Genomic DNA, 56,829 nt, shown 5'->3' on the forward strand with positions numbered 1-56,829 from the left:
AGGTCGGCAATGCGATCGGCACCGGACCCAAGATCGACATCGCGCTCGACCCGCTGGAAGGCACGACCATCACTGCCAAGGCCGGTCCGAACGCGCTGGCGGTACTGGCGATTTCCGAAGAGGGCGGACTGCTCAACGCGCCCGACGTCTATATGGACAAGCTCGCGGTAGGGCCGGGCTATCCCGACGGCGTGATCGACCTGAGCCGGTCAGCCAAGGAGAATGTCGAGGCGGTCGCCGCCGCCAAGGGCGTGGAACCGTCCGACATCATCGTGTGCGTGCTGGACCGGCCGCGCCATGAAAAGCTGATTGCGGAACTGCGCGCGATCGGCTGCGGCATCATGCTGATCCCCGATGGCGATGTGGCGGGTGTGATCGCCACGACCGATCCTGAAACCACGATCGACATCTATATGGGATCGGGCGGCGCGCCCGAAGGCGTGCTGGCCTGCGCCGCGCTGCGCTGTGTCGGCGGACAGTTCAAAGGACGGCTGCTGTTCCGTAACGAGGATGAAAAGCAGCGCGCCCGCAAATGGGGCATCACCGATCTCGACAAGATTTATGACCTGAAGGAACTGGCCAAGGGCGACTGCATCTTTGCCGCCACCGGGGTTACTGACGGGTCTTTGCTCGACGGGGTCAAGCGGCTGCCGGGTGGCAAGCTGACGACCGAGAGCGTGGTGATGCGCGCCAGCACCGGCACGGTACGTTGGGTGAAGGGCGAACATCGGCTGAACCACAAGCCGGTTTGACCGACAGCGAGCCGAACATAGGGAAAGGGAGTCGGATGGCTCCCTTTTTTTGTGGGCCTAGCGCCCGGCGCGGTGGTTGAGATCGTGCCCTAGTGCCAGGATGCCGACGCCGATCAGCGTATAGACGCTTTCCTGCCAGCCATGGTCCATGGTCAGCGCGCCTGCCATCACCCCAAGCCCCAGCGCTCCGATCGCCGCGGGCATCATGAACCGATGGACCAGCGCGCCATGACCGAGCGCGATCGCGCCCATCAAGATGGCCAGCACCAGTCCCGCTTCGTGAAAGATCGGGCTTTCAAAAATACCGCCCGCCGTCGCCAGCAGGCCCAGCACGACAGCCGTGATAAAGCAATGCGCCAGGCACAGGCCCGACAGCGCGATCGCAAAGCGATCGAGACGGCCGGACATCAGAAAGTGGCGAATGGTCTGCGACATGCTGGTCGCTACATAGGCCAAACCGTTATAAGTTACAACATATCATCATGATTTATGCGCGATGGCCCCAAAAGCAGCTAAGCCGCCAGGCGCAGGCAGTTCCGGCCGCTATGCTTGGCGCGATAGAGCGCCTTGTCAGCGGCCTCCAGCATCGCCGATCGCGTTGACCCACCGTCCAGTCGGACCAGTCCGGCGCTGAAGGTCACGGAGATGGCCTCGCTCCCCGCCTCCCCCACGGGAATCGGCGCGACCATGCGAGCGCGCAGCCGTTCACAGATCATGCTGGCCCGATCAATGTCGCTATCGACGAGCAAAATCGCAAATTCCTCGCCGCCCAGACGTCCGATGCTGTCAATACCCCGCAATCCCGGCCGCAGCCGTTCGACAAAAGCGCTCAACACCCGATCGCCTGCGCCATGGCCATAGCGGTCATTGACCGCCTTGAAATGGTCTATGTCGATCAACAGCAGGCAGGACCGCGCGCCATGGCGTGCGCGCAGGATTTCCGCTTCCAGCTTTTCGAGGAAGGCGCCGCGACTATCCGCTCCGGTCAGCGAATCATGCGATGCGACGTCTTGCAGCGCCTGTTGGCGCGCCTTGTGCCGGGACATGTCGCGGATCATGCTTACGACGCCACTGGCGACGCCCCGTTCGTCAACCACGGCGCGGCTCACCATTTCGCACCATTGCGGATCGCCGCCGGACAGCAGGGACCGGAATTCGACGGTGTGGCTGACGCCGGGATTGGCCAGCGCGCGGCGATGGGTGGCGATGACGATCCTCCGGTCCTTTGGATCGACCAGATGGGCGGCGGACTGGCCGATCAACAGGTCTGGCGCGCAGCCAATCTGTTCAGCGGCCGATGGCGAGGCGTAACGGATGATACCGTCCACGCCGATGTTGAGCACCACATCGCCGCTATGTTCGGCAATGGCGCGATACCGCGCCTCGCTGTCGTGCAACATCAGGAACAGGCGGCGACGGCTGTTGAGTTCGGCCGTGATCAACATGCTGAGCAGAAAACTGAGCGCGATGTAGAATTGGAAATATTGCACCCGCGCGCCGACCGTTCCGGGAACGAGGTTCAGCGGGCCGAGCCCTTGCACGGTCGCCGCTCCCCCAACCACCGCCAGGATGATGATGGAGGCCGCCGCACCCACCTGCCCGGTGCGAAAGGCAATCAGAACCAGCGGCAGGAGTGGCGCGAACAGTAGCGGATAGCTGGCCCAGAAAAACACATGGACGATGGCCAGCGTGAACAGCGCGAGCAGCACGATGGCCTCGACCTTGACCCGCTTCGGCGTATCCCGCAACCAGCGACCGCATTCGCCCTGCAACAGCAGGATCAGGATCGGCGCGAATGTCAGCCCGCCCAGCACATGCCCGCTATACCATTGCAGCCAGGATGCGCCGAACGGCACGGACGTGATGAAGGAGGCGACCGCCGCCGCCATAACCCCGGCGACGACATTGGCGACGCCGCATAGGGCGATGATGAACACCACGAGGGGACGAATCGATCCGATGATCCGGCGATCCGGTACGAAACGGCGACAGATGATCGCCACGATCAGCGATTCGACGACGTTGATCGCCGCCATGGGGATCGCGGCCAATGGACCCATGCCGAACAACGCAGTCGCGAAGGTGCTGGCAATGGCGCAGGCCATGATCGCGCGCGGCCAGTAGCGGGTGCGCGACGTCAGCAACTCCGCCATCAAAAAGGCATTGGCACCCCAGATGAAGGCAAGGCCACCTTCAAAACGAGAGATCAGCAACGCCATTGTCGCCACGATGAAATAGACGCTGCCAGTGACAACAGGCGCGAAGATCGAGGAGGAGTGACGAAGAGCGGACCGTTGCATATTGGCGGGGAGGCTAGCGCGGCATCCTTAATATTTGCTCACCATGAATGCCCGCGAGCGGGGAAAGCCCCTGTAATAACGATGCAAAAACCCCGGCGCGTGTCAGGCGCCGGGGTCGATCGTCATGCAAATCTGGCCGCGCCGTCAGGCCGATGCGTCGGACAGCAATTCATCGGTTGGCGCCGAGATGGACGGGTTGCGATCCTTGATCTTCGCGCGCGCAGCCCGCACGCCGGCCCCATAATCGGGATGGACGGCGTCAAACAGCTTGCACTGGCGTTCCTCGATAAAGTCGGGAATGTCGCCCATGGCAGCGGCGATATTGGCGAACAGCCGGTCCTTCTCGCCCGCATCGAACAGTTCGAACAAGGCGCGGGGCTGGCTGAAATCGTCATTGCCCTCCCTGTGGTTCCAACGGTCTGCATCACCCGAAATCCGCAGCGGCGGCTCCAGAAACTTATTGTCCTCGACCGGCCCGCCAAAGCTGTTCGGCTCATAATAGGCCGCCGGATTGGGGTTGTTGGGGGTGAAGCGCATCGCCCCATCCTTGTGATAATGATGCACCGGGCATTTGGGGGCATTGACCGGCAATGCCTCATAATGGGTGCCGATGCGGTGGCGATGGGCGTCGGCATAGCTGAAGATTCGCGCCTGAAGCATCTTGTCGGGCGAAAAGCCGATGCCCGGCACGATGTTCGACGGCGACATCGCCAGTTGCTCGATTTCCGCGAAATAATTGTCCGCGTTGCGGTTCAGCTCCATCACGCCAATGTCGATCGGCGGATAGTCCGCATGCGGCCACACCTTGGTCAGGTCGAACGGATTGTAGGGCGTCTTGTCGGCATCCAGTTCGGGCATGATCTGCACCTGGACCTTCCACTTCGGAAACTCGCCGCGCTCGATCGCCTCGAACAAATCCTCCTGCGTCGATTCACGGGTGCGGCCCACGACCTGCGCCGCTTCCTCATTGGTCCAATGCTTGTGGCCCTGCATCGTCTTGAAGTGGAATTTGACCCAGAAACGCTCATTGGCGTCGTTGATCAGGCTGAAGGTGTGGCTGCCATAGCCGTTGATGTGGCGCACGTCCGTCGGCAGACCGCGATCGGACATCAGGATCGTCACCTGATGCAGCGATTCCGGGCTGAGCGACCAGAAATCCCACATCGCCGTGGGCGAACGCAGATTGGTGCGCGGGTGGCGCTTTTGCGTATGAATGAAATCGGGGAATTTCAGCGGATCGCGCACGAAAAAGACCGGGGTATTGTTGCCGACCAGATCCCAATTGCCTTCGGGCGTGTAGAATTTCATCGCAAAGCCACGCACGTCGCGCTCGGCGTCGGCCGCGCCCGCTTCGCCAGCGACGGTCGAAAAGCGCAGGATCATCGGCGTTTGCGCGCCCGGTTGCAGCACCTTCGCCTTGGTATATTTGCTGATGTCGCCGGTGATGGTCAGCGTGCCATGGGCGCCCCAGCCCTTGGCATGGACGACACGTTCGGGGATGCGTTCGCGATTCTGGTGGGCCAGCTTTTCCAGCAGCTGATAGTCCTGCAACAGCAGGGGGCCGCGCGGGCCAGCGCTCAGGCTGTTCTGATTATCAGCGATCGGCGCGCCGCCGCTGGTCGTCATTATGGGCTTATCGGCCATGGTCATCATCCTCATATTGCGAATGATGAAAGGATAAGCGGCGCTCAGGTTCCAGAGAAATTGATTAAAACATGCTGACTGATCGAATTTTACGGTAAATTAGGCGTAGGTCGGCGATCAGGCCTTTTCCAGCGTGCATTGCAGCGGATGCTGGTTCTGACGGGCGAAATCCATCACCTGATTGACCTTGGTTTCGGCCACTTCATAGCTGAAAATCCCGCACACGCCCACGCCGCGCTGGTGAACATGCAGCATCACGCGAGTCGCCTGCTCCATATCCATGCGGAAAAATTGCTGGAGGACGTGCACGACGAATTCCATCGGCGTGTAATCGTCGTTGAGCATGAGCACTTTGTAGAGAGACGGCTTTTTCGTGCGGGTCCGGGTGCGCGTGGCGATGCCGACGCTGGGACCGGTGCCATCGCCTGGATCGTCCCGATCCTCCCCCGTCATCGTCGCGGGGATCATAGATGCTGTCAAAATGCTGGTCATGATGGTCGAGGATATGGCAATTTGCCGGCCCATGGCAAGGGGCCGCCATGGCTGGATGCGATGGTAACCATCAATTTTGCAGACGGCAAAAAGGGCGCCCCCCCGATAGGGAGAGCGCGCCCTGATGCTGTTCGTCCGATCGCTTAGGCAGCGAGCGACTTCACCTTGTCGGTCACCACGGTCACGCGGGCGGTCAGCGGGCTGGCAACATCGCTGGCCAGCTTCATCATCGCTTCGCTGCTCTTGGCGGCTTCCTTGGTGAAATCGTCAAAGCTGCTCGAAAACATCTGGCTTTGCAGCTGGAAGAATTCGGTCGGGGTCTTGACGGTCGCGAAGGACTTGAAAGAGGCGGTCGCCTTTTCAAAGCTCTTGCGGCTGTAGTCGACAGCTTCCTGGCCCAGGGTTTCCATGCCCTTGGCTGCGATCTTGCCGGATTCGACCATCGCTTCGACATTGCCCTTGGCGATGTCGCTGAATTCTTCGATGGCCTTGGTCGACTTTTCGACGCTGGCCTTCGCCTTTTCGTTCATGTCGGCATAAACGGTTTCCAGCTTCGCCTTGGCGTCTTCAGCGAACTTCTTGCCGGTTTCGATTACGTCGTTCATCGTTTTGGTTCCTTCTATGGCGGACAGCGTCTTGAGTGCGAACGGTTCGGCCTGCTCGGGCAAGCTCTTGGTCATTTCGGGTTCGGCCGGAGCCTCAGGCGGCGTGGCGTCTACGGGCGCCTGTGCCTCTGGTTCGGCAACCGGTTCCGGAAGCGGCGGCGCGTCGACGGCGGTCGTCGCTGCAACAACGGCAGCGGGATTGGCGTCGATTGCTTTCACGCTGGACGCCGCCGCCTTACGCGGGGGCGCTTTCTTGGGTGCGGGGGCAATCGCCGCTTCGGCAGCCTTGAGCGCTTCGCTGGCCGACAAGGTCGTCGATGCGCTTTTAGCGCGCGGGGCGCTGCGTCCGGTCTTGGGTGTTACGGCCATGGACTTTCCTCCATTTGTTGCAGTGCACAATAGTCGCTTTGCCATGTGATTGCAAGGCTTATTGTGCGCTGCAACAAAAGCGTCACGCAGCAGGGCGGAGGAGGCGATCCAAGGGCTGGAAAAAGCGCGATTACCGCGCTTTTACATAGCGTCCGGGCGCATCTTCCACCGCCTTCAGCCGGCCCTTGCCCGGCACACGCGCCCCTTTGACCGGGACGGTCTGCGGATCGAGTCGTTCGATCCAGGCGCGCCAGTCGGGCCACCAGCTGCCCTTGTTTTCCTGCGCCGCGGTCAGGAAGGCGTCGAGCGTCGGCTGGCTATCCTCGCACGCCCAATATTGATATTTCTGCGCCGCCGGAGGATTGATGACCCCGGCGATATGCCCCGACCCTGCCAGCAGGAAGCGGACCGGCCCGGACAGATTTTCGGTAAGCTTCCACACGCTTTCCAGCGGCGCGATATGATCCTCTTTCCCCGCCTGCACATAAGCGGGCGTCGTGACTTTCGTGAGATCGATCGGCGTGCCGTCTACCGTGATGGCGCCGGGCACCACCAGCAGATTGTCGCGATAGAGCTGGGTGAGATAATCCCGGTGCCAGCGGGCGGGCAGATTGGTCGTGTCGCCATTCCAGTAGAGCAGGTCGAACGGCGGATAATCCTGCCCCAACAGATAATTGTTGACGACATAGTTCCAGATCAAGTCGCGACCGCGCAGCAGGTTGAAGGTGAGCGCCATATAGCGCCCGTCCAGAAACCCCTGCGATGACAATTGGTCGACCAGCTTCATCTGTTCATCATCGATGAACAGGGTCAGGTCGCCTGCCCGGCTGAAATCGACCTGGGCGGTGAAGAAGGTCGCGCTCGCCACCTTGCCCCCTTCCCCGCGCGCGGCCAGCAGCGCCAGCGTTGCCGCCAGCGTGGTGCCCGCGACGCAATAGCCGATCGTATGTACGCTCGGCACGCCCAGCAGATCGCGCACCGTATCGATCGCGTCGATCTGGCCGCGCAGGATATAATCGTCCCAGATCAGATCCTTCATCGATGCGTCGGCGGATTTCCAGGAGACCAGAAACACGCTGATCCCCTGATCCACCGCCCATTTGACAAAGCTTTTCTGCGGGCTGAGGTCGAGGATATAGAAGCGGTTGATCCATGGCGGGAAGATGATGAGCGGCGTCGCCAGCACATCCGGCGTGGAAGGCGCATAATGGATAAGTTGGTAGAGCGGGGTTTCATGGATGACCTTGCCAGGCGTCGCGGCGATATTGACGCCCAGTTCAAACTGGGTGCCGTCGGTATGGGTCAGCTGCCCCTTTTCCAGATCGGCCAGCATATGCTGCAAGCCCTTGACCAGATTTTCGCCACCGCTCTCGATCGTCTTTTCCACCACGGTCGGGTTGGTCAGCGGGAAATTGGAGGGCGAAAGCGCATCGAGCATGCCGCTGGTCGCAAAGCGCAGCTTCGCCTTCTGCTTGGGATCGACACCGTCAACGGCATCGGCCAGTTGCAGCATATAGTCCGAAACGAGCAGATAGCTTTGCCGGATCAGGTCGTAAAAGGGGTGCTGGGTCCAGGCGGGATCGGCAAAGCGGCGGTCCTTGCGCGCGGCCGGGCTGTCGGCGGGCACGGGTTCGGGCTTGTCGCGGAACATACCGCCTGAATCGATGAAGCGCTGCCACATCGCCAGCCCTTCGTCAGCGAAACTCGTCTGGATACGCGCCACCGTTTCGGGCGAAAAGGGGAGCGTCTGGCCCGCAGCGCCCGCCGCCTGTTCCAGCATCAGTTGCTGGGCCTGACCAATTGCGTGGGTCCATTGCTGCATCTGTTCCAGCGTAGGCAGATGCGGCTCCATGATGTCGGCTTTATCCATGGCCACTCTCCTGTTCCTGGCATCGTTTCATCGCATCGCTTTTTCTGGCGCGGCGCAAGCTGGCCGGTTATAGCCAGATTGTGACGCGGCAACGGCGCGACACGCACTATTCCCTACCGAGCGCTTTCAGGAAAGCCCCCAAAATGTCCGAAGAATTCTACCGCATGAAACGCCTGCCCCCCTATGTCATCGCCGAAGTGAACGCGATGCGGGCGGCCGCGCGCGCGGCGGGAGAGGATATTATCGACCTGGGCATGGGCAATCCCGATCTGCCGCCGCCGTCCCATGTCATCGACAAGCTGGTCGAGGTAGCGCGCAAGCCCGACGCCCATGGCTATTCCCAGTCGAAGGGGATTCCGGGCCTCCGCAAGGCGCAGGCCAACTATTATGGCCGCCGCTTCGGCGTGGATGTCGACCCGGAAACCGAGGTCGTCGTGACCATGGGATCCAAGGAAGGTCTGGCGAGCCTGGCCACCGCGATCACGGCGCCGGGCGATGTCGTGCTGGCCCCCAACCCTAGCTATCCGATCCATATGTTCGGCTTCATCCTGGCGGGCGCGACCATCCGGTCGGTGCCGACGACTCCGGACGACAATTATTTCCGCTCGCTCGACCGCGCCATGGCCTTCACCGTGCCGCGCCCGTCGATCCTGGTGGTCAATTATCCATCCAACCCGACCGCCGAGACGGTGGACCTGGCCTTTTACGAGCGACTGGTCGCCTGGGCGAAGGAGAATAAGGTGTGGGTCTTGTCCGACCTTGCCTATTCCGAACTTTATTATGACGGCAACCCGACGCCGTCCATCCTGCAGGTGCCCGGCGCGAAGGACATTGCCATCGAGTTCACCTCGCTCAGCAAGACCTATTCGATGGCGGGCTGGCGGATCGGCTTTGCGGTCGGCAACAAGCAACTGATCGCGGCGATGAGCCGGGTGAAATCCTATCTCGACTATGGCGCGTTCACGCCGATCCAGGCGGCGGCCTGCGCCGCGCTCAACGGGCCGCAGGATATCGTGCAGAAGAATCGCGAACTGTACCACAAGCGCCGCGACGTGCTGGTCGAAAGCTTTGGCCGCGCCGGATGGGACATCCCCGCCCCACCCGCGTCCATGTTCGCCTGGGCGCCGTTGCCGCCTGCGCTGAAGGATATGGGCAGCCTGGAATTTTCCAAGCAATTGCTGACCCATGCCAAGGTCGCAGTTGCGCCGGGCGTCGGCTATGGCGAGGATGGCGAAGGCTATGTCCGCATCGCCATGGTGGAAAATGAACAGCGGCTGCGGCAGGCGGCCCGCAACGTGAAGAAATATCTTCAGTCGATGGGCGTCAATACGCCAGCCAAGGGCGCGGCTTGACGATCGCAGTCGCGCCATGATCCCCCTTCCCCAGGTTTCGCTGGTCTCTCAGACGATCCAGCTGGCGCTTGCCCCGGTGTTCCTGCTCGCCGGGATCGGCGCGTTCCTGAATGTCTCCGTCAGCCGGCTGGCGCGGATCATCGACCGGGCGCGGACGGTGGAGGCGGCGATCCTGACCACGCGCGGACGCGAGCATGACCGGCTGGTGCATGAAATCCGCGTCCTCGACCAGCGAATGAGCGTCGTCAATATGGCGATCTTCCTGTCGGTTGCGTCCGCCTGCGCCGTCTGTCTGGTCGTCATCCTGCTGTTTGCGGGCAATTTGTTCGACGCCCATCTGGGGACGCCGATCGCCATATTGTTCAGCCTGGCGATGCTGTTGCAGGCAGGCGGCTTTGCGACCTTCATTCAGGAGATCCGGCTGGGGTCGAAGATCATCCATGTCCGCAACGAAGTCCTGTACCATAAGGCCGAGATGGAAGAGCCGGACGCCGAATGACGCGCTTCACCGTCAATGACCGGCCAGTCCAGTATCGCATGGACCCGGACACGCCGCTGCTATGGGCGCTGCGCGACGCATCGAACCTGACCGGCACCAAATATGGCTGCGGCACGGGCGACTGTGGCGCCTGTACGGTGGATATAGACGGGGAAGCGGTACGCTCCTGCCAAGTGACGATCGGCAAGACCGAAGGGCGTTTCGTCACCACGATCGAGGCGCTGTCGCCCGATCGCGGTCATCCCCTGCAACAGGCGTTCGCCGCCGACAATGTGTCGCAATGCGGCTATTGCATCCCCGGCATGATCATGGCGGCGTCGGTGCTGCTGCGCCGGACCAATGATCCAAGCGACGCGGAAATTGACGCGGCGATCACCAATATCTGCCGGTGCGGCATCTATCCCCGGCTGCGCGGCGCGATCCGCCGGGCCGGGCGGATCATGCGGGGCGAAGATACGGGCACAGGCGATCAGGGCGCCGCCGCGCCGCCGCCGGGCATCACCCCGGAGGAGGCGGCCCGTACGATCCCGGCACTTGGTCGGCCAGCGCCTGCGCCCAAGCCATAGCGCTGCCCGACTAGGCTGCGTCCTCGATCAGCGGCGTCATCGCCTGCGCCAGCGTCGCGCCCGAATAGGGCTTCTTGACCAGCGTGACATCGGCGAAGCGATCCGGCAGTTCCAGTCCGTCACCATAGCCGGTCGCAAACAGGAAAGGGATGCCCTGCTCCGCCAGCAGATCGGCCACCGGCATGCTGGTTTCCGCGCCCAGGTTGAAATCGAGCACCGCCAGATCGACCGGATGCTGTTGAAGGGCTTCGCGCGCGCGGGCGGTGGTGGCGGCGGTCGTCACATCCGCGCCCAGATCGCGCAGGGCGTCCTCCCCGTCCATGGCGATGATCATATTATCTTCCACCAGCAGGACGTGACGCCCCTTGAGCAATGCAGGCGTCACGGCAACGACGGGGCGCGAACGATCCGTGCCGACGACGTCGGGCAGCACCGACACGACATGGGTGGAAGGGATGCAGAAATGCGCCTCCAGCCCGGCCAGCCGGTAGTGGATTTCGGCGCGGCCATCCAGATCATAGGGGATGGATCGCTCGATCACGGTCGATCCAAAACCCCGCCGCGTGGGCGCGACCACCGCCGGACCGCCACTTTCGCGCCAGTCGATCAGCAGGCTGCCATCCTGATCCACGCGCCAGTCGATCGTCACGGTGCCATTGTCCGACAGCGCGCCATATTTGGCGGCATTGGTCAGCATTTCGTGGATCACCAGCGCCATGACCGTGAAGCAGCCAGGCGTCAGCAGCACATTGGGACCAGACAGCCGGACCCGGTCGCGCCGTTCACCCAGATACACGCCCGCCTCAACCTCTATCAAGTCGTAGAGGCGTGCGGGACTCCAGCGGTCGGCAGTGATCTGGTCGTGGGCGCGGGCCAGCGCGTGGATGCGGCTTTCCAGCGTGCCGATGAAATCCTCTACCGACACGGCGCTGCTGCGCGTCTGGGACAAAAGCCCGCGAATCAGCGCCAATATGTTGCGGACCCGGTGATTGAGTTCCGCGATCAGCAATTCCTGCTTCTCATGCGCGCGCTGCCGTTCCGCATCCGCTGAATCGGACAGGCGCAGCACGACCTCCAGCAGGGCTGTGCGCAGGGCTTCGGCGACGCGCAATTGCGCGGGGACGAAAGGCAATGCCGTTCCCTTCACCAGTTCCGACCATTCCTCGAAACTTTTGCGCGGGGTGAGCCGCGGGCCGTTGGGGCCATATTCGATATGCTTGTCCTGATTGCCTGCCCAGCGCACCGCGCGCAACTGTTCGGCACGGAACAACACCACATAGTCGCGCGGTCGGCGCGACAGCGGAATGGCGAGCAGTCCGGAGGCGCGATCGGCATAGGCGGCCGCTTCGGGCAGGACGCGGCCGAGCGCATCAGTCGTATAGACCTGACTGGCGGCGACGCGGTTGAGCATGGAGACGATGCCGGCGAACGCCGCCGTGTCAGGGGTCAGCCCCGACAGGCTGATCTGCCCGTCAATATAGACACCAACGCCATCGGCCGGAATCGTGTCGAAGATGATGTCGCCCAGCCAGCGCGCGTTGGACAGCAGGTCATGATCCTGCGCCACGGCCGACATGAGCCGGTCGGCAACCTGTCTCGCCTTGCCCTCATAGTCGGCTGTCTCCGCGCGTTCGCGGCTTTCCAGCATCATCGAGAATATCTGGCCGAACAGTTCCGCCGCGCTGCGCTGGGCAAAGGTCGGCAGGCGCGGGGCGTAGTGGTGGCAGGCGAACAGCCCCCATAGCCGCCCTTCGACGATGATGGAGATGGAGAGCGACGCCCCCACCCCCATGTTGCGCAGATATTCGATATGGATGGGTGATACCGCGCGCGTGAGGCAGAGCGACATGTCGAGCGCCGCGCCGGTCGGATCAAGCGTCGGGACGATCGGCACGGGCTGCGCATGAACATCGGCGATCACCCGGAAAATGTTGCGCAGATAGAGCGCGCGTGCCTGCACCGGAATGTCGGAGGCGGGGTAATGCAGGCCAAAGAAACTGTCGATGCCGGGCCGCAGCGCTTCGGCCACGACTTCGCCATCGCCGCCATCGGCGAAGCGATAGACCATCACCCGGTCAAAGCCGGTCAGCGCCCGCACCTGTCGCGCACCATCGCGCAGGAAAGCCGTCATGCCATCGGCCTGCGCCAGCCGCGCGACCATGGAGCGAACGGTGCTGCTCGCTTCCATCTCGTCGGCGCTGGCGGGTTCGGCCTCTATCACCACCAGCGGACCGGAAAAATGGACGGCGACATCGAACGGCGCGCCGCCAGACATCAGCGGCAGGGAGAAGATGCGTTCCACCGAGTCGGCGCCGCGCAGCAGGGTGATGCGGTTGCGCAGCGCATGGATGGCATCGGCATCCAGCAGGTCGCTGACCGGCTTGCCCAGCATGTCGTCCGGGGACAGGCCAATGAAGGCAGCGCTGTTGGCCGATACGCGCGAGACGAGCCAGTCGGCTGTCAGCGCGATCAGGAAACCGAAAGGTTGAACCGTGCCCAGCACATGGATCGGTTCCCGATCGCAATTGGTCAGATTAACGGCGAAGTCCGCGCCTGTACCGCCGCCATCAGCCATGGGCAGTGGCCAGTTCAGCGCGGGTTGCGGCGGCAAAAAGGGCGAAGGCGGCCTGCGCGCCCTGCACGGCGTCGTCCAGCCAGTCTTCGCCCCCGTCAGCGGCTGCCCGATCGAGCGCCTGCTGAAACGCGACCCAACCGCCCTTGCCATGGACGGCGGACAGATAGGCATGCGGCAGGCCGGGCGCGACCCGGCGCGCGAGCATCGCGCCACCCAGCCGCGACCCTTCCAGCGCATAAAGCAGCCCCCAGCGATAGCCATCGCGATCGGGATCGGCGAGCGAAAGGGGCGCAGGCATGGCCATATCCATCGCCGCGAGATCCGCCGCGATCATGGGCAGGCGTGGCGATTCGGGGCGCGCAACCGATTCAAGCGCGCCCAGCGCGCGGGCATGGGCCGTCAGGAACGCAGCATAATCGCTTTCTGAATCAAGCCGATAGGCTGAAAATAGGCCATCAACATGGCTATGACTGTCGCTGGTAGCTTCGCGCAGGGCCTGACGGACGCCGCTGACATGGGGAGATTTATTCACTCGGCAGTCCTATAGAGGGGGCAAGCACCCTGCACTGATCTGGATCAGCATTTGATCCGGGTCCGGCCGTTTTTAGCGGACAGACCGATACGAAAACGAAATAACGCGCGAGGCGGGATTTGGGTTCATTACGTCCCGCGATTCTTTCAAATGGCTGACGGACAGGTTCAGACTTGCGACATCGCGCGCGCCCTAGAAAGGCGGCATGAGGGGACAGGAGGTTCCCGCGCAAAGAAAGTCACGATGATGTTCAGGAAGATGATGCTGACGGGACTCATGGCCGCAACGCTGCTCAGCGGTGTCGCCCCCGCTTATGCCCAGAGCAATGAGAATGGCCGTGGCAATCGCGGCGATCGTGCAGAACGTGGCGGCGGTGACCGTCAAGCCTATCAGTGGCGCGGCAATGGGCAGCGCCCGATGGGCGGCGAAGGGCAGCAGGCGCAGCGCTGGCAACAGCGACAGAACCGCGCGGTTGCGCAGACACCGGCGCCCCAGGCCCCCGTACAGCAGCCCCGCGCCGACCGCCCGTGGCGGAATCCCGGCAGCTCAGCAGTAGTGTCCGCGCCGGATCGACAGGATGCGCGGCAGGACCGGCGTGGCGATCGCCGCAATGACTGGCAGGATTATCGTCAGGACCAACGCGCCGATCGCCAGGACTGGCGCAACGATCGCCGCGACGACCGGCGGGATTATCGCCAGGATCGGCGCGATGACCGGCGCTGGAACGACAATCGGGGCGTGGTGGGCAACTGGAACAATGGCCGCCGCTATGACGATCGCACCCGCTGGAGCAACCAGCAGCGCTGGAATCAGGGCTGGCGGCAGGACAGGCGCTATGACTGGAACAGCTATCGCAACCGCTATGGCAATCAGTACCGTCTGGGTCGCTACTACGCGCCGCGTGGCTGGGACTATGGCTATCGCCGTTTCTCTGTGGGTATCGTGCTGAGCAGCCTGCTCTATTCCAACAGCTATTGGCTGAACGACCCTTATGCCTATCGCCTGCCGCCCGCTTACGGCACGCTGCGCTGGATTCGCTATTATGACGATGCGCTGCTGGTGGACATTCGGGACGGCTATGTCGTCGACGTGATCCATGACTTTTTCTGGTAATCGCGCTCCCTGAAGTGGCCTTCAGGAATACTGGCCCCGGTGCGGTGACACGCCGAGGTCTTTTCATGGTACCGGCCGCTGTGGCAGTGTGACGGAATGACAGACAGTGACGATGATGGCGGCATCGCCTCCTCCGCCCGCGCGGCGATCGGGGCGCAGGTGCAGGCCCGGCTGGAGCGCAACCCGATGGTCAGCCGGATCGAGTCGCCCCATCTCGCCATCTATGGGCGGCAGGATTTCCTCAGCCCCGAAGAATGCGCCGATCTGCGCGCCATTATCGATGCGGGCGCGCAGCCTTCGACCCTGTTTTCGGGCAGCGCGAACGCCGATTACCGGACCAGCCACAGTTGCAATCTCGATCCCTTCGATCCGCTGGTCAAGGCGATCAGCGACCGTATATGCGCGCTCACCGGCCTGCCTGCGGATCATGGGGAAACATTGCAGGGGCAGCGCTATACCAGCGGCCAGGAATATCGGCTGCATTGCGATTATTTTCCGGTCACAGCCAACTATTGGCCGGCGATGCGTGTCACCGGCGGGCAGCGCAGCTGGACGACCATGATCTATCTTTCCCCGGTCGAGGCGGGGGGCGAGACGCATTTTCCCCATTGCGAATTCATGGTGCCGCCGGTCGAGGGGATGATCCTGATCTGGAACAATATGGATGCTGACGGCGCGCCCAACAATTTCAGTCTGCACGCCGCCCGGCCAGTCGAACAGGGCACCAAATATGTCGTCACCAAATGGTTTCGCGAACGGCCCTGGACGCCGAGATCTGTTTGAGAATGGGCCTTCGCCCATGCGCGCGGGAAAGGGCCGGTGCGGCGTCGATATGCGCCCTGCCACGCATTGTCGAACATCCCCAGCGATACACTTTGCGACATAAATGACTGAAAACTGACAGCTTCATTTTCAGGCCGTTCAGGCGCGCTGCGCCATATCTCCCTGTGTTGGCGACAGGGAACCCGGTCCAGCCGGACAGGGTTCAGCCGCCAAGGAAATAGGAGATATGCTATGCGTAAACTGATCATTCTGGGCCTGCTGGCCGCCACGGTCGCGCCTAGTGTCGCGTCCGCACAGTCCTATGGCGAAGTGCGCCGCAGCGAACGCAATCTGCGTGAAGAAAAGCAGGAATTGCGCCAGGCCCAGCGTTATGGCGATCGTCGCGACGTGCGCGATGAACGCCGCGATGTCCGTCAGGCCCGCCAGGAAGTTCGTGAGGATTGGCGCGACTATCGCCGCTCGCACCGCGACGTGTATCGCGGCGGCAACTGGCGCGCGCCGTTCCGTTACAACCAGTGGAATGTCGGCGTCCGTCTACGCCCGGCCTATTACAACTCGCGCTATTATATCGCCGACCCCTATCGCTATCGCCTGCCCCGTCCGGGCGTGAACCAGCGCTGGGTACGCCATTATAATGATGTGCTGCTGGTCAATGTCCGCAATGGGCGCGTGATCCAGGTGCATCGCGGCTTCTTCTGGTAAGAGGCCAGCCCATGGGGAAACGGCCCCGGACAGCGATGTCCGGGGCCGTTTTCATTGTATTTCCGCCCAACTTGGCCGCGCCGCCCGTTGCCAGACAAGCGCGGCCGATGGCACGCAGAACGCACCATCAGTCCGAAAGGGGGGTGGACCGTTGCGCAGAACGCGCGCCTGCCCGAAAAGTTCCGCTTTTCCGGTAAAATCCGCCGATTCAGGCTGCCAGCGCCTGACCAATCAGCTTCCGACTGTTATCGATACCATAAAGCGCGATGAAACTGCCCATGCGCGGCCCTTGGTCCGCGCCCAGCAGCGTCTGGTACAGCGCCTTGAACCAGTCCCGCAATTCGGCAAAACCGAACGCCTCATCCTTGCCGATGGCATAGACGATATTCTGGATGTCCTCCGCTGAAGCGTCGGCAGGCAGAGCAGCGAGTTCCGCGTCCAGCCTGCGCAAGGCCGCAGCCTCATTGGCGTCGGGCGCGCGGCGCTGGAGGGTGGGAGCCACGAAATCGCGATGATAGGCCAGAGCATGGCCAATCAGCGCGTCAAGATCAGGATAGGTTTCCGGCGAGGCATCCGCGACATAATTGGTGAGATAGCCCCACACCTGATCGCGGCTGGCATCGCCCATGACGCCGACCAGATTGAGCAACAGGCCAAAGGTCACCGGCAACCGGCCTTCGGGCAGCTTGCCGTCATGAACATGATGGACCGGATTACCCAATTGCTGTTCGACCGGCTGACCAGGATAATTGCCCCGGAACTGCCAATATTCGTCAACCGCGCGCGGGATGACGCCCATGTGCAACTGCTTGGCCTTTTTGGGTTCGCGATAGGCGTAGAAGGCCAGGCTCTCTTGCGGACCGTATGTCAGCCATTGCTCAAGGCTCAGGCCATTGCCCTTGGACTTGGAGATTTTCTCGCCCTTTTCGTCGAGGAACATCTCATAGTTGAAGCCCTCGGGCGGCCGGGCACCAAGCGCGCGGCAAATCTTCGACGATTGCGTGACCGAATCGATCAGATCCTTGCCCGCCATTTCATAGTCGACGCCCAGCGCATACCAGCGCATCGCCCAGTCGACCTTCCATTGCAGCTTTGCGCCACCCGACAGGATCGACTGTTCGACCATTTCGCCTTCATCCTCGAAACGGACGATCCCGGCTTCGGCGTCGACGACTTCCACCGGCACCTGAAGGACGATACCGCTCTTGGGCGAAATGGGCAGGACTGGCGAATAGGTCGCCTGCCGTTCCTTGCGCAGGGTGGGCAGCATGATGTCCATGATCAACTGATACCGCCGCAGCACTTGCTTGAGCGCGTCGTCAAACGCCCCGGCCCGATAGCGTTCGGTCGCGGAGACGAATTCATAGTCGAAGCCGAAGCGGTCGAGAAATTCGCGCAGCATCGCATTATTGTGATGGGCGAAGCTTTCGAACTTTTCGAACGGATCGGGCACCTGCGTCAGCGGCTTGCCCAGATGCTGCGTCAGCATCGCCTGATTGGGCACATTGTCAGGCACCTTGCGCAGCCCGTCCATATCGTCGCTGAACGCCACCAGGCGCGTGGGAATATCCGACAGGGCGTGATAGGCGTTGCGGACCATCGTCGTGCGCAGCACTTCGTTGAACGTGCCGATATGCGGCAGGCCCGATGGTCCATAGCCGGTTTCAAACAGGATATGGCCTTTGTCCGGCGCGCCATCGGGATAGCGCTTGAGCAGCTTGCGCGCTTCTTCATAGGGCCAGGCCTTGGCCGCCAGGGCGGCGGTGCGGAATAGATCGGTCGCGGTCATGACATGCCCCTAGCTCCGGACAGGCCGAAAAGAAACGCTCTTTGCGGGCAAATCTGCGTTAAGAACCGTTCGCATATTAGAGCTTCATTAACCCTATCGAGGGATAATCAGGCTTCTGGAGGCATCATGCAGATCTTGCGCACCCGCGAACGCATCGTGGTCGACATCGCCATCGTCGTCACGACCGTACTCGACAGCCTGGAAGGCACGATCGTCGACCTGAGCGAAGGCGGCGCGCAAGTGGTCGGCTGCACCCTGCCTGCCGGTTCATCGTGCCAGATCGATCTGGACGGCCACATCACCTTTGGCACCGTGCGCTGGTCCGAAGAAGACCGCATGGGCATTCGCTTCCCCTATGAGTTGAACGAAGGTCCGCTGTACGACCAGCTGGAACTGGCCCGCGCGGCGCGGCGCACGCCCGTCGCCTTCCAGCCGCGCGCCCGCATTATGGCCGCGGCCACCGGCGGTGGCGGTTTTGGCCGCCGGACCAGCTGAAACAGGTTTTCCTTTTGTTCCCGCTCGCTTAAACGGGGCGGGTGATCGATCCAGCATCCCTGCCAGCCCTCCACGCCAGTCATGGCGGCATCTGGTTGCGCGAAGGCGGTCGGACGCAAGGTCTGGCCAAGGGGCAGGCTATCGGTCGCGCGGCAGAAACGCCGGTGCTGCTGCTCAATGCGCCGCTGACCGGCCAGCGCCTGGGCTATCCCGATCTAAACGGCCTGGACCTGCTGGAACTTTGGGCGTTTCTCCACCCTGCCCGCTTCCTTGTCCCCACGCCCAAGGGGCTGGCGCAAGCGCTTGGCCTGCCGGTACCGGGCGCGGAAGCGGACATTCCCGCCTTGCTCCAGAATGCGACGCAGGCCCTGCTCGACCGGCTCGAATCGCCGGACTGGCGTGAGCGGGAAGGCGCTTGGACGTCGGCGCAGACGCTGCACCGGCTGCGCTGGCCCTGGTCGCCGCTGGTCGCGCCGCGCATCGCCAAGCCGCGTGAGGCCGAGCGCTGGCTGTTTTCCAAATTGCCCGAATGGGAGGAAGCGCAGCCCCGCCCTGCCCCGCGCACCGTGATGCTGGACGAGGCGCAGGTGCTGGACCGGCTCGACACGCTGACCGGCGCCGGAGCGGAGGCGCGTCCGGGCCAGCGCGCCTATGCCACCGCCGCGATCGGCCCGTTCCGCCCGCGCGCGCACCGCGACCAGCCCAACATGCTGCTGGCGGAAGCGGGCACCGGCATTGGCAAGACATTGGGGTATCTTGCGCCCGCCTCGCTCTGGGCGGCGCAAGCGCAGGGGACGGTGTGGGTATCCACCTATACCAAGGCGCTGCAACGCCAGCTTGACCGCGAATCACTGCGGCTGTTTCCCGACGCGGCGGTCGCGGCCAGGCGGGTGGTGGTCCGCAAGGGGCGGGAAAATTATCTCTGCCTGCTCAATCTGGAAGATGCGTTGCAGGGGGCTTTAGCGGCCGGGCCGCGATATTGGCGCAACTGGTCGCGCGCTGGGCGGCTTTCAGCAAGGATGGGGATATGGTCGGCGGCGACCTGCCCGGCTGGCTGCCCACCCTGTTCCGCCGCAACGGCTCCACCGCGCTGACCGACCGGCGCGGCGAATGCATCTATGCCGGCTGCCCGCATTATCGCAAATGCTTCATCGAGCGGTCGGCCCGCGCGTCCGCCGATGCCGACATCGTCATCGCCAATCATGCGCTGGTGATGATCAACGCGGCGCGCGGCCGCGAAACCGGCCAGCGACCCCAGCGGATCGTCTTTGACGAAGGCCATCATCTGTTTGACGCTGCCGATTCGACCTTTTCCGTCGCCTTGTCGGGACAGGAGGCGATCGAGCTGCGCCGCTGGATCATGGGGCCGGAGGGCGGATCGCGCGGGCGACGGCGCGGCCTGTCGGCGCGCCTGTCCGACCTTGCCAGCTATGATGTGGAGGGCGGAGAGGCGATCCGCGCCGCCACCGACGCGGCGCTGGCCCTGCCCGCCGACGAATGGCTGAAGCGCGTCGTGGCCGATGAGCCGTTCGGACCGCTTGAAGCCCTCTTTACGGCCGTGCGCGGCACTGTCTTTGCGCGTGCCGCGGACACGGGCGAGGCCGATGCAGGCTATGGACTGGAGACCGAACTGGCCGCCCCGGATGGTCCGCTGGTCGAGGCGGCGCAGGAGGCCGCGCTGGCGCTCGATGCTTTGCTGCGCCCGCTGACGCACCTGTCGCGACGGCTGGAGGCAGTGATCGAGGATGCACCCGACTGGCTGGACGGCGCGGCGCGAGCGCGAATCGAGGGGGCGGTGGCCTCGCTCGGCTGGCGGCGCGACCTGATCAGCGCATGGCTGGCGCTGCTGGCGCGGATCGGCGGTCCGGCCGACCCCGACTATGTCGACTGGATGACGGTCGACCGGGTCGAGGGGCGGGAATATGACATTGGCATCCACCGCCACTGGCTGGACCCCAGCCGACCGCTTGCCGAAACCGTATTGAAGCCCGCACAGGGTGTGATCGTCACCTCCGCGACGCTGAAAGGCGGGGGTGACTGGAGCGACGCGGAAAGCCGCAGCGGCGCTGTCCACCTGCCCCACGGCGCCGGACGGTTCGAGGCCGGCAGCCCGTTCGATTATGCCGCGCGCGCGCAAGTGCTGATCGTCACCGACATCAAGCGGGGCGATCTCGCCGCCTTGTCGGGCGCCTATGGCCGCCTGATCGAAGCGGCGGGCGGTGGCACGCTGGGGCTGTTCACCGCTATCCGGCGATTGCGCGCCGTCCATGCCCGCATCGCCGACCGGCTGGCGCGCGCGGGGCTGCCGCTCTACGCCCAGCATGTCGATCCGATCGACACGGGCACGCTGGTCGATATTTTTCGCGACGATCCGCGCGCTTCGCTGTTGGGGACGGACGCGCTGCGCGACGGCGTGGACGTGCCCGGCCATTCGCTGCGCCTGGTGGTGATGGAGGGGGTGCCATGGTCCAAGCCGACGGTGCTGCACGCCGCGCGGCGGCTGGCCAATGGCGGCAATGCCTATGACGACCGGCTGATTCGTGCGCGGCTGGCGCAGGCGTTCGGCCGCCTGATCCGCCGGGCCGAGGACAAGGGCTGTTTCGTCATCCTGTCGGCCGCCATGCCCAGTCGCTTGCTCAGCGCCTTTCCGCCCGGCACGCCGATCCGCCGGGTGACGCTGGACGAAGCGATCATAGCGGTCAGTGTCGCTTCGCGACGCGAAACCCTTGGCGAAACTGCGTCCTTAGGGCATCAGGGACACGAATCCGGCCACAGCCATCTGGAGAGAGAATGAAGCGGCTGACCCTGTTGCGCCACGCCAAGTCCGACTGGGACGATCCGGTGGCCCGCGACTTCGACCGGCCCTTGAATCATCGGGGCGAGAAGGCGGCGCTGTTGATGGGCCAGTTTGCCGCCCAGCGGCAGATGCAGTTCGACATGCTGGTGGCGTCGCCCGCGGTGCGGGTGGTGCAGACGCTGGAGACATTTTTCACCGGCTTTGGCGAATCGCTCGACGCGCGTTGGGACAGGCGCATCTATCTCGCCTCCTCCCCGACATTGTTCGATGTCATCCGCGACCTGCCCGAAAGCACCGACAGCGCCCTGCTGGCCGGGCATAATCCGGGGCTGGAGGAGTTGATCCTCGATCTCGTCCCCGACGATGGCGCCAATCCTCTGCGCGAGGATGTGGAGGTCAAGTTCCCGACCGCCAGCATCGCGGTGCTGGACCTCAAAGTCGACCGCTGGAGCGAGGCGCGGGAGAATATCGCCACGCTGGTCAGCTTCACCCGCCCGCGCGATCTGGACCCGGCGCTGGGTCCGGGGACGCGCTGACGGGGCTGGCGGCCATGACGCCCATAATCTGGCGCGTCGCGGGGGCCGACGATGGCCCTGCGCTTTCCATCCTTGGCGGGGCGACCTTCCTGTCCAGCTTCGCCCACGACCATCCCGGCGCGGCGCTGGTCAGTCATATCCGCACCGCCCATGGCATCCCTTATTATGAGGCCGCACTGGCCGATCCTGAGCAGACCGTCCTGATTGGCGAGACACCATTTGGCGCGCCGGTGGGCTATGCGATGATCACGCCGCCTGACCTGCCGATCGCGACCGATCCGGCCTGCGACCGGGAATTGAAGCGGCTCTATCTGCTGTCGGGCTGGCAGGGTGGCGGGCATGGCGATACGATCATGGACCTGGTTGCGCAGGAATGTCAAACGGCGTTCAAAAGGGACCCCCGATCGGCGTCGAAGAGGGACCCCCTTTTCAGATAATATGATGCTGGTTTGTTGAAGATGGCCTTGCGCTGCGTGCGGCGGAGGGCGGGCGTAGCCCGACCGGAGGCGCGCGCAGCGCAAGATAGATTTTTGAAGGCGCCGAAGGTGGCTGTCAGCTGCGGTTTTTGAAGCGCCAGCTGTCGTTGCCCGTCTCGACGATATCGCAGTGGTGGGTGACGCGGTCGAGCAGCGCCGTGGTCATCTTGGGATCGCCGAACACGGTCGGCCATTCGCCGAAGGCGAGGTTCGTGGTGATGATGACGCTGGTCCGCTCATAAAGCTTGCTGATGAGGTGGAACAGCAACTGCCCTCCCGAGCGGGCGAACGGCAGATAACCGAGCTCGTCGAGAACGATCAGGTCGAGCCGCGACAGCTGCGCCGCCAGGGTCCCGCCTTTGCCGATCCGGGTCTCCTCTTCGAGGCGTGTCACCAGATCGACGGTGTTGAAGTAGCGGGCGCGAGCGCCCCTTCGCACGACATTGGCGGTGATCGCGATGGCGAGGTGGGTCTTGCCTGTCCCCGTGCCGCCGACCAGCACGATATTGCGGCGAGGCGGGAGGAAGGAGCCATCGTGAAGGGAGCGGATCATCTCCTCATTGATCGGTGTGCCCTCGAAGCTGAACCGCTCCAGGTCCTTCACCACGGGCAGCCTCGCAGCCGTCATCCGATAGCGGATGGAGGCTGCATCCCGGTGGGTCGCCTCAGCACGGAGCAGGTCGGTCAGTATCTCCATGGTGGTGCGCTTGCGCTGGAGGCCGGTGGTGACCGCCTCGTCGAACGCCGCCGCCATGCCCTTGAGTCCGAGGCCGCGCATCGTGTCGATCATATCATGCCGCTGCATCATAGCCTCGCAGCAGATCATAGCGGGCACAGTCGGCGAGCGGAGGATGCTGCAGCATCCGGTCTTCCGAAGTGACGATGCTGTGGGGTGTCGCCGGCTCGCGGCGCCGGGAGAGGATGTTGAGGATCAGCTCGTCGCTGGCCGTTCCGTTCGCCAACGCTTCGCGCACGGCAGCCTCTACCGGCTCCAGGCCATCGGTGAGCACCGCCGAGAGGACCCGCACGAACCTGCGATCGGCCTCGTCCCCGGTGCCGAGCCTTCGCCGTAATCGGTGCAGGGCGGGCGGCAGATCCCAGTCCTGGAACGGTGCGCCGTTACGCAGCGCGCCGGGCTTGTGCGCGAGGACCGGCAGATAATGCCAGGGATCGTATATCGTGCGGTTCCGACCGAAGTGGCGCTCATGCTCCCCGACGATCGCATCGCCGCAGCGTATGACGATGCGATCGGCATAGGAGCGCACCTGAACGGTCCGGCGTGCGGCCGTCGACATGACCGAGTAGCGGTTGCGATCGAAGCTGATGAGGCAGGTGCCGGTGACGGCATGCTCGCTCTCATGGAAGCCGTCGAACGGTGCCAGGATCGGCTGCAGGGCCGGTCGCTCCATATCCAGCGCCTCGGCGACGGTAATATCCCCGCGTTCGGGATGGGCATGATGCTCGGCCCAGCGCCGGCACTCGGCCTCCAGCCACCCGTTGAGCTCGGCCAGGCTGGCGAACCGGAGCCGCGGCTGGAAGAAGCGGCCTCGGATTGTCTGGACCTGCTGCTCGACCTGGCCCTTCTCCCATCCCGCCGCCGGCGAGCAGGCGGTCGGCTCGACCATGTAATGATCGGTCATGATCAGGAAGCGGCGGTTGAACACACGCTCCTTGCCGGTGAACACGGCCGTCACCGCCGTCTTCATATTATCGTAGATACCGCGTCGCGGCACACCGCCGAAGAACGCGAACGCCCGGGCATGGGCATCGAACAGCATCTCCTGGCCCTCGCGCGGATAGGCCCGGACATAGGGTGCGCGCGAGTCGCAGAGACGCATATGCGCCACCTTCACCCGCATCGGCTTGCCGGCGATCTCCACATCCTCGTGGCTCCAGTCGAACTGGTAGGCCTCACCCGGCTGGAAGGTCATCGGGATGAACGCCGGTGCGCCTTCGCCAGCATCCTTCCGCCGCGCAGCACGCCAGCGCGCCGCATAGCGGCGCACCGCATCATAGGATCCATCGAACCCCTCGCGCACCAGCAGGTCATGGATACGCGTCATCCGTAGCCGATCGCGGCGGCCGCGACCTTCGTTCTCCTCAAGCAGCGCATCGAGACGATCCTGATAAGGACCGATCCGCGGCAGCGGCTGGACTTTGCGCTGATAGTTGAACGCCGCCTCCGGCGACCGGATCGCTTTGCGGACGACCTTCCGCGACAAACGAAGGTCACGAGCGATCGCCTTGATCGCCTTACCCGCTGCATGCTCACGCCGAATCCGAACCACTGTCTCCACGATCAACATCCCGTTCTCGCCAACTGATCAAAACCAGTCGGCCGACTAAATCCCCGGGATGAAGGGGTCCTTTTTGCACGCCGATCACCCCACGAAGGGGGTGCCTATTGCACGCTGATCCTCAGCGCAGGAAGCCCGGCGGCGCGGGGCCAGCCGCCTGCTACTGGCCGTCTATCCCCAAAATGACCGGGCGCGGCGCTTCTATGCGCGGCATGATTTCGTTGAGGTGGGATCGCTGACCTTCATGGTTGGCGACGTGCCGTTCCGCGACCTGATCTACGCGCGGCAATTATAGGCGAATGGCGCGGGCCAGTTGGTCGCGTATGCCCTCCAGCCGCGCCAGCAGATCATCGTGCGTCCCTGGCTCCGGCACATCCGGCGATACGGTCCCATTGCCATCGACCAGCATCTTCTGCGCGCCCTTCACAGTGAAGCCTTCGATGTTGAGCAGATCATGGATGCGACGGGCCAGCGCCACGTCGGCGGGACGGTAGTAGCGGCGATTGCCGGAACGCTGGAGCGGGCGCAGTTGCGGGAAACGCGTTTCCCAATAGCGCAATATATGCTGGGGCAGGCCCAATTCATCAGCCAGTTCACTGATGGTCAGCAATGCACCCTCTGCCTTTTTCATGACAGCAATGTTGCACCCTAAGACCCATCAAGGTCAATCACGGTAAACTACGGGTTAGCGCGGAAAACATGCAACTGCACAGCATCGAGGCCCGGCGATCGAACGCCCGCCTGCAAGATGGTGACCCCTACGGGAGGGGGTGGCGTTTAAGATAATATCTATTAAACAGTAGGTTATAAGATTGGTCAATAGGCAATTTCGATGCCTCATGGACCAGTTAAATGGACCACAAGATTTCCGACATGCCTACGCGCAGCACACCGGCCGACGGTCTGCTTGTCGGCCATCATTGGGACTTTGCGCTCGGTCTGCTTCGGAGCGTTGGAATGGAATAGCGGACCTTTCGCAACGCCCTATCGCCAGCTTCCTGACTGACTTTTGGACTAACGGGATTCAATGAATCGTTCACGGGCAGTTATGAAGCGCAACCTCGGCCGCCCGCTGCCGGAGTACACTTCTTCTTCCAACCACGTGGCCTCCCTCTCAAAATCTGACTTGCGCAGTTCCTTCCACCAGAAGCGGCCATTGGGATCCCATCTGTATCCACGATGCTTGAGCATATCCTTGGTCTCAAAAGGAGCCCCCACGGCTTCGATGCGCACGCTCTCCGCAATGCACTCTTCGAGCAGATGCGAAAAAATCGTACTTCCGTCCGGCAACTGTAGCCCCAACAAAGTCGTAAGCGCGACAACGTCGTTCGCAGCTCGATGGCCGTCGAAATAAAGGCCGCTCTGTAGTAATAGATGCCCGAGTGCACGACCATCAAATCCGAGTTTCTGCCAATCCAGCTGGGCAAGACTGCATCCCCATGACTTATCGCGCAGTTGCGGAAAGCGACGGTCGAAAAATGGCCTGTCAAATCTGGCATTGTGAGCTACAATTATCTCTGCAGAAGACAGCCGCCTGATGACCTCAACTTCGTCGAATGCCTTATCCCTGAGGTCGGCGTCAGTAAGGCCCGTCAGTTGGCTAATTTTCTCAGGCAAAGGTTGGTGGGGATCTTCAAGCCAGCTTCGAACGCGTTCGACCTTCGTGATACGTCCCTTTTGATCGAATGCGAAGCGTTGCGCGGCGATCTCGACCATTCGGTCCTGAGCGGGGTCCAATCCCGTTGTCTCACAGTCGATGACGACTCCTATACGCTCGTCTCCAACGAGAGGCGGCAACTCCTCGAACCCGATTAGCGGATCCAGCGCCCGGAGCACGCGATATCCTTCGAGCTTCTCCAGTTGACGTGCGAGCTCTTCACCATCCGACCTTTTCGGCTGGGAGGCGATGGTTTCGCCTCCTAGCAGTCGCTTTAGCAGTGACGTCATCCGAACTTGGCCAGTTGCTGCACTAGGGCCTCCGAAAAATCGTAGCCGGGCGGGAGGCTTTTAAACTCCCTCTCGCCTCTAAAGCTCGGGTATTCTTTATGCTGGTGAAGGTCGAGTCGTGATACAGGCAGGCTTATTATCTGGCCGGTGGCAAGACCTGCGCCTGAATGGTGGAAGATAGTGCGCCTTTCGGCGTGGCGGTATGGGCATACGACCTGCGAACCGCCGAAGTGGCCGCAATTGCATACGATCACGTTGCAGAAGACCATTCGGGACACCGCTTCCGCCACGTGCCGAAAGGAGGTGGCGTCCTTGTTGAGCGCCAGAATGAAGAGATGCTGGACTTTTCCGCGATACATTGCGATCCGTTCGAGATCGAGAAAGTCGTAGCAGACCATCACGCCAAATGTGCCGACGTCTCCGCCGTCGAACAGCCAAACCGAAGGGTCGCGCTTGAACTCGCAAGCCACCGACTTGAGCTTCTTCTCCTCTTCTGGAGCCGGATAAGTCTTCCCGATGCGACGAGTGGTGGCCCTGGCGCCCATCTTCTTACCGCGCCACTGCCTGGGAACGATGAGAAGCGCCTCGTTGTGGACCTCGCCAAAAGACGATCCAGCCCGATAGTCCAAACCGGCGATCACGACAGATTGCATCTTGTCCGCCATCGCCTTAAGCTTCGTTTCGAAGCCGGTCGGGACGGCGAGTTCTGGCAGAACGATGATGTCCGGCCGGGGTTGCTCTTGCTGAAACGCCGCGAAATAGCCACGGATCTCCGAGATCGCGCGCTCCTCCTCGCAACGAGACATCTTGGCATTTCCGATCCACGCGGCCTCTGGATCGAGTGAGGTTTGGATTACACCGAGTTTTAGGCTGTCCGCCAAAGGCGACACGTACGGCGTGGTCATGCGTGTAACTCATGCTCTGGCGCATGCTCCGCGCCGAACGCTCCGAGATGTCGGAGCCGGACGGGTATCAGCTGGCGCGGTTGGTGCTCAAGAACGGTCATCTGGCTCAGCTCCAGCATATGTTGTGCATCCCCGAGAAGCACCTCTAACTCCTCGCTAGTGTTGATCGGAGTGTCGAATTCAGTGTCGTCTGCCGCCAAACCCGCGAGATTTCCGAACAGCGGTGGGAACACATGCAGGAGCGAGGTTTCAGCGTTCCTTGGTAGCAAGCATGACTGCAGGATGGTCAGAGTGAATGATGATATCGGAAGACGTTCAAGATCGCTCCCGACAATGTCAAGCAGGCTCCGCTCCTGCCCACGAATGTTCCAGGCCGCTGGGAGTGCAAAGCTCTGGCGAAGCATGCCCCAGAGCAACTGACCGATCGGGCGCAGCCTCTTCGGCCACGCTCGATCAGCGCGGTCGAGCATACCGGCATATCGATAGTCTCTAATCGGTGGGTCGATCAGCTTAACCTTGTCCTCTCGAGATTTGCGACGCCAGCCCTCCCACGTAAGTTTCCCTCCATCTAATATATCTGCGGCGTTAAACCAGATCTCTGGGATGCAGATGTTTTCGGGGTGTAGGTCGTCGAGAATGTCGGCGTCGGGACCATCAATTGCGGATAGAGGCTCGACGATCTGTCTGATAACTTCCAACGCGGTCCATTCCGACCGCCGCGGATCGCTCGCCGGCAAGGCAGAGGCGAATTCCACCCATCGGGTAAGCGATCGTCCGGGTGTCGCTGCAAGGTGGCGTTTTGCCGCGATCACCGCTGCATTTTCATTAACGATCCCGGCGAGCCGGTCGGGGGCGGCATGTGCGGCGTCGAGAAGCCATCCGGCGTCGTCGGGCTTGAGCGCCGCGGGATTCTCAGAGATGTACTGCCAGCCCGAATCCGGCAAAAGACGCGGGTAACGTCGAAGACTGTTCCAGTCAGTCGGCTTGCTCGGCCGGTGTGCCTCTGCGACGAGGGGCCAATAGTCGGGAGCGGAGTTCCGGTAGGCAAGTGTCGTCGAAAAGAACCAGTGATACCACACACCAAGTTCTGTTCCCGTTGACCGAGCGAGATCCGCAACTCCCTGGATTTCCTCCCCGAGACCGAGGGAGCCGGCGCGGTCGCGCATGTTGCGGGCCAAATCCGGTTCGATGGCCTCGAGTTCTACAGCTCCGATAACGAGAGCTGCAGCGAATGCAGTCAAGGCGTTCCATTGAAAGAACTGTAGTGGCTCGGCCCGCTCCGCCGTGGGCACGAACGTTTCCAGTTGGGCAGACAGGAGGTTAGAAATGAATGACCTGGCGGCGGCGCGTTCACGGTGGAGTGCATCTAGGCGAGTGGCTGATTCGCTGGCCGTCAGAACATGGCGGGCCAAAGCTTGCAGCCCTGTTGAGCCAAGATAGCATTTTAGAAGGCGGAGTTGGCCTCGCTCGTTCCCTCTCATCCACGCTACAATCTGGGGGAGGCCGTCATGTCCGGTCGCGCGACAGAAGTCGAGAAGTCGGGTAAAGAGTCGGACTTTGTCTGGATGGGTTGAGAATGCTTCGAACAGGAGCGCGAAGTGTCGCTTGAGCAGAGTGCTCCACTCCTTCCGTTCATCTTCCTCTAACGTCTCAACGTCCGTCTTCAGCGATGCGATCTCTGCGAGGAGTGCATCATCATTCGACTTTTTCGATAACGCAGCGAGTCTGCGATGCGCGACAAGCAACTTGTCGCTGGGTCGAAAGAGGGAAGGCGTGAGTGCGGCAATCTGCGCCGCCGCGAAAGCCATTCGAGTGTCGCCGCGGATCTCTTGATCGGGAATGTTTGCGAGCAGGAGCCATTCAAGCTGCTCCATTCTCTGACCTCTGCCCGAATCGGTTAGAAGATCGAAATCGGTTGCGGCAAGCATCGAAACTTGCGCTAGTGTCCGAGTCATCAGCTCCGTCGGCTTGCGACCGTTCACTGCGGCAGCGGACGACGCTCGTTGAATTAGGTCCTCGATCTTTTCGCCAGGAGGCAACTCCTCGTCGCGGTGGAGGATCCACTTCAGTTCGGGCGGGACGTACTTGTCGGGCTCAATTTCTGCGCCGATGTCATGCTTAGCGAGAAGTTCTGCGTACAGGGACAACCAACTGACCAGAGACTCGAAGTCGTAGGCAAGGATTTCGTGATCGTCGACGAAACGGAAGTGAGCTATGTCGCGCCGCGCTGCGAGCAATGTCTCCACCTCTAAGTCTACCGGAAGCATAGCGACATTGGCAAGAAAGCCGCCTACGAAAAGTCCCGTTGGAATTCGTTCAAATATGCCCGGATTTACAGGCGGCACCACCTCTGACTTGGTCTCCTCGCTCACGCCCTCTGTCTGGACGGTGAATGTCAGCATCTGGTCGATGAGTGAGGCAAGTTCATCCGTATAGCCAGGCAGGAACGAAGCGAACGACATTGCAATCGCCGCTTTCCTCACCGACGGATAGAATTTGCTAAGATCCAAAGAAGCCGCGAAAATCTTGTCGTCGGCCGGCGTCGGCTTCGACCAATGCTCGGGGGCGAGATATGCGAGGCCCTCCGACTGCTTGAGCGCCAATCGCTCGCCGGCATCGAGTTCACCTTCGTCGATCGTTGCCGACACCATACGGCGAGCAGTCAGCGATATGTGCCTCCGGTAGAGCGGCCAGCTATGCTTGAAATGTCGGTACAGGTTTCCGCCCGAATGACGGTAGGGACCTATGTTCAGCTTCGAATGGGGTTCATCCGGCGCACTCTGCTCATACCATGCCGCACGGTAGAGCCGATTGCCGTAGCTCCATGCAGGCATCCTTTTGTCCATCTCGGGGCCTAGGACGTTTGCAAGTGCGATCCATGCGACTTGATCCCGGACGGCGAGCTGGAAGTACTGTCGAAATCGCGGTTTACCTTGAGCATCAGGCTTTTTCGGCTGGGGGACTAGCCGAAGCGGTGCACAGGTGTATTTCCATTCGGCGAAATCCGAGCGGATCCCTTCAAGCTCAGCTTCAAGATTGAGCTCAAACTCTGCCAACTCTGCCTGATCAAACAGCCCGTCAGCCATGCGGTAGCATTTGCGGGCCTTACGCCACGCCCAAAGCAAGTTTTCTGGGAGTATGAGCAGCTCTCTCCAAATCATACTAAGCCTTCCGAATGGCGATCAAGTAGTCGTTAAGGTCGTTGCATCCCGCAGGAAGCCGTTTTCGGACAATTGTCAGCCCATGCGGGGCGAAAAGCGAGGACATGCGCTTTGCGAAGCCACGGCCGGCCTTATCCGCGTCACCGAGGACCGAGAGGTTCCGCCCTCGAAATTGTGCGATCGTTTGATCATCAAGGCGGCTGCTCGCGCCCAGCAGGCCGACAGCGTCCATGTCGAGTTCGAAAGCCGACAGGACGTCAGTGACGCCCTCGCACAGGGTTATGGTCCTTTGAGCGATGGAGAGCGCGTCGGCGTTGAATAGCGGTGGAGGAAGTGAATGCGGACAGTACCAGCGCTTGATGCGCTTGCCGTCTGGCCGGCGAGCCTGGAGATAAATCACGTTACCATCCACCAAGAACGGGAAAAGCAAATAGTTGGAGGGAAAAACAAACTCGTCGCCCCACCGAGCTTCCTTCAGGAGGCCGCACGCGACGAGGCGTTGCCGGCTCCATTTGGCCGTAGCGACATGGAGCAGGTCTTGCCCATTTCCGATCTGACCCACTCGAAAATGAGCCAAGGTCGCGCGACCGAAACCGCGGGAGGCAAGATATTGCGCGCCGTCCGGCCGAAGTGGCGACCTTTCGAGAATCCATCCAAAGACGTCGGGGTCTGCCTGTGTCTGGGCTCCAATGACGGCTGCGTCTTCCAGATTGGGCTGTTGCATGACTCTTCGAATCCGACCGCTTTTCGCGCGTCCGGTTGTAGCGGTGCCTCCCAGGTATCTGGCTTCAAGCCAGCGACAGGCATCGACGAAATCGATCCCGTGCATCATTTTCACCAAGTCGATTACAGAGCCTCGTCTATTGCAAGCGAAGCAAACGAAGCGGTTCGTAGCAACTCGAACGGCGAAGGACGGAGTCGCGTCGTCGTGACCCGGCAGCCGGCACCGACCGCCGCCGCTCCTAGAAAGGTTGAAGCCTAGGTCCTTCGCAACCGTCGAGATTGGGATCGCCTTGATCGGCGCAAGATCGAACACTGCTCCCCCTTCAACTCCTTAAAAAGCGATATAATGATATTCGCGTGGGAACCAAGGGTTGAGGAGATGAAGTGCAACCAAATACATATTTGTCGCAGTTCCTGGATTGCTGCTCTGTCCAGACTGACGGATTTGTCGCGACGTCCCAACAGGTAAATTGGCGGCTGGGCGCAATATTGTTCGCGCGTCGGGCGAGCTCGTTCGTAATTGTGCGTAAGGCGCCGGTGGAGTGTACTGACTACGAGTTCGCTGGGCTGCGCGCTCTCCCGGGAGGGATGGCTCGCGCGACGTCGGATTTTGAATCTGAGACAGTTCAAGACATCTTGCTCCGCTCGCTGTTGGAGCGTGTCCGCCGCGAGGCAAGTCTTGAGCCCGAGATGCTCGGCAAAGTCGAGCTTGCCCCGATGGGGCCGATAGTTTCGAGATACACGGCAAAGGGACGTAAGCGCTTAACGTTGATCGTTCCACACGTCTGTTGCGTTACTACCGAAGCGAAGGTCCTATCAGATGATCGTTCGGTCGACGAAGCTAAGTGGCAACCCCTTCCTCCAGACTGGATGGCGATCGCGCCTGCAAACCGGGTTGCGATTGCTCACTTTGTGTGGAGCAGGTTGCAAGATAGCGAACGTGCTCGTGCCGAAACGTCGGTTGGCGAAGCGGTGAGGCAGTGCTCAGAGTGGGCAACCATGATCGGATTGCCTGACGTCCCGACGCCGTGGGCAGGTGATGAGGCGCTGCAAGAGTGGCGGCAGGCATGGATATGGAGTTAGAGCGTTTGAAGCGGGCTCGATGTTCATTTTCCGGGCGTGCTCGCCAGTTGCCGTACGCCCACCTAACTCATTCAGAATAGCAAAGCAGTAAGTTATTATTTGTGCCCCGCACATTCAGGTCTGAACGGCCGAAGGGTTCGATATAAATAGAGGCGAGATCTAAAACTCAGCCTTCTTTGATTAAGCCCACGCTGAGAGCGAGACTTGGTAGCGCCGGACCTTCGAGGCTTCGTTGGCGCCACCCGCGCCTGCATTGGGGCGGTCTCGGCCTGAATGGGACCTTGCCCGTAGTTCTGAGATGCTCAATAAAAGGCGATGACCAACATCAAGATCAACGTCGCGTGTTCGACATTGCAACTGCGCGACGGGTTCATCCCGGTCCGAATATTCCAGGACAAGACCGAGCGCGATCTGATTGGTGATCGCGATTCTTTGCGACGCGCGCAGCATTTGGGCAATGCGACAGATGAGGATTCCGCAACCTTCGCCGCTCGTCTAACCCGCGCTAAGGCGGACGAACTGTCGATCTTTTCTTTCCACAAGGGCGTCGTTGGCAATCGCGCAGAGCTGCAAAGCGCGAGCTTATCCCGTACTCTAGTCACGCTTGGCGGGATTGGCGCGGATAATCGCAATCTGACTCTGATCGCCAGCGGCGGCAAAGTGATTGAACAAGCCAAGATGTCACTAGCCTCCGAGGACGGCGATGAAGGCGTCGCGCCTGGCAATACACTGAATATCTTCGACAATGCGCATGATTCCGAAGCAGTCCGTTGGGCGGTTCTCAACTGCCACGAATACACTCATGCAGATATTGTCATGCATTTACTGGAACATAAAATAGAACTGCTGGTGGTCGTAACGTTTAATACAGCAACCCAACTCTATTGGGAATACGCCGCTGCCGATGTTCACCGACTATTCTGCTTCATCGTGATCGTAAACGTCGCTGAGTTGGGAGGTTCGGGCGCGTTCGTGCCGTTCCGCAGGCTCGGCAACCAGCCCAACGCCACATTCAGAACTGCTGGACAGATCTTCTCGACGCGGGGGCCCGTCGAGACCACTGCTTACGTCGAACTCGACGTGGCGGAGCTTCGCCGCTTGCGGGAGCGCTACCGCGACGAGGGACTAGCCGGGCCAAAAGAAATGGACAGCACCAAGTATGTTCCTTTGGCACCTTCCGAACATTTCATGCGCACTCATGACCGCGCTGCCGGTGCACCGCCCGTCCGGAACATCCGGAACCTAGATCTTAATTGGAACAGCGATGATCCGCTGGTCGCCGTGGTCCAACTAAACTCAATTCCAGCCAAGCATTACGTTTCTTGCCGCTACCGTCTTGGCGAGCTCGACAAACTCGATGACCATGCGGGTGAGGTAGCGAATTTTGAAAGGAGCATGACGCATCGGTTAGCGGTGCTAGAGGAGCAGCTCTCGGCAACATCGGAGGGGGGAGAGCAGCTCGATTTTCTCGTTTTCCCCGAGGTGTTCGTTTCCCGGCAGTTTGCCGAGAATGTGATTGTTCCCTTCTGCGAGAGGACCAACGCCGTCGCGATTTGCGGAGTTGATTATCCGGGCAAGACCGATGAGGAAAATTGCAATTCGGCATGGGTGATAACCAGCGCGGGCCTCCATACCAGCTATGACAAAATCACCCGCTCACAATATGACGCGCTTGGCCGAAAAGAGGGCGAGCGCATGTCTTTGAAGCGTGGAGAGACGCTCTATCGATTCATCAATCGGGAGGGCCGCGCCTTTGGTGTACTCATCTGCTACGATTTTAGCCATTTCGATTTAGTCCATCGTATCAATCTTGAGGGACGCGATGAGCCACTCGACGTGCTGTTTGTCATTGCCCACAACCCGTTCGGCGAACTTTACCGAACCTGCTGTGTCGCCGACTCGCATCGATTCTACCAGCACATCGTCCTTTGTAATGTCGCATCCTACGGTGGCAGCGGTGTACTGGCACCATTGCGAACTGAAGGTGCGAGACAATCGCTGATGAATGCGGGCGTACGAAACGAGACAATCGCTTTGACCCGCCTAAGACTCAACGAGCAACGCGACGCCCGAACAAAGCCCGATTCGACCATTCACGAGGAAGCCAAAGATCGAGGCGCAATGATGCGCCGGCCAGGCGTCTATTCCCGGCGGCTCTGATTGGGCTGACCATTATTACCCAATAAGCGCATGGCGGGTTACCGCACGAGCGATCCACCATTGAGCCTTAGTAGGAAGCTTGGGATGAGAGGCAACAGCCGTAAACCGGACGGTCAGGAGCTGGAAGTCTAAGACACCGTTTGAAAAATCGGCGGCGGGGGTTGTCGCGAGGCTCTGCGTCTGATTCAGGCTCTGGATGTGGACCCATCAGAGCCGAGGGCGCATGGCCCAGATTGCCAAGAAGACGAAGCGCTATCCCAGTGATCTGACCGATGAGGAATGGGATTGCCTAGCGCCCCTGATGCCCAAGCCGGGGCGCCGGGGCCGCCCACGCGAGGTGGATTTTCGCGAGGTAATCAACGCCGTGCGCTACCTTGTTCGGTCGGGCTGTGGCTGGCGGATGCTGCCGATCCATTTCGGGGCATGGCAGACGGTTTATGGCTGGTTCCGGGAACTGGCTCGCAGGTTCCTGTTCCAGACAATCCACGACATCGAACTGATGCTCGATCGCGAGCGCCAAGGTCGGGAGGCCAGTCCGAGCGCAGCAGTGATCGACAGCCAGTCGGTCAAGGCGCCATCGGCAGAAAAGCGTGGGTTCGACGCAGGCAAGAAGGTTGTCGGGCGCAAGCGGCATATCGCCGTCGATACCGATGGACGGCTGCTGATGGTCAACCTGACCACTGCGGACATTTCGGACAGCGCGGGTGCCCAGGCCATCCTCGATGGCATCCGCAAACGCTGGCCCTGGATCAAACATCTCTTCGCCGATGGCGCCTATGACCGCCTCAAGCTCATGGACAAGGCAAGCTATCTGGATTTCGTCGTCGAGGTCATTCGACGCAGCGATCAGCAGCAGGGCTTCAAGGTTCTGCCCCGACGATGGGTCGTCGAGCGGACCTTTGGCTGGATGATCCGATGGCGCCGATTGGTCCGCGATTACGAGAAGCGCATCGACGTCTCGCAGGCCATGATCCTCGTCGCCATGGGCGGCAATCTCCTACGCCGAAACGTTCACCCCTGATTTTCCAAACGGACTCTAACATCAGCACCTAAGCGTCGTAAGAGGGTCGGCAGCCGTAGTACCATGTTTTCCTTCACGCTGGCGCCGGCGGTGACGAACTGATCTCGGCTGAATGTGCTCTCGCAGCATGCGACAAATCAAACTTCCATTTGATCTGCGTTTCCCGCGTCTGGACATAAGCATGGGCTGATACATTCACCTTCGGGGCCATGTTGATCATGAATTCCCAAGCAGCCTGCTCAGAATCTTCAGCCAAGTCGATACGATCAGCTTCGTATTTTGAAGCATGGAAATCGCGTAAGATGGCGGGCCGGTAGGCAGCAACAAGGCGGCGGGCCCGGGCCGCCAGGCTGGTATCAATGAACTTTGGATATGGGTTATGGGCAGCGTTCCAAAGCAAGTCGTGAAAGCTCGGGTCTTCGATTACTTTTACCATATTTGCCTCGTCCTCGGCGAACCGATAGGCAGCTATGAAAAGGGCCGATATCTCTGAGAGGCCGGCATGCATGAAATGGAAAATGCTCTGCTGATTATCGGCGTCGCCTAGCATTTCAGCCTTGATCTCGTCAGCCATAGCCAGCGTCGTGTCGTGCACGTATCCGCGCGTCATTAGGACAGCATCTGCATCGTCCTTCTTCAACCTATTTACAATTAAACGCGCTGGCGCAGATAATATAGTGAGCAACGGTCCTTTGGGTCCAGAAACATGGATTGTGTCACGACCATATGTTTGCGCCCGAACTTCGGCGGATTTTAGGCGAACCGCTAGTTCGGGCATCTTGAGCATGGCCCTTATATATTCAGACGCGGTGCCAGTTTTAAGGAACGGCTTAAGATACGGGGCGACGTGATATCCGGCAGCGGAGGCCGCATAGGCAGCAACACGCTGAACATCTGCTGCAGCCCAAATGAGCCGCTGCCGCGCGAAGGTGCGGATCAAAAACGGGCGGATAGACGCATTTTCTTCTGCAAGCGTCAGTTGACGACCAGTGGCGAGATCTCCCAACAGTGCGGCTTGGAACAGACGCATGTCAACGTCAGCCATGTCGCAGATCGCTTGGGCGTGATCGTGAAGTGAGCATGTATCATCAATAGGCGACGCCAGTTTGCTCGTGGCGATGCTAATCACTATTGCGACGTCTGATTTGAAAGCCGTATCTGGCGATCGAGCCACTAAACCTGCTAAAAAACGTGTCACTTGATTTACGTCCGGCTTGGGAAGGTCGGCCGGTCGAAAATAATAATATTGGGGATCGAACAGTTTCGGTCCGAGTCCCCGCATGTTTGGTTGCCGCAACACGTAGCCGCCAGGCCGATATATGGAGACACCGCCGATCAGTCGATTATCACTTCGTTGGCCAACCCAAGCCCAAAAGTTCGTGGGGCTGAGGAAGCTTGTCAGCCGCCCGGTGAACAATCGGCGCGCCCAGGCCATTCGCCCCACTGCCTGTTCGAGGTTAACGTGCAGATCGGCTGGTAGTTTTTCGGTCATTTGATGTCCTTCATCAGGGCGTCGAGGCCATTGACGATCATTTGCGCTTCCGTGGCAGCTTTTTGCGAACGGAGAGTAAACTCCCTCATTTTTCCGATGTTTAGCCCGCCCGCTGCTGCGTCTGACGACAACGATAGCTCCTGCGCTTCCAGCCATTCGACCTCACGGTCCAGTGCTACCTGGCGCTGCTCCAGTGCCTCGAGTTGATCGAGAATCCCAATGTCCATCAGTCGAGCCCTCCCATCCAAACGGGCTTGCTCGGCGGGCGCCAGAACATCGGTCGGCCGCCTGCTTTGCGAAGCCAATCATGCGCTTCACCCCGATTTTGAATGAATGGTGGCACGAACCACCGGTCCGCCACTGCAAGGCACTCACTGATCATGGTGATGAGATAGTTCTGTTTCGCGGTGATAGGCCGCCGACGCCATGCGGCTGCCGGATCATCCGCCTTTGACGATGCCTGCCATTTTTGCACCGCCTCGTGATACACTGCGGCCTTGTGCTGGAACCGGTGATATGAACCGAGCTCAACGCAAAATGCGCGCACACCTGGCCGTGCGAGCGCTGTTCGTGCATGCTCGACGTAAGTGCCAATTGGGTTGGCTTCGGCTGCATCCAACAGCCACGGGTAGGCCAGCGATCCTGCCGCTTTCAGCCCGAGAGCGGCGATCGGACATAAATCCAGCCCGCCAAGGGCCTGTTCGGCCGAGCCGTGCGCGAAAATCTGATTATCGATCGAGCCCACAGTCGACGCGCGGCGCAGATGCCAGGTCGCCGCGATATGCAACTCACGCTTGGCCTCGCCGACAGCGGCTTGGCGATCGGTCACGCAAGTGTCCGCTATGCCAGCGATGTACGATGCACGTTCGGCCAACTGTTTCAGATCATCTTCGGTCATCGGTTCCTCCTGCTTCGATCAGGATTCGATACCGATTGGTTGAGCTACGACTTACCCCCGCACCCTCCCGAGTTACTTTCGAGGGGGCGGTAATGTCGAACTCGGGAGGGTTCGGCAGGAGACTGCAGCTCAACTCAAATTTAGATTGAGAGGAAGAAAGGGGGGTGTTGCGCAGTAACCGCGAAATCCGCCCCGGTGACCCAGGTCTGATTTCGCTTGGCGTCACACCCCCCATAAGGAGCAGTCATGTCGAAGTTACGGTTTTTGCTTGACAATGCTGATGCATCGCACCCGGAAATCGCAGCCTGGGCTGGTGCAGGGCGGCGGGCCGTTGGGCGCGAAACCCGGAAAATGAATAAGACATCTGCCAAGGATCGTGCTGGCCGCCACCTTAAGCTGGCGGAGCAGGAACGCGCCGAGCGGGCAGCAAAGCGGTCGGCTCAGGCTGCCCGCCGGCGTGAAGAAGCTGAAACACTGAAGGAAGCGGCCAAGATCAGACTAGCGCGCCGGCGCGCCAGAAAAGAGGAAGAGGAAGCAGGCCGCCGACGTCGGTTCATCGTTCAGATCGAACGCCCGCCGAAAGTCACGGCGCGCGGTGGCCGTAATCTTTACCGTCGACATGCGCGGTTTGAGCGCACCGTTCTCCCCCAGCGCTTTGGCAGCACGGGCGATAGCCGGCTCCTGTCTCGCTTAGTTTTTCGCATCAAAACGCGAAGCCTGGGTGGCAATGGGCCTTCCCGCTGGCGGCGGCGCGAAGCAGCCCGTTTTGCCCGCTACCTCATCCGGTATGACGCCTTGGAGGGCACTCCGTGCGAGTCCATCTCCACCAATATTGCCGATGCCGCGATTGATCGATCCAGCGATACGTTTGTTCAGCATTTGGCTGGATTCATGGTCGCGCTCGAAGAGGCTGAGATTGCCATTGATCCAGCAGGTCAGGTCTACAAATCTATCATCGTGCCACTGCCGTACGAGGTCGAGCTGGAGGGGCGCATGCGCATCCGAGATGCGCTTGTGGCGCCCTTGGCGAAGCGGGGTGTGCCCTATATCGCTGTTTTGCATGCGCCTGACCCGGGAGGAGACCAGCGCAACTATCATCTTCACATTCAGGTCGGCCTGCGCGAATTTAAACATGTCGGCCCCGGTGCATTCGCCTTTGCAGAGACTAAGAATCGCGATCTGTTTCACCCCGCAATGCTGAAAGCCTGGCGGCGATTTGCGTTAGCGTCCGCGCTCGTGGTGTAATTTCTGGTGTAGATTGAGATGATCGCATGGGGTGGGGCATGCCCCACCCCATGCGATTTCGATCTCGGTGGCCACCGGGCTCATCGGTAAGGTGGAGTTACCACACTTCACACGCCCACCGAGGAGTTGATCCCGATGACCAACGACAGACTACCGCTTGCCGAGCTGATGGCGAAGACTGGAGATGGAGATTTCCTGCGCACGATCGCCGAGAGCGTATTACAGATCATCATGGAGGCCGACGTCGATGGCCTGGTCGGCGCTAGCCGACACGAGCGCTCCGGCGACCGGACGACCTGGCGGAACGGCTACCGCGACCGCAGCCTCGATACCCGGCTCGGCACGCTCAACCTGAGGATTCCCAAGCTACGGACCGGCGCCTACTTCCCTGGCTTCCTGGAACCCAGGAAGACCGTCGAGAAGGCGCTGGTCGCGGTGATCCAGGAGGCGTGGATCGCCGGCGTCAGCACCCGGCGTGTCGACGAGCTGGTGCAGGCCATGGGCATGACCGGCATCTCCAAATCCTCGGTGTCCAAGCTGTGCAAGGATATCGACGAACGTGTCCATGCCTTCCTTAAGCGGCCGCTCACCGGCGACTGGCCCTACCTCTGGCTCGATGCTACCTACCTCAAGGTGCGCGAGGGCGGGCGGATCGTCAGTGTCGCCGCGATAATAGCCGTTGCCGTCAACACCGAGGGCAAGCGCGAAATCGTTGGCCTTCACATTGGACCCTCCGAAGCCGAGCCATTCTGGTCGAGCTTCCTCAAGGACCTCGCACGCCGCGGACTGACCGGCGTGAAGCTGGTCATCTCCGATGCCCACGAGGGCCTCAAGGCAGCGATCACTCGCGTGCTCAGCGCCACCTGGCAGCGGTGCCGCGTCCACTTCATGCGCAATGCCCTGGCCTACGTGCCCAAGGGCCAGAACACCGTCGTCGCCGCTGCCATCCGCCAGGTCTTCCTCCAGCCCGACCATGCCGCCGCGACACAGGTCTGGCGCCAGGTCGCCGACCAGTTGCGTACCCGCTGGCCAAAGCTCGGCGCCTGCATGGACGATGCCGAGCACGACGTGCTGGCCTACATGACCTTCCCCGAGCAGCACCGCGTCAAATTACATTCCACCAATCCACTGGAACGCCTGAACAAGGAAGTGAAGCGCCGCGCCGATGTCGTCGGCATCTTCCCGAACGAGGATAGCATCATCCGCCTCGTCGGCGCCGTCCTGCTGGAGCAGAATGACGAATACCAGCTCCAGCACCGCTACATGCAGATCGAGGGCATGGCCGCCCTTGCTACACCAATGATCGAGGAGGCACAGCCGCTACAGATTACACCCAAGGCCGCCTGAAAATGCAGCCCGCTGGCCACACCCAATTCTACACCACATTGACGGACGCGACCCGATTTGCGGTGTCTGCGTTCAACCGGGAATTGGCGTCCAAGGGCAGCCAACGCCGCTTCACTTTGCAGCTTTCGAACAGTACGGATACGCACCACGGACGAGGTCGGACGGACGTTGAACGGGCGGACCGTGAAAAAGCCGCTGAGGAGTTGGCCCGGCGCGAAGCAGAGCGCGAAGTAGCTGAAAGGACCGAACGGCTGGCAAAACAGTTTGCTGCCACCGTCACCCGAATGCATGATCTGGCGGCTCAGACCAATGTGCAGGTGCGTCGGTATCTTCTCGAGAAAGTGCGGAATGTAGCGACTCGAACCAAGCTGCTGGATAAACCCGTGGGGCAGCGCATGTCGCTGAATGCCGGATTCAAGCAGCTTGTGCTACAGCGTCAAAGGCGGGCCTTAGGGACCGCTGCGACCGTCTCAGCGGGCAACCATCGGTCCGATGACATTTGGCGAACCTATCTGTCTCGTGCCGCTACTTATTCGCGTTTGACAGAGATTAAAACCGAGGGCGCTCTAGCGGTCATATCCAAGCTCCGCGTACAGAACCGGATCGGGCGCTTGTCGAATGCGCTGCTTGACCTTCAAGAGCGCGTGCGCCGAGCGTCCACCAATGTGGCGAAAACCTTACCAGTGCATCTCGAACGACTTGCGCATCGGTCCCACCTGGCAATGGAAACCGCGCAGGCGAGAGGTCATCGCGTGTCGCTCAAGCAGAGTGTCGTTGCGCGCAAATCACTGGCTGCTCAGGTCGTCTTGCGCATTACGAATATTGCGCCGCCGCTTCAGGCACAGATGCCGCATCGTACGTGGACAGACGCGCCGATCGAACTGGCTAATCGACCGATCCACTTTCCTGCGTCTGTCCAACGTGCGCGCACCGCAAAACTTTTGCACGCTGCAAAAATTGTTCAGTCACGGACTGAAGATTTAACGCTGGCACCCGGGCATCATCTTGCCGGATATCTGACAGGAAGGCATGCCCATGTCACCGGATTGCAGGCACGCATTGCAGTGATTGACGGTAGCAAATTTGCCTCTCAGATTCGGCAAAAGGCGGGCCTTGCGCACTTGGCTAAAGGGCGCGGTCCAAGAGTGGGCCGCGATGATATGGCTCTTTCCTCCGATGAATTGTCGATGACAAAGGATACGTCAAGGCTGCCCGTGTCGACGCCCAGGACGGAAAAGCCCCCAGTTTCGCCATCGGTAGAACCGTCATCGCAGGACGGCGGCGGCTTGACTGCTGAACAGTTGCACTATTGGCTCAGCGGTCGAGATCCCTCGCGGCGGTAATGTCACTCGTGGCCGAAACCAGTGCTGAAATGCAGCTTTGCGCCCTTGCCGGCCGTTCGAGGGCCGAGCTGGCGCATCAGGAAGCCGTCAGTCCGGTTACGCTTGTCGATCCGATCGGCCAGTAGCCCAGATGGGTGGATAGGAGACCCACGGGCGGGGAACGATCCCGCCTAACGCACCAGTTCACCCAGTGCGTCCGCGCCGACCGCGACAGGGCCGCATGGAACATAGCGCTGGCTTCAATGATCGCAACGGGGCGCGGGCGGAAATTCCGCGGTGCGTCCATCCAAGCCGCTCAATTGGGAGATGAGCGCGCCTAGGAGCGGCCAGTCCGCTTATGACTCGGGCTGGGACTTAGCCGCAGCTATTCTGCTCATTGCCAATGGCGGCTTTGAGCGGTCGTAACCGGCATTTATGAGACGGCCACCCGCTCAGAGCGTCGAAACCTCATCACCGCGCCCACCAAAACCTCGGCCTTTTACAGCGGTCGCACAGGCCCAGGTACTCTGGTTCCGAATTCCCATGGTCTGCTCGATGATGGCAGGAATGAGGGGGAGTAGCTCGCGTGCCAGAAAGCCTACCTCGCCGATTGTCTCAGCAAGGATGTTGCCGGCCTTTCCATGGATCCATGCACCCCAGGCGGCAGCCTGAAATGCAGTCGCACCTCGAGAAGCAAGACCCCCTATGAGTCCAGCCAGCACATCGCCGGAGCCTCCCGTACCAAGCCCGACGCAGCCCCCCTCATAAACGAGACATTGGCCGTCAGGTTTAGCCAGATAGCTAGTATCTCCCTTGAGGAGTATGACCGCGCTCCATCGTGCTGCCATTTCGGCCGCTATCGCTGCTGGCCTCGCCTCGACCTCTTCGATTGGCAGGCCGCTCAGCGCCGCCATCTCTCCATGGTGCGGCGTAAAAATCACATCCTTGCCTGTTCGCCACCGTGATGGGTTGAAGTCGCGCAGTGAAACAAGAGCCGCAGCGTCAAGAATGAGATTGCCGGGGAAATCGAGGTTATAGAGGAGGTTGGCGACAAATGCCCGCGAACCTTTGCCCGAGCTCATGCCTGGTCCCAGGACAAGCGTGTCGCAGGCCGTGATTCGATCCTTCAATATTGTCGCTGCCGCAGGAGCGATTTCTCCGTCTTCGTCGGCGGGCAGGGCGATCATGGCTGCCTCCGGGACGAGCACGCCCAGGGACAGGGCCGAAGATCGTACGGTCGCCATCTGCAGCTTTCCAGCGCCTGCGCGCAGCGCGGCTTCGCCGGTAAGGCGAAGCGCACCGGGCACGAATTCGGCACCTCCAACCACCAGGACGCGGCCGCGACTGTTCTTGTCGGCGCCTTGCGCGATCGCCGGGAGCGGATGTCGCTTCAGCCACGCCTCCTCGAGCTGTCGGCCACTCATCCGCGTGCACCAGCTATGACATCGGGCGCGCGGGTTACGGGCATGTCTTCCTGCTCGACCGGGGCCGTCACATTATATCGACCAAGCAATAGCCCTCCATCCTTGCCATTCTCCGCATCGAATGCATATTCGGTGATAGCGCAGTTGGCGACATCGCCTTCACGGTCGACTTCCAATATCTCGGCCTCGGTCATGCCTTCGATGATGTACCGCAAGCACAGCACCACCACCTGATGGGTGAAGATCATCACATGCCGGTCCGCATGATGAAGCGCGATCGTATCCATGACGGAGCGCAGTCGCAGAATGACATCGCACCAGCTTTCGCCCCTGGAGGGCGATGATAGAATTTGCCTAGCAGCCTGCGAAATTCTGCTTGCTGCGGTTCGATGCTGCTTATCCCCATGGATGTCAGCCCATCAAGGATGCCGAATTCCTTCTCCCGCAGCCTCTCGTCAAAGCAGATGGGAACATTGTCTGCGCAACCTCCGGCCTGACGGAATAGATCTGCGGTCTCGCAGGCGCGCCGATAAGGAGATGCAAGGAGAACATCCGGACGCTCATGCGGTGCCTCGCCGGCATACCAGCGTCCCAGCGCTCCAGCCTGGTCGCGGCCCAGGTCGCTCAGGGGCACGTCAGCATCTCGCTCCGACAAATCTATGCGATCGACATTGGCCTGCATGGCTGCATCCCGCGCGACATTGCCTGCGCTCTGGCCATGCCGAACGACCGTCAATTTCCTCGGCCAATGCATCTGCTTCACCGCTTTTCTCCTTTTCGGAGAAATGGATGGGCTGGCCAAATGATCCCCTTTTACGTGCGCGGGCGTGCAGCCCAGTCAAGTATATTTCTCTGCTCCATTGAGTTCACCGGAATGAGAGGAACATATTAGCCGGGAATCACGCATGCGCGATGATGTCGAAGCGCTGACGCTCATGGCGGAGGAAATTTCGCTGCTCCGCGACCTATCCACACAGGATAAAAGCGATCCGAGCTGGATCCTGGTCCGAGCCTGCGCCGATCATATGTGTGAGATCATGGATCATTTTGCCGGAACCCAATGGCATTTGAGTGGCGAAATGCCATGGTGGCGCGCATTCCAGAAAAAGCCCTGACCCTGTCCTGATCTAGAGCCGCAGAGCAGGGAAGCCTGGTTTGTAAGGTCAGGGATATAATGTCCGCGCATGGGGTTGTCGCAAGACTGCGCTCGGCAGCCGCTCCAAGATCCGTGAGGCCCAATGGCTCGCTCGCATCAGACCCATTTTGTGAAGATCCATCCCACCCAATCCATTGCCCTGAACAATGAACATGACAAGGCCTCACGGAGCGAGCTTGCCCGCAGGATTGCCCGGCTCAGCGAGGCAAGATTTGTCGATCATGACATGTCAGGTAACCAACAGCTTTCAAGCGGCCAGCCAGACACACTCTTCATTCCGCCTTGGCGGGCTCGACATTCTTGTCATCAATGCTGGCCGCCAGCAATATCGCGATGACGTGGAGGCAGTGAGCTCGGAAGATTTTGACCGCACGCTAAAGACCAATCTCTACGCCATGCACTGGATCACACAGGCCGCCGTGCCGCATCTTCCCGCCGGCGCGTCGGTGATCACAACCGCCTCCGTCCAGGCCTATGAGCCTTCGGCCATATTGCTCGATTATGCCACGACCAAGGCAGGCATCGTCGCCTATACCAAGGCGCTTGCCAAACAGCTGATCGAAAAGGGCATCCGGGCAAATGTGGTTGCCCCCGGTCCATTCTGGACGGTCCTGCAATCCAGTGGCGGTCAGCCGCAGGACAAGGTCACCAAGTTCGGGGAGCAGAGCCAGTTCGGCCGCCCTGGTCAGCCGGTCGAGATCGCGCCCGTCTATGTGCTGCTAGCCTCGCAGGAGGGCAGCTATATCACCGGTGAAGTTTATGGCGTGACCGGCGGCGCAGGGATCGCTTGACGCAAGGATGGCCCCGCGTCACCGCGGGGCCACCGTCCCAACAGATATGGTTCTGACAGGACAACGCCGGGCCGCCACCTCAAGAAGGTGTGGCACGGCCAGAGGCCTTAGTCGCGCAGGCTATCGGGAACCACGCCGCCATTTTCAGCGAGTTTCGTCATCACCGCCCTGTGCAGCGCGATATTCTGCTCGGCGCTGCCATCAGCGCCCTCATGGACAGCCAGTTCGTCGGCCAGTTCCTTGCGCGCCGCAAGGCTGGAATCAAGATCGAGCAGCTTCAGCAGATCGACGATCGAACTTTGATAATTTCCCCCGCCTCCCTTGGCATCGGCCATGGCCGAGAGAACCGCGCCGACATCGACCTGCGCCAGCGAGGCTGCCTCAGGTGACGCGGTGGCCGCGGCGGGCGACGCAGGGGGCGTAGTGGCTGGCGGGGTCGGGCTGGCCGTCTGGACATTCGTGGCGGGTGCAGGAGCGCCATTGCTTGCCTTCTGGTCGTCATGACCAAAAATCTTGTCCCTGATCTTGCTGAAGATGCCCATGTGCCTGTCCTCCGTTTGATGGTTCAATCATCACCAAACGGCGGGTGGCAAAGAAGGCTCCCATGGGAACGAGCTTGGACGCGGCGGGTTGACGTTCCGACAGAGGATGATCCGGGAGACGATCGATGAAGATGCAGTTCGCGACAGTGGCGATATCATTGGCAGCGCTGACACTTGGCGGATGCGGCAAGAAGGTCGACACGACGTCGAACAACGCTGCGGCGGCGCCGATGAACAGCGTCAACGCCATTGAACCGGCGCCCGTCGCAGAAAGCGCCGGTCAGACGTTCGCCAACGCGGCAGCGGCGAGCGATACATTCGAAATCGAGAGCTCAAGGCTGGCCCAAGTCAACGGCCAGTCAGCGTCCGTCAAGAAATTCGCCGAGTCGATGATCAAGGCGCATACCGATTCAACGGCAAAACTCGGCCAGGCTGCGAGCGCTGCGTCCCCGGCCATCGTGCCCAAGCCGCTCCTGTCCACCGCGCAGCAACAATCGCTCGACATGCTCAAGGGCAAGAGAGGTGCGGACTTCGATGCTGCCTATATCGAAGCGCAGACCAGGGGGCATCAGGAGACGCTCGACACGCTAAAAGCCTATTCGGCCAATGGGGCCGTTCCCTCATTGAAGGAATTCGCGGCCAAGCTTGTTCCCATCGTGACAGCCCATCTCAACATGGCGAAGGGCCTTAAGTCCTGAGCGAAGGTTCCTTTTTCAGAATCTCTGCGTGTACGGACGGGCCATGGCGGTGATCGCCAATGACCCGGCTCCCTGCCCCTTCGATCTTGCATGAGGCAGATCGAAGGGGCTTTTGGCCCTGCCAGCAAATGCCGCGTCGAGGATATCGCGCGTTCATCCTCATACCGGCCTGGACTAAAGGCACCCGACACGCAACGCTGAGACGCCTTCATATTCTCACATCAAGAGCGCCGGGCCAATCTCAGGCGGCCGCATCGCGGAGGATGCGAGATAATTCCTCTACCGAATAGGGTTTATGGAGAAGTGGAAATCCGTGCCCGCTATCTTCGGCCAGGGCATGGCTATAGCCGCTGGTGAGAACCACCGTCTTGTCGGGCCAGCGCGCCCGGATTTTCTTGCCCAGCTCGACGCCATTCATCCCCGGCATGACGACATCAGAGAATATGATATCGACATCGTCGTGAGCCATTTCCAAAATGGCGATCGCCTCGAGCGCATTGGTTGCCCGCTGGGTTGCGAATCCCAGATCGCCAAGCAGTTGAGACGCAAATTCACCGACCTGGTCATTATCCTCTACGATGAGAATGCTTGCTTCCGACGCATCGATCCGCGTTGCCGCAATGTCTGCGCCCTTCTCGTTCAATGCGGTGACACGGCGAAGATACAGGCTGAACATCGTGCCTTGACCAACTTTGCTGACAACGTCGATCTCACCACCCGATTGCTTGGTGAATCCATAGACCTGGGAAAGGCCGAGGCCCGTGCCCTTGCCCACTTCCTTGGTCGTGAAAAATGGCTCGAAGATACGCTCCAGCTGCTCTGGGGGGATCCCGGATCCAGCATCGATCACCGAGACTTTCACATAGTCGCCCTTGGCAGCGGCATGTCCCCGTCGCGCCGGAACACCACCGGCAGGCACGATCGAGATTTCGATGCGCCCTTCTCCATTCATCGCATCACGCGCATTCACCGCGAGATTTACAAGCGCGGTTTCGAACTGGCTTGCATCGACTTCGACGCAGCAGCCTTCCCCTTCAGACGTAACGATGAGATCGACACGCGCGCCCACCACGGTCCTCAGCATGTCGGCTACCGCTTCCACGCGGGCGACGGCGTCGAAAATCTCGGGTCGCAGAGCCTGCCGACGGGCGAAGGCGAGGAGCTGCCCTGTCAGCTTTGCTGCTCGGTCGGCGGTTTCTGAAATGGCGTCGATATATTTTTGCTGCCGGTCACGCGGCAGTTCGCGCCGACCAAGCAATTCCGCCGAAGAACGAATGATCGTCAGAAGATTATTGAAGTCATGGGCAACGCCGCCGGTCAGCTGGCCGATCGCTTCCATTTTCTGCATCTGACGGACCTGGTTTTCAGCCGCCAGCAATTCGCGCGAGCGCTCCTCGATCCTGACTTCCAGCGATTCATTCAGTCTACGCAGTTCCTCTTCCGCGATTGTTCGGTCCAACAAGTCCGCTGCCTGGCGAGCAAGAATATCGAGGAGGCGCAGGTCGCGCGCGGATGGTTCGTGCGGAGCCGCCCAATGGGTCGATAGCATGCCGAGCAACTTGCCATTGCGGGATAGCAAGGGGGTGGTTTGTGCGGAGCGGATACCAGCTCGGCGAAATGCCTCAAGATCCGGTGTATTGCTAATCTCATCCCACAGTTCATAATCCGGAATGACGGCTCGCTGCCCGAAGCGCAGGGCCATTGTGCAACTGCTATGCGCCGCAGGGCTTACCCATCGCCAAAATTCCAGGGCTTCCGGGGGAAGGTTGCAATGGGCCAGGAGTTGCAACTCGCCGCCATGGCCAGACGGATCTCCCGGGGGGCACAGCTGCTGCATCGTGCCAAATTGCGACTGGGTAATCGCAACTGCTGCTGCCACGATCTTGCTATAGAGTTCACCCAGATCCTGCTCGCCGATAAGCTCGACGCTGATGCGATGAAGCAGCGCCACATCCGAGGTCTCTTCCTCCACATCGTCTGGAGAGGCCAGGGAGAATAAGGGTGCAACTTGGATGGGTGCCATGGGCGTTACCCGCTTTATGATGGACTGGTGCCAGACATAGCATTTGTCCTGCGGAGGAACGACGGCTTCCGTCTTGATCGAGATCAGCGCCCTGTGCTTTTTCAGTCGCTCGAACTGCTTTTCGGGGTTCGAATCTTGACCGAAATCGGGTCGATACCCACCTCCGCGAGAGCCTGCGAAAGCGCCTTGCCATCATAGGGCTTGGCGAGCAGCACCGTTTTGGGCGCGGACCGATCATAATCGAGCTGCGTGTCACCTGTTGCGAAGATGATGCCGATATGAGGCAACATCTGACGAGCTTTCGCCGCAAGATCGGGGCCTGTCATTCCCGGCAGGTTCGCATCGGTGATCAGCACATCGACATGGGTCGTCTGGAGCGCTGAAACAGCATCCTCAGCGCTCAGCGCCTCGATGACTGTGAGGCCGAGATCCTTTACCAGCTCGGCGGTGTTTGCCAGGATGATCGCATCATCTTCCACGATCAGCGCAAGCGCATTGCGGCGCTCCGGCTTGTCGTCCGGCGCCGGGCGAGCGGACATCGTGCGGGCGAGGTTGCGCTGGCGCTGGTTAGCCAGCACATGGCGGAACTTCCGTGCGAGCGCGTCGCGCGAATAGGGCTTTGAGAGCAATTCCACGCCTGCGTCGAGGCGACCGCCATGGACGATGGAATTTTCCGTATAGCCCGAGGTGAACAGCACGGCGATGTCCGGCTGCCGTTCGCGCGCCATGCGGGCGAGTTCCGCGCTCTTGAGCCGGCCCGGCATGACGACGTCCGTGAACAGCATGTCGATCTGGATGCCGCTCTCGATCACGCTGAGCGCGCTCGAAGCATCGACTGCTTTGAGGACGCCATAGCCAAGATCATTCAGCATCTCGACGACCGTGGCGCGGACGGCGTCGTCATCCTCGACGACCAGAATTGTCTCGCTGCCGCCGCGGATCGGACCGCTGTCCAGTTCGACCTCGAGATCCTCATTTTCGACTGAACGAGGGAAATAGAGCTTTATGGTCGTGCCTTCGCCGACCTCCGAGTAGATTTTGACATGTCCACCCGACTGTTTAACGAAGCCATAGACCATGGAGAGGCCAAGACCCGAGCCCTTGCCCTCGCTTTTGGTTGAGAAGAATGGATCGAACACTTTTTCGATGATTTCCGGCGGTATGCCGCTGCCAGTATCGGTGACAGCCAGCATCACATATTGGCCGGGCGCGACCTCGCTATGGCTGCGGGCATATTCATCATCGAGGCTGGCATTGCCCAATTCTATCGTAAGCTTGCCCTGGCCTTCCATCGCATCGCGGGCGTTGATGGCAAGGTTGAGCAAGGCATTTTCGACCTGCGCAGGATCGACGAACGTGTTCCAGAGCCCGCCGCCCACGATCGTTTCGACTTCGATGCCCTCGCCGATCGCACGGCGGAGCATGTCATCCATGTCGCGCACGAAGCGCGTCACATTGACGACCTTGGGTTCAAGTGCCTGTCGCCGGCCAAAAGCCAGCAATTGGGCAGCGAGCTTGGCGCCGCGGGTGACGCCAGCCATGGCGTTGGCAACCCGGGTCTCGGCTTTTTCGTTGCCGGCAATGTCGCGCGCCAGCAGCTGAAGATTGCCGGAGACGACCTGGAGAAGATTGTTGAAATCGTGAGCGACGCCGCCGGTCAATTGACCGATCGTCTCCATCTTCTGCGATTGCGCCAGAATCGCCTCGGCCTGGCGCCGCTCTGCCATCTCTTCGACCACACGGGTTTCGAGCGTCTCGTTGAGATGGCGCAGCTGCTCCTCCGCCCGTTCACGATGCTGGACCTGACGTTCAAGAGCTGCTTCGCGCCGGACGCGATCCTCGATATCGAACACCAGCACATGGAAGCCCGCAACCGAGCCGTCTGCCTCGATCCGGGGGATATAACGCACTTCGGCGGCCCGGTCCTCTCCCGAACGATGTGGCATGGTCGTATCGGCCACCACCCATTCGCCCGCCATCGCCCGCTCGATCAGCGGCAGGCGGGCCACATATGTCTTTTCGCCAACGACGTCTCTAATATGGCGACCAATCACTTCGGATGGCGGTTTGCCGACCCAATCTTCGTAAAAGCTGTTGGCGAAGCGATAGACATGATCCCTGTCGACATAGGAAATCAGGACCGGCAGCGAATCCGTGATGATGCGCAATTCCGACTCGCTCTTGGCCAGCGCCCGCTGCGCTTCGACCTTCTCGGTATTCTCGATGACGGTGCACATCACCCCACCGACCTTGCCGTCCTCATCATAGATTGGCGTGTAGAAGAGATCGAAGATCACTTCTTCAGGCGTGCCATAGCGATTGAGAACCATGGGCTGGTCAAGGTGGGAAACCACCTCGCCGCCAAAGCCGGACGCCAGAATCTGCCTATTGAATTCCCAGATTTCCGGCCAGATCCCCGGAACGGTCCCGCCCATCGCCTTAGGGTGATAATCGCCTGCAATGGCGACATAGCCGTCATTGTAGATCATGACATGCTCGGGTCCCCACATGAGGACCTTTGGCACCGGCGAGTTCAGCACATTGTTGACCGTAGCGCGCAACTGCGCCGACCAGCGCGAGGGAGTGCCAAGCTGCGTTGACGCCCAGTCCACCCGGCGCATCAGATCGATCGATTCTCCGCTGCCCTTCAGCCACCAGAATGGGTCGGCGGATGCAACCTCTTCCCGTTCTCGCAGGAGCTTGAGCGCAGTGCGTACCACTTCACTGGCATTGCCATATTCGCCAGCTTCAAGCCGGGCCTCGATGAAGCGATCAAGCTCGGCGGTAAGGGAGACATTTCTGGAAAGGCGATTGCGCATGGCAGCGGGGATGACGACAACACAAGACTGTGTCAACAAATGGCACATTGATCGAAATCAGGGAAATAGCTTCCTCTCCTGATGCCACCGAGTCTGCCAAGAAACCGATGTAGGCCTCTTCATCATAGCGGCTATTGCGGCGGTGAGCGCCTAAATGGTGAAAGGCTATTGATGGCCTGCTTGATCTTGGAAATGCCAAAGCGCGCCGCCTGGCCCGGCTCAATGTGGGGCATCGCGGGTATCTCATCAGGATCGACGATGGCATGAAGGATGGCCGGCCCCTCTGCCCCTAGCCAGCGGTCGACCGCAGCCGGAAGCTCGGCAGGCTTTTCAACGCGAAATCCCTGAACGCCACACGCCTGCGCAAAGGCGGCGAAATCCATGTTCGGGAAAACGGAGCCAGGCGATGGGGGCACGCCAGCCCCCTCCATTTCCAGATGGACAAGGCCCCAGCCGCTGTTGTCATAGACGACGATCTTGACTGGAAGCGCATGCTCTACCGCGGTCATGAATTCGCCGAGCAGCATGGTGAAACCGCCATCGCCCACATGCAATATCACCTGGCGTTGCAGGTCCAGCGCCTGCGCGCCATTGGCAATGCCAAGCCCTGTGCCGACCGCCGCATTGTTGAATGAGCCGGTAATTTGCTGACGGCCCGACTGGCGCAACCAGTTCGACGCCCACAAGGTCACCTCTCCAGTATCTGTCACCCAGATGGCATTGTCGCTTGCCCGGTCGCTGATCGCCCGGGCGACGACCTGCGGATGAAGCTTGTCATGTGACCGGTCGAGAGCAGCCTTTTCATCGAGCATCCTGTTCCAGGCTGCGCGGTCGGCGTTGACCTTATCCAGGAAATGCGTGTCGGACCGTTGCGGCAGGCGGTCGAGCAACAGGCGCAAAGCGGGCCTGACCGAACCCACCACGCCGAGCGTGACCGGCGTCCGCCGTCCAAGGGCAAAGGCGCGCTCGTCGATCTGGATGGTTTTTACGTCCTTGGGGAGAAATTCCGAATAGGGATAGTCGGTCCCCAGCATGAGTAGAAGATCCGCATCGGCAAGAGCATCGACACCGGGACGACCTCCGATGAGACCGACACCACCGATCCAGCGCGGGTCATCATAGGGGAGAATGTCCTTGCCACGATAGGTGTGGACAAGGGGAGCGTGGAGCCTGTCCGACAAGGCGCTGAGTTCGGCTGCGGCGCCATGGCAGCCATGGCCGCACAGGACGGCGACCTTGGTCGCCTCGCCGATTTGCGCAGCTATTCCTGCGACGTCCTCGGTTGCCGGCGCTACTTCGGGCCGCGGCCGCAGCGTGGCGATGCTCGCCACGGACGCGGTGACCTTCGCAGAAAAAATGTCCGGCGGAATCGAGATATGCGCGACGCCCCGATTGCCATAGGCCTGCGCTATAGCCTGGTGGATCACGGAGGCTGCCTGCTGGGGAGACGCAATGATCTCGCTATAAACCGCGACGTCGCCAAACAGCGCTACAGGATCATCCTCCTGCAAATAATCCGTACCACGCTTGGCAGATGCGACGCCGCCGGAAATGGCGAGCACCGGCGCGTGATCCTTGCGCGCTTCATATAGCCCGGACACCAGATGATTGGCGCCGGGACCAGTCGTGCCGCAACATACCCCGAGCCTGCCAGTCAACTTCGCCTGGCCGGTAGCCGCCAGGGCGGCACCTTCCTCATGCCTGACACCAATCCACCGGACGACCTCCTGGCGGCGGATAGCGTCAGTAAAGGGATTAAGCGCGTCCCCTACGATGCCGAAGACCTGATGGGCGCCAATCTGGCCGAGGGTCTGCACCAAAAGTTCGGCAACGGTCATCGACATCATGGCTTCTCCTTGTGAGGGGTACCAAGGAGACGGCTTGTGCTTCAGGATGTTCCGCCATCGATCAACTGCGTTGTCATGCGATCTTGCCGATGATCGGAGGGTCATGGGCTATTTGCAGGTCGATCCCGGTCCTCATGCGTCAGACCCGTTCTGCATCGGCGCCGCTCTGTCGGATGGCAGCAGCCGCCCGATCGACGTCGCGGCGGCGGGCTGGAGCACCACCGTCTATGACGATGCGATGAAGGAGGCGGTCTATCAGCGCGTCAAGTCGATGCCTTTTGTGGGACCGGCAGCCCCCGACCTGCGTTGTGCGGGGATCGCCCAGCGTCCTTTCAAAGTCTTTCGAACCTCGGCCGGATTTGAGGATGCCTATGTCGCTGCTAAAAGCCAGAAGGCTGCGCTGGAGGCATGGGGAGCAAGGTCGAACCTGTTCGCCAGCGGCATGGCTGAGATAGTCACGGATCCGCAACTCACCAAGGCGGCGCTCGCACAGCCAGGCAAGGTCATCCGGGCGCCTCGCGGCACGCCAGCGCAGCACCTCGCGGCTGCGGGCACCCCTCGGCCGCGCCGCGCCAAGTCGGGGCGAAAAGGGCAGGACGGGAACAGCGTGGCTCCCAGCCTGGTGCGAGCGAAGCCCAAACCAAAGCCCAGTCGGAGCAGGCTCGACAATGCTACGCATGCTTTGGAAAAGCAAAGGCGACAGTTCGCGGACGCTTTGTCGGAAATCGACCGTCGGATAGCTGACCTGCGACAAGAGCGGGAGACCCTCCGGTCAAAGCGGGATTTGGCTCTGGCTAAATTGGAAGAGCGGCGAGATCGGGAAGACAAGGCTTACCGATCCGCTCTCGACAGATGGCGGGGTCAGGCCGAGCCATAATCGGCAAATGGCGTCGTGCCTGGTTCCACCGTCTCAATCGAGTGTTAAAGCGCCGCGCATCATCCTGGATAAGGACTGGCTTTCAGGAGGCCCGCAAGATGCGCGGCATTGCCCGCCACCATCTTCGCGGTCTTGGTGACCATCTTTGGCGTTTCGTCCAGATCCTTAAAGTCCGTCGATCCCATTGCTTCCCCCACCCAATAGCATGCGGCCACAGCCGGGATCGTCCATCCGACGTCGTTCAGGGCCTGAAATAGCTGAGCGGATGAAAAATGGGCGCCGTCTTCGTTGCCGACGATCGCAGCCACAGCGACCTTTCCATAGCTTGGCATGCGGCCCTGCTCGTCAGTCTCGGACAAGAAAGCATCCATCCGCTCCAGCACGCGCTTGGCGACGCTGCCAACTTGGCCCATCCAGATCGGACCACCGAAAATCAAAATGTCATGAGCCAGTATCTTCGATCGCAGGGCGGGCCATTCGTCACCTTCCCCCTCGTCAGATTTAACGCCCGGCTTGATGTCGAGCGCCGCAACACGGACTGTTTCGGTCACCTCGACCTGCACATCTGCAAAGGCCTTTTCGAGGACGGCAATCATTGCATCGGTTGAACTCTCATCCGTTGTATCGGCCTTGAGCGTACAGTTTATCGCCAGCGCTTTGAGGGCCATGATCTTCTCCTGTTTGCAGATTAGGGCTTTGGTGCCTGGTCATGATTGCCCATGGAGACAGGAAATCAGGCGTTGCCTTTACGTCGCCGCGTTTCCCAACCCTTTTTTGCGGCAGCCGACCGGTCGGAAGCGCTCTGGCTGGAACCGCCTTTGCGTCCGCCCTTGCGCGAACTGTCATGATTTTCAGCCTTGCCGCGTCCGGAACCCGATTTGTTTCCGCCGCCGGATTCCTTATTGACCGTCGCCCAGGCGCGGCGCTCGGCCTCCTTGTGAGAAACGCCGCGATCCTCATAGCCCTCTTCGATATGGGCGGCCTTGCGTTTCTGCTTGTCGCTATAGCTCGACTTGTCACCTTTCGGCATCGCATCTCTCCTTATTCGGCATCGGGTAGCTGCGCATTTGACGGCTCATGGAAAGGGCAGCCGTTCAACCGCCCGCGCAGCTCGGACGACGCAGCATAGGCCACTTTACGCGCTCGCATCACCGCACCGAGCGGACGATGCGCCTTGATCCCATGCCAGGGGTTGAACGCTGTCTGATCGTCGAGCACTCGCGCTCTGTCCCAGGTCCAGCTCGGCTGTGGCGCAATGCTTATGACCGCGACCGCAACATAGGGATTGTCCTCTTCAGGCCAGGCAACCGACGCATCCTCGATCGGATTGGCAGCAAGATCACGGGCAAGCTGAACGCGTATTTCCCATTCACCGCCTTGCGCCGCCAGCAGGCTGGCAATCTCTTCGCGCAGCGCATCGTCACGACCGGCGATGTCGATTTCCTGGCCTTCGAGCGCCTTGAAATTCTCTGAGAGCGGGACGACGCCAAGTTTGGCGATATAGTCGCCATAACGGATCGGCGCCTGGGTGAAGAAGCTCTCGCCAAGGGGGTGGGTGTGGCGATGGCCGCCAAGCTGCTCAAGCAAGGCGCTCTCGCCGCCCAGTGCTTCGACGCCCAGTGCTTCGACGCCCTTCTCGGCCGTTCGAAAGACGGCAGATACTGCCTTTTTGAGTCCTTCGACCTTGTCGGTGGTCTTGGCGAGCAGCTTCAGGTTTGGGAGGAACTTCTTTGGACCTGGGGTCGGAAAGGCAACGCCATTAGCGAACAGGAAGTCCTGCGTACTGTCGCCTTCGCTCCCTGCCAGCCGCTCGCCTTCGACGCCGACGAGCTTGATTGCAAAGCCACGGATCAATGAGACGCTGTCAGGCAATATGTCGCCAGCACCGGTGGATATTCTTATCAGAGCATCATAGCTCTTCGGCTCGGCAAAAACGCCCTGCGCGTAGTGAGGCGGCAATCCTTCAAGCACGCGAACGCGCGCCTGAAGGAGGGCATGGCTCTTGGCATGGACGCCGCGAAACCCGTGGCCCAGATCACGATATGTGGTCTCAATGATCTGGCGGAAAGTATCCGCCAGTTCGGCATTTACGTCCGCCTCATCTTGGTCAATCCGTTCGACGTCGGGCGTATAAGGGATCGGTCTGATCATCGGACCTCCGGCGATAGTTTGAAACATCTCAATCCGGGCGGGCGCTGTCACGATCCCCGGCCGGATAGTCCTCGGGTTTCACCGTGCCGACATTAGGCCGGTCCTCGACCTTTTCGGAGGGCTTTCCCTTAGGCCGATCATCCTCAGCCTCATGGTCTGGACGCGCATCGCCGAGCGGCCCTCGCGCTACCTTGCGGGTGTCTTCGGACATCTCAGCCTCCTATTGCGCACTGCCGGGCTCAGCCATTTTACGATGCTGCTCAGCCAATATTGATTGTGGAACTAGACCCGCTGCTGCGACCTGCAGCTTGTTCGAGAAGCCCGAAACGATATGGCCCTTTCCGGCCAAGAGCCCGTCCCAGCCATCCTTTGCAACCTTGGCCGGATCGGCCTTGTTATCGTCGGCACCCACCGCAGTGTCGGCGCCCAGGCCGGCGCGGTCGAAAAATTCCGTGTCGGTCACGCCGGGCATCAGCGTCGTCAGCGTGACGCCCTTATGATCCTTCAGTTCATTGCGCAGCGCTTCGGTGAAATTGTCGATGAAAGCCTTGTTGCCGTTGTAGACCGCGTTGAAGCTGCCGGGAATGAAACCGGCGATCGAGCCGGTGACCAGAATCTTTCCCGCATCGCGCGCCACCATCTGGCCGAGCACC

At 60.9% G+C, this 56,829-nt stretch carries 50 protein-coding genes and 3 pseudogenes (2 of these 53 cut by a window edge); 22 read left to right on the forward strand and 31 right to left on the reverse strand.

Annotated features, from left to right (window positions below; all coding sequences use genetic code 11):
- Positions 1-752: the 3' portion of a class II fructose-bisphosphatase gene (gene glpX / locus CJD35_RS02515; protein ID WP_095687178.1), read on the forward strand. 232 nt of this gene lie to the left of the window's left edge; only the last 752 of its 984 coding nucleotides appear in the window; the start codon falls outside the window, past its left edge; it ends in the stop codon at positions 750-752.
- Between the two features lie 57 nt (positions 753-809).
- Here glpX and CJD35_RS02520 read toward each other — a convergent pair whose 3' ends face one another.
- The 6 genes from CJD35_RS02520 to CJD35_RS02545 all read right to left on the reverse strand — a co-directional run bounded on the left by CJD35_RS02520 (position 810) and on the right by CJD35_RS02545 (position 8,032).
- Positions 810-1,187: a MerC domain-containing protein gene (locus CJD35_RS02520; RefSeq protein ID WP_026002108.1), complete on the reverse strand. Its 378-nt coding sequence runs from the start codon at positions 1,185-1,187 to the stop codon at positions 810-812.
- Between the two features lie 77 nt (positions 1,188-1,264).
- On the reverse strand, positions 1,265-3,052 hold the full coding sequence (locus CJD35_RS02525; protein WP_026002109.1) for a sensor domain-containing diguanylate cyclase: 1,788 nt from the start codon (positions 3,050-3,052) through the stop codon (positions 1,265-1,267).
- A 144-nt stretch (positions 3,053-3,196) separates the two neighbouring features.
- On the reverse strand, positions 3,197-4,696 hold the full coding sequence (locus CJD35_RS02530; RefSeq protein WP_086485966.1) for a catalase: 1,500 nt from the start codon (positions 4,694-4,696) through the stop codon (positions 3,197-3,199).
- 117 nt (positions 4,697-4,813) lie between these two features.
- Entirely contained in the window at positions 4,814-5,221 is a 408-nt protein-coding gene (gene clpS, locus CJD35_RS02535) for an ATP-dependent Clp protease adapter ClpS (RefSeq protein WP_017181491.1), read from the reverse strand.
- Between the two features lie 110 nt (positions 5,222-5,331).
- Positions 5,332-6,162 carry a phasin family protein gene (locus tag CJD35_RS02540; protein WP_017181492.1) on the reverse strand — a complete coding sequence of 277 codons (831 nt, stop codon included), beginning with the start codon at positions 6,160-6,162 and terminating at the stop codon, positions 5,332-5,334.
- A gap of 130 nt (positions 6,163-6,292) precedes the next feature.
- Entirely contained in the window at positions 6,293-8,032 is a 1,740-nt protein-coding gene (locus CJD35_RS02545) for a PHA/PHB synthase family protein (RefSeq protein ID WP_017181493.1), read from the reverse strand.
- A gap of 143 nt (positions 8,033-8,175) precedes the next feature.
- Here CJD35_RS02545 and CJD35_RS02550 point away from each other — a divergent pair, with 143 nt between their 5' ends.
- From CJD35_RS02550 to CJD35_RS02560, 3 genes are read left to right on the forward strand one after another with little or no spacing between them, the layout of a single operon-like run.
- A complete protein-coding gene (locus CJD35_RS02550) occupies positions 8,176-9,384 on the forward strand; it encodes an LL-diaminopimelate aminotransferase (protein ID WP_017181494.1) in 1,209 nt (402 codons plus the stop codon).
- 16 nt (positions 9,385-9,400) lie between these two features.
- On the forward strand, positions 9,401-9,883 hold the full coding sequence (locus CJD35_RS02555; RefSeq protein ID WP_017181495.1) for a DUF2721 domain-containing protein: 483 nt from the start codon (positions 9,401-9,403) through the stop codon (positions 9,881-9,883).
- Entirely contained in the window at positions 9,880-10,449 is a 570-nt protein-coding gene (locus CJD35_RS02560; protein ID WP_017181496.1) for a (2Fe-2S)-binding protein, read from the forward strand. The genes CJD35_RS02555 and CJD35_RS02560 overlap by 4 nt, the downstream gene beginning before the upstream one ends.
- A 10-nt stretch (positions 10,450-10,459) precedes the next feature.
- Here the strand turns inward: CJD35_RS02560 and CJD35_RS02565 are convergent, their stop codons facing one another.
- Positions 10,460-13,024: an HWE histidine kinase domain-containing protein gene (locus CJD35_RS02565; protein WP_017181497.1), complete on the reverse strand. Its 2,565-nt coding sequence runs from the start codon at positions 13,022-13,024 to the stop codon at positions 10,460-10,462.
- Positions 13,017-13,556: a biliverdin-producing heme oxygenase gene (locus CJD35_RS02570; RefSeq protein WP_017181498.1), complete on the reverse strand. Its 540-nt coding sequence runs from the start codon at positions 13,554-13,556 to the stop codon at positions 13,017-13,019. The genes CJD35_RS02565 and CJD35_RS02570 overlap by 8 nt, the downstream gene beginning before the upstream one ends.
- Positions 13,557-13,799: 243 nt before the next feature.
- On the opposite strand from CJD35_RS02570, the gene CJD35_RS02575 reads away from it, so the two are divergent.
- From CJD35_RS02575 to CJD35_RS02585, 3 genes are all read left to right on the forward strand, one after another.
- Positions 13,800-14,669 carry an RcnB family protein gene (locus CJD35_RS02575; protein ID WP_017181499.1) on the forward strand — a complete coding sequence of 290 codons (870 nt, stop codon included), beginning with the start codon at positions 13,800-13,802 and terminating at the stop codon, positions 14,667-14,669.
- Positions 14,670-14,765: 96 nt separating this feature from the next.
- Positions 14,766-15,452, forward strand: a complete 687-nt coding sequence (locus CJD35_RS02580) for a 2OG-Fe(II) oxygenase (protein ID WP_017181500.1) — start codon at positions 14,766-14,768, stop codon at positions 15,450-15,452.
- 231 nt (positions 15,453-15,683) lie between these two features.
- Positions 15,684-16,154 (forward strand): RcnB family protein, encoded by a 471-nt coding sequence (locus tag CJD35_RS02585; protein WP_017181501.1) that lies wholly within the window; start codon positions 15,684-15,686, stop codon positions 16,152-16,154.
- 208 nt (positions 16,155-16,362) lie between these two features.
- On the opposite strand, the gene CJD35_RS02590 is transcribed toward CJD35_RS02585, so the two are convergent.
- A complete protein-coding gene (locus CJD35_RS02590) occupies positions 16,363-17,943 on the reverse strand; it encodes a lysine--tRNA ligase (protein ID WP_017181502.1) in 1,581 nt (526 codons plus the stop codon).
- Between the two features lie 126 nt (positions 17,944-18,069).
- On the opposite strand from CJD35_RS02590, the gene CJD35_RS02595 reads away from it, so the two are divergent.
- The 4 genes and pseudogenes from CJD35_RS02595 (at position 18,070) to CJD35_RS02610 (ending at position 22,208) form a co-directional block, all read left to right on the forward strand.
- On the forward strand, positions 18,070-18,438 hold the full coding sequence (locus CJD35_RS02595) for a PilZ domain-containing protein (protein ID WP_017181503.1): 369 nt from the start codon (positions 18,070-18,072) through the stop codon (positions 18,436-18,438).
- 41 nt (positions 18,439-18,479) lie between these two features.
- A pseudogene (locus tag CJD35_RS02600) lies at positions 18,480-21,232 on the forward strand (ATP-dependent DNA helicase).
- Positions 21,229-21,771 carry a SixA phosphatase family protein gene (locus CJD35_RS02605; RefSeq protein WP_017181505.1) on the forward strand — a complete coding sequence of 181 codons (543 nt, stop codon included), beginning with the start codon at positions 21,229-21,231 and terminating at the stop codon, positions 21,769-21,771. The pseudogene CJD35_RS02600 and the gene CJD35_RS02605 overlap by 4 nt, the downstream one beginning before the upstream one ends.
- Before the next feature lie 14 nt (positions 21,772-21,785).
- Positions 21,786-22,208 carry a GNAT family N-acetyltransferase gene (locus CJD35_RS02610; RefSeq protein WP_244917200.1) on the forward strand — a complete coding sequence of 141 codons (423 nt, stop codon included), beginning with the start codon at positions 21,786-21,788 and terminating at the stop codon, positions 22,206-22,208.
- Positions 22,209-22,323: 115 nt separating this feature from the next.
- Here CJD35_RS02610 and istB read toward each other — a convergent pair whose 3' ends face one another.
- Entirely contained in the window at positions 22,324-23,052 is a 729-nt protein-coding gene (gene istB, locus CJD35_RS02615; protein ID WP_031304487.1) for an IS21-like element helper ATPase IstB, read from the reverse strand.
- On the reverse strand, positions 23,039-24,553 hold the full coding sequence (gene istA, locus CJD35_RS02620) for an IS21 family transposase (protein WP_021238707.1): 1,515 nt from the start codon (positions 24,551-24,553) through the stop codon (positions 23,039-23,041). The genes istB and istA overlap by 14 nt, the downstream gene beginning before the upstream one ends.
- A gap of 154 nt (positions 24,554-24,707) precedes the next feature.
- Here istA and CJD35_RS23510 point away from each other — a divergent pair, with 154 nt between their 5' ends.
- Complete coding sequence (locus tag CJD35_RS23510) at positions 24,708-24,839, forward strand: hypothetical protein (protein ID WP_338057774.1); 132 nt, start codon at positions 24,708-24,710, stop codon at positions 24,837-24,839.
- Here CJD35_RS23510 and CJD35_RS02630 read toward each other — a convergent pair.
- The 6 genes and pseudogenes from CJD35_RS02630 to CJD35_RS23550 all read right to left on the reverse strand — a co-directional run.
- Positions 24,834-25,175, reverse strand: coding sequence for a MerR family transcriptional regulator (locus CJD35_RS02630; protein ID WP_017181507.1), 342 nt, complete (start codon positions 25,173-25,175; stop codon positions 24,834-24,836). The two genes, CJD35_RS23510 and CJD35_RS02630, sit on opposite strands and share 6 nt — an antisense overlap.
- A 383-nt stretch (positions 25,176-25,558) precedes the next feature.
- Positions 25,559-26,491, reverse strand: a complete 933-nt coding sequence (locus CJD35_RS02635) for a 3'-5' exonuclease (protein ID WP_095686763.1) — start codon at positions 26,489-26,491, stop codon at positions 25,559-25,561.
- Entirely contained in the window at positions 26,488-27,396 is a 909-nt protein-coding gene (locus CJD35_RS02640) for a carbon-nitrogen hydrolase family protein (protein WP_095686764.1), read from the reverse strand. The genes CJD35_RS02635 and CJD35_RS02640 overlap by 4 nt, the downstream gene beginning before the upstream one ends.
- A complete protein-coding gene (locus tag CJD35_RS02645) occupies positions 27,393-30,482 on the reverse strand; it encodes an RNA-directed DNA polymerase (RefSeq protein ID WP_157742270.1) in 3,090 nt (1,029 codons plus the stop codon). Before CJD35_RS02645 ends, CJD35_RS02640 begins: the two co-directional genes overlap by 4 nt.
- Before the next feature lie 76 nt (positions 30,483-30,558).
- Entirely contained in the window at positions 30,559-31,389 is an 831-nt protein-coding gene (locus CJD35_RS02650) for a toprim domain-containing protein (protein WP_244917201.1), read from the reverse strand.
- 15 nt (positions 31,390-31,404) lie between these two features.
- Positions 31,405-31,593, reverse strand: a pseudogene (locus CJD35_RS23550) (CHC2 zinc finger domain-containing protein); the annotation flags it as partial.
- Positions 31,594-32,678: 1,085 nt separating this feature from the next.
- Between CJD35_RS23550 and CJD35_RS02660 the strand changes: the two are divergent.
- Both CJD35_RS02660 and CJD35_RS02665 read left to right on the forward strand, forming a co-directional pair.
- A complete protein-coding gene (locus CJD35_RS02660) occupies positions 32,679-34,523 on the forward strand; it encodes a hypothetical protein (protein WP_095686768.1) in 1,845 nt (614 codons plus the stop codon).
- A gap of 196 nt (positions 34,524-34,719) precedes the next feature.
- Entirely contained in the window at positions 34,720-35,544 is an 825-nt protein-coding gene (locus tag CJD35_RS02665; RefSeq protein WP_081601005.1) for an IS5 family transposase, read from the forward strand.
- A 73-nt stretch (positions 35,545-35,617) separates the two neighbouring features.
- Here the strand turns inward: CJD35_RS02665 and CJD35_RS22345 are convergent, their stop codons facing one another.
- From CJD35_RS22345 to CJD35_RS02685, 3 genes are read right to left on the reverse strand one after another with little or no spacing between them, the layout of a single operon-like run.
- Positions 35,618-37,036, reverse strand: coding sequence for a hypothetical protein (locus CJD35_RS22345; protein WP_157742271.1), 1,419 nt, complete (start codon positions 37,034-37,036; stop codon positions 35,618-35,620).
- Positions 37,033-37,263 (reverse strand): hypothetical protein, encoded by a 231-nt coding sequence (locus CJD35_RS02680; protein WP_095686771.1) that lies wholly within the window; start codon positions 37,261-37,263, stop codon positions 37,033-37,035. The genes CJD35_RS22345 and CJD35_RS02680 overlap by 4 nt, the downstream gene beginning before the upstream one ends.
- Entirely contained in the window at positions 37,263-37,934 is a 672-nt protein-coding gene (locus CJD35_RS02685) for a hypothetical protein (protein WP_095686772.1), read from the reverse strand. The genes CJD35_RS02680 and CJD35_RS02685 overlap by 1 nt, the downstream gene beginning before the upstream one ends.
- A gap of 246 nt (positions 37,935-38,180) precedes the next feature.
- Here CJD35_RS02685 and CJD35_RS02690 point away from each other — a divergent pair, with 246 nt between their 5' ends.
- From CJD35_RS02690 to CJD35_RS23370, 4 genes are all read left to right on the forward strand, one after another.
- Positions 38,181-39,179 carry a hypothetical protein gene (locus tag CJD35_RS02690; protein ID WP_095686773.1) on the forward strand — a complete coding sequence of 333 codons (999 nt, stop codon included), beginning with the start codon at positions 38,181-38,183 and terminating at the stop codon, positions 39,177-39,179.
- 135 nt (positions 39,180-39,314) lie between these two features.
- Positions 39,315-40,526: an IS256 family transposase gene (locus tag CJD35_RS02695; RefSeq protein ID WP_095686774.1), complete on the forward strand. Its 1,212-nt coding sequence runs from the start codon at positions 39,315-39,317 to the stop codon at positions 40,524-40,526.
- A 2-nt stretch (positions 40,527-40,528) separates the two neighbouring features.
- On the forward strand, positions 40,529-41,869 hold the full coding sequence (locus CJD35_RS02700) for a hypothetical protein (protein WP_095686775.1): 1,341 nt from the start codon (positions 40,529-40,531) through the stop codon (positions 41,867-41,869).
- Positions 41,869-41,994 carry a hypothetical protein gene (locus CJD35_RS23370; RefSeq protein WP_276327784.1) on the forward strand — a complete coding sequence of 42 codons (126 nt, stop codon included), beginning with the start codon at positions 41,869-41,871 and terminating at the stop codon, positions 41,992-41,994. The genes CJD35_RS02700 and CJD35_RS23370 overlap by 1 nt, the downstream gene beginning before the upstream one ends.
- 306 nt (positions 41,995-42,300) lie before the next feature.
- Here the strand turns inward: CJD35_RS23370 and CJD35_RS02705 are convergent, their stop codons facing one another.
- Positions 42,301-43,272 carry an NAD(P)H-hydrate dehydratase gene (locus tag CJD35_RS02705; RefSeq protein WP_095686776.1) on the reverse strand — a complete coding sequence of 324 codons (972 nt, stop codon included), beginning with the start codon at positions 43,270-43,272 and terminating at the stop codon, positions 42,301-42,303.
- Positions 43,269-44,026, reverse strand: a pseudogene (locus CJD35_RS02710) (histidine phosphatase family protein). Before CJD35_RS02710 ends, CJD35_RS02705 begins: the two are co-directional and overlap by 4 nt.
- Positions 44,027-44,177: 151 nt before the next feature.
- On the opposite strand from CJD35_RS02710, the gene CJD35_RS02715 reads away from it, so the two are divergent.
- On the forward strand, positions 44,178-44,387 hold the full coding sequence (locus tag CJD35_RS02715) for a hypothetical protein (RefSeq protein WP_095686777.1): 210 nt from the start codon (positions 44,178-44,180) through the stop codon (positions 44,385-44,387).
- Between the two features lie 262 nt (positions 44,388-44,649).
- Positions 44,650-45,219, forward strand: coding sequence for an SDR family oxidoreductase (locus CJD35_RS02725; RefSeq protein ID WP_244917202.1), 570 nt, complete (start codon positions 44,650-44,652; stop codon positions 45,217-45,219).
- 107 nt (positions 45,220-45,326) lie between these two features.
- Here CJD35_RS02725 and CJD35_RS02730 read toward each other — a convergent pair whose 3' ends face one another.
- Complete coding sequence (locus CJD35_RS02730; protein ID WP_095686778.1) at positions 45,327-45,761, reverse strand: DUF3597 domain-containing protein; 435 nt, start codon at positions 45,759-45,761, stop codon at positions 45,327-45,329.
- Positions 45,762-45,886: 125 nt separating this feature from the next.
- Between CJD35_RS02730 and CJD35_RS02735 the strand changes: the two genes are divergently transcribed.
- Positions 45,887-46,459 (forward strand): DUF4142 domain-containing protein, encoded by a 573-nt coding sequence (locus tag CJD35_RS02735; RefSeq protein WP_095686779.1) that lies wholly within the window; start codon positions 45,887-45,889, stop codon positions 46,457-46,459.
- Positions 46,460-46,700: 241 nt separating this feature from the next.
- Here the strand turns inward: CJD35_RS02735 and CJD35_RS02740 are convergent, their stop codons facing one another.
- The 3 genes from CJD35_RS02740 to CJD35_RS02750 form a co-directional block, all read right to left on the reverse strand.
- The gene (locus CJD35_RS02740; RefSeq protein ID WP_095686780.1) at positions 46,701-48,482 is read right to left on the reverse strand and encodes an ATP-binding protein; all 1,782 of its coding nucleotides are present in this window, start codon (positions 48,480-48,482) and stop codon (positions 46,701-46,703) included.
- A 101-nt stretch (positions 48,483-48,583) separates the two neighbouring features.
- Positions 48,584-51,301, reverse strand: a complete 2,718-nt coding sequence (locus tag CJD35_RS02745) for a type II toxin-antitoxin system ParD family antitoxin (RefSeq protein ID WP_095686781.1) — start codon at positions 51,299-51,301, stop codon at positions 48,584-48,586.
- A 131-nt stretch (positions 51,302-51,432) separates the two neighbouring features.
- Complete coding sequence (locus CJD35_RS02750; RefSeq protein ID WP_244917203.1) at positions 51,433-53,148, reverse strand: thiamine pyrophosphate-binding protein; 1,716 nt, start codon at positions 53,146-53,148, stop codon at positions 51,433-51,435.
- 103 nt (positions 53,149-53,251) lie between these two features.
- Here CJD35_RS02750 and CJD35_RS02755 point away from each other — a divergent pair, with 103 nt between their 5' ends.
- Complete coding sequence (locus CJD35_RS02755) at positions 53,252-54,025, forward strand: hypothetical protein (protein WP_157742272.1); 774 nt, start codon at positions 53,252-53,254, stop codon at positions 54,023-54,025.
- Between the two features lie 59 nt (positions 54,026-54,084).
- On the opposite strand, the gene CJD35_RS02760 is transcribed toward CJD35_RS02755, so the two are convergent.
- The 5 genes from CJD35_RS02760 to CJD35_RS02780 form a co-directional block, all read right to left on the reverse strand.
- Positions 54,085-54,693: a flavodoxin family protein gene (locus CJD35_RS02760; protein ID WP_095686784.1), complete on the reverse strand. Its 609-nt coding sequence runs from the start codon at positions 54,691-54,693 to the stop codon at positions 54,085-54,087.
- Between the two features lie 65 nt (positions 54,694-54,758).
- Complete coding sequence (locus CJD35_RS02765) at positions 54,759-55,055, reverse strand: hypothetical protein (protein ID WP_037506434.1); 297 nt, start codon at positions 55,053-55,055, stop codon at positions 54,759-54,761.
- Positions 55,056-55,066: 11 nt separating this feature from the next.
- The gene (locus tag CJD35_RS02770) at positions 55,067-56,176 is read right to left on the reverse strand and encodes a catalase family protein (RefSeq protein ID WP_095687179.1); all 1,110 of its coding nucleotides are present in this window, start codon (positions 56,174-56,176) and stop codon (positions 55,067-55,069) included.
- Between the two features lie 28 nt (positions 56,177-56,204).
- Positions 56,205-56,387, reverse strand: a complete 183-nt coding sequence (locus CJD35_RS02775) for a hypothetical protein (RefSeq protein WP_095686785.1) — start codon at positions 56,385-56,387, stop codon at positions 56,205-56,207.
- 9 nt (positions 56,388-56,396) lie between these two features.
- On the reverse strand, positions 56,397-56,829 hold the 3' portion of the coding sequence (locus CJD35_RS02780) for an SDR family NAD(P)-dependent oxidoreductase (RefSeq protein WP_095686786.1). 350 nt of this gene lie beyond the right edge of the window; the window shows 433 of its 783 coding nt (coding positions 351-783); the start codon falls outside the window, past its right edge; its stop codon occupies positions 56,397-56,399.

The organism is Sphingobium xenophagum, assembly GCF_002288285.1.
GTDB lineage: Bacteria > Pseudomonadota > Alphaproteobacteria > Sphingomonadales > Sphingomonadaceae > Sphingobium > Sphingobium xenophagum.

Bases quoted from the DNA above. Each gene is read 5' to 3' on its own strand.
- CJD35_RS02520 (WP_026002108.1), bottom strand. From the start codon at position 1,187: ATGTCGCAGACCATTCGCCACTTTCTGATGTCCGGCCGTCTCGATCGC.
- CJD35_RS02525 (WP_026002109.1), bottom strand. From the start codon at position 3,052: ATGCAACGGTCCGCTCTTCGTCACTCCTCCTCGATCTTCGCGCCTGTT.
- CJD35_RS02530 (WP_086485966.1), bottom strand. From the start codon at position 4,696: ATGGCCGATAAGCCCATAATGACGACCAGCGGCGGCGCGCCGATCGCT.
- clpS (WP_017181491.1), bottom strand. From the start codon at position 5,221: ATGGGCCGGCAAATTGCCATATCCTCGACCATCATGACCAGCATTTTG.
- CJD35_RS02540 (WP_017181492.1), bottom strand. From the start codon at position 6,162: ATGGCCGTAACACCCAAGACCGGACGCAGCGCCCCGCGCGCTAAAAGC.
- CJD35_RS02545 (WP_017181493.1), bottom strand. From the start codon at position 8,032: ATGGATAAAGCCGACATCATGGAGCCGCATCTGCCTACGCTGGAACAG.
- CJD35_RS02550 (WP_017181494.1), top strand. From the start codon at position 8,176: ATGTCCGAAGAATTCTACCGCATGAAACGCCTGCCCCCCTATGTCATC.
- CJD35_RS02555 (WP_017181495.1), top strand. From the start codon at position 9,401: ATGATCCCCCTTCCCCAGGTTTCGCTGGTCTCTCAGACGATCCAGCTG.
- CJD35_RS02560 (WP_017181496.1), top strand. From the start codon at position 9,880: ATGACGCGCTTCACCGTCAATGACCGGCCAGTCCAGTATCGCATGGAC.
- CJD35_RS02565 (WP_017181497.1), bottom strand. From the start codon at position 13,024: ATGGCTGATGGCGGCGGTACAGGCGCGGACTTCGCCGTTAATCTGACC.
- CJD35_RS02575 (WP_017181499.1), top strand. From the start codon at position 13,800: ATGATGTTCAGGAAGATGATGCTGACGGGACTCATGGCCGCAACGCTG.
- CJD35_RS02580 (WP_017181500.1), top strand. From the start codon at position 14,766: ATGACAGACAGTGACGATGATGGCGGCATCGCCTCCTCCGCCCGCGCG.
- CJD35_RS02585 (WP_017181501.1), top strand. From the start codon at position 15,684: ATGCGTAAACTGATCATTCTGGGCCTGCTGGCCGCCACGGTCGCGCCT.
- CJD35_RS02590 (WP_017181502.1), bottom strand. From the start codon at position 17,943: ATGACCGCGACCGATCTATTCCGCACCGCCGCCCTGGCGGCCAAGGCC.
- CJD35_RS02595 (WP_017181503.1), top strand. From the start codon at position 18,070: ATGCAGATCTTGCGCACCCGCGAACGCATCGTGGTCGACATCGCCATC.
- CJD35_RS02605 (WP_017181505.1), top strand. From the start codon at position 21,229: ATGAAGCGGCTGACCCTGTTGCGCCACGCCAAGTCCGACTGGGACGAT.
- CJD35_RS02610 (WP_244917200.1), top strand. From the start codon at position 21,786: ATGACGCCCATAATCTGGCGCGTCGCGGGGGCCGACGATGGCCCTGCG.
- istB (WP_031304487.1), bottom strand. From the start codon at position 23,052: ATGCAGCGGCATGATATGATCGACACGATGCGCGGCCTCGGACTCAAG.
- istA (WP_021238707.1), bottom strand. From the start codon at position 24,553: ATGTTGATCGTGGAGACAGTGGTTCGGATTCGGCGTGAGCATGCAGCG.
- CJD35_RS02630 (WP_017181507.1), bottom strand. From the start codon at position 25,175: ATGAAAAAGGCAGAGGGTGCATTGCTGACCATCAGTGAACTGGCTGAT.
- CJD35_RS02635 (WP_095686763.1), bottom strand. From the start codon at position 26,491: ATGACGTCACTGCTAAAGCGACTGCTAGGAGGCGAAACCATCGCCTCC.
- CJD35_RS02640 (WP_095686764.1), bottom strand. From the start codon at position 27,396: ATGACCACGCCGTACGTGTCGCCTTTGGCGGACAGCCTAAAACTCGGT.
- CJD35_RS02645 (WP_157742270.1), bottom strand. From the start codon at position 30,482: ATGGCTGACGGGCTGTTTGATCAGGCAGAGTTGGCAGAGTTTGAGCTC.
- CJD35_RS02650 (WP_244917201.1), bottom strand. From the start codon at position 31,389: ATGATGCACGGGATCGATTTCGTCGATGCCTGTCGCTGGCTTGAAGCC.
- CJD35_RS02660 (WP_095686768.1), top strand. From the start codon at position 32,679: ATGACCAACATCAAGATCAACGTCGCGTGTTCGACATTGCAACTGCGC.
- CJD35_RS02665 (WP_081601005.1), top strand. From the start codon at position 34,720: ATGTGGACCCATCAGAGCCGAGGGCGCATGGCCCAGATTGCCAAGAAG.
- CJD35_RS22345 (WP_157742271.1), bottom strand. From the start codon at position 37,036: ATGACCGAAAAACTACCAGCCGATCTGCACGTTAACCTCGAACAGGCA.
- CJD35_RS02680 (WP_095686771.1), bottom strand. From the start codon at position 37,263: ATGGACATTGGGATTCTCGATCAACTCGAGGCACTGGAGCAGCGCCAG.
- CJD35_RS02685 (WP_095686772.1), bottom strand. From the start codon at position 37,934: ATGACCGAAGATGATCTGAAACAGTTGGCCGAACGTGCATCGTACATC.
- CJD35_RS02690 (WP_095686773.1), top strand. From the start codon at position 38,181: ATGTCGAAGTTACGGTTTTTGCTTGACAATGCTGATGCATCGCACCCG.
- CJD35_RS02695 (WP_095686774.1), top strand. From the start codon at position 39,315: ATGACCAACGACAGACTACCGCTTGCCGAGCTGATGGCGAAGACTGGA.
- CJD35_RS02700 (WP_095686775.1), top strand. From the start codon at position 40,529: ATGCAGCCCGCTGGCCACACCCAATTCTACACCACATTGACGGACGCG.
- CJD35_RS23370 (WP_276327784.1), top strand. From the start codon at position 41,869: ATGTCACTCGTGGCCGAAACCAGTGCTGAAATGCAGCTTTGCGCCCTT.
- CJD35_RS02705 (WP_095686776.1), bottom strand. From the start codon at position 43,272: ATGAGTGGCCGACAGCTCGAGGAGGCGTGGCTGAAGCGACATCCGCTC.
- CJD35_RS02715 (WP_095686777.1), top strand. From the start codon at position 44,178: ATGCGCGATGATGTCGAAGCGCTGACGCTCATGGCGGAGGAAATTTCG.
- CJD35_RS02725 (WP_244917202.1), top strand. From the start codon at position 44,650: ATGACATGTCAGGTAACCAACAGCTTTCAAGCGGCCAGCCAGACACAC.
- CJD35_RS02730 (WP_095686778.1), bottom strand. From the start codon at position 45,761: ATGGGCATCTTCAGCAAGATCAGGGACAAGATTTTTGGTCATGACGAC.
- CJD35_RS02735 (WP_095686779.1), top strand. From the start codon at position 45,887: ATGAAGATGCAGTTCGCGACAGTGGCGATATCATTGGCAGCGCTGACA.
- CJD35_RS02740 (WP_095686780.1), bottom strand. From the start codon at position 48,482: ATGGCACCCATCCAAGTTGCACCCTTATTCTCCCTGGCCTCTCCAGAC.
- CJD35_RS02745 (WP_095686781.1), bottom strand. From the start codon at position 51,301: ATGCGCAATCGCCTTTCCAGAAATGTCTCCCTTACCGCCGAGCTTGAT.
- CJD35_RS02750 (WP_244917203.1), bottom strand. From the start codon at position 53,148: ATGATGTCGATGACCGTTGCCGAACTTTTGGTGCAGACCCTCGGCCAG.
- CJD35_RS02755 (WP_157742272.1), top strand. From the start codon at position 53,252: ATGGGCTATTTGCAGGTCGATCCCGGTCCTCATGCGTCAGACCCGTTC.
- CJD35_RS02760 (WP_095686784.1), bottom strand. From the start codon at position 54,693: ATGGCCCTCAAAGCGCTGGCGATAAACTGTACGCTCAAGGCCGATACA.
- CJD35_RS02765 (WP_037506434.1), bottom strand. From the start codon at position 55,055: ATGCCGAAAGGTGACAAGTCGAGCTATAGCGACAAGCAGAAACGCAAG.
- CJD35_RS02770 (WP_095687179.1), bottom strand. From the start codon at position 56,176: ATGATCAGACCGATCCCTTATACGCCCGACGTCGAACGGATTGACCAA.
- CJD35_RS02775 (WP_095686785.1), bottom strand. From the start codon at position 56,387: ATGTCCGAAGACACCCGCAAGGTAGCGCGAGGGCCGCTCGGCGATGCG.